Origin of the sequence: Rhodococcus sp. TAF43 (assembly GCF_052113525.1) — a bacterium.
GTDB lineage: Bacteria > Actinomycetota > Actinomycetes > Mycobacteriales > Mycobacteriaceae > Prescottella.
In genome coordinates this window covers 115344-167062 of sequence record NZ_JBFRDL010000005.1, presented here as the reverse complement: position 1 = coordinate 167062, position 51719 = coordinate 115344, and the positions used below count along the sequence as shown (strand labels likewise).

At 69.0% G+C, this 51719-nt stretch carries 44 protein-coding genes (1 of these 44 only partly in view); 16 read left to right on the top strand and 28 right to left on the bottom strand.

Features of this window, described 5'->3' with window-relative positions:
• On the bottom strand, positions 1-777 hold a 777-nt coding region (locus tag AB4Z09_RS05840; protein ID WP_442239336.1), incomplete at its 3' end, for an alpha/beta fold hydrolase.
• Between the two features lie 106 nt (positions 778-883).
• Between AB4Z09_RS05840 and AB4Z09_RS05835 the strand changes: the two genes are divergently transcribed.
• Complete coding sequence (locus AB4Z09_RS05835) at positions 884-1360, top strand: MarR family winged helix-turn-helix transcriptional regulator (protein ID WP_442239335.1); 477 nt, start codon at positions 884-886, stop codon at positions 1358-1360.
• A gap of 47 nt (positions 1361-1407) precedes the next feature.
• On the opposite strand, the gene ppc is transcribed toward AB4Z09_RS05835, so the two are convergent.
• Genes ppc through secG form a run of 3 tightly spaced genes read right to left on the bottom strand, consistent with a single transcriptional unit; the run spans position 1408 to position 4917 of the window.
• Positions 1408-4215 (bottom strand): phosphoenolpyruvate carboxylase, encoded by a 2808-nt coding sequence (gene ppc / locus AB4Z09_RS05830; RefSeq protein ID WP_442239334.1) that lies wholly within the window; start codon positions 4213-4215, stop codon positions 1408-1410.
• A gap of 55 nt (positions 4216-4270) precedes the next feature.
• Complete coding sequence (locus AB4Z09_RS05825) at positions 4271-4681, bottom strand: PPOX class F420-dependent oxidoreductase (protein WP_442239333.1); 411 nt, start codon at positions 4679-4681, stop codon at positions 4271-4273.
• Positions 4682-4683: 2 nt separating this feature from the next.
• Entirely contained in the window at positions 4684-4917 is a 234-nt protein-coding gene (gene secG / locus AB4Z09_RS05820) for a preprotein translocase subunit SecG (RefSeq protein ID WP_114722713.1), read from the bottom strand.
• Between the two features lie 422 nt (positions 4918-5339).
• Here secG and AB4Z09_RS05815 point away from each other — a divergent pair, with 422 nt between their 5' ends.
• Positions 5340-5942: a tyrosine-protein phosphatase gene (locus AB4Z09_RS05815; RefSeq protein ID WP_254622915.1), complete on the top strand. Its 603-nt coding sequence runs from the start codon at positions 5340-5342 to the stop codon at positions 5940-5942.
• Positions 5833-6258 (top strand): tyrosine-protein phosphatase, encoded by a 426-nt coding sequence (locus AB4Z09_RS05810; RefSeq protein ID WP_254622914.1) that lies wholly within the window; start codon positions 5833-5835, stop codon positions 6256-6258. Before AB4Z09_RS05815 ends, AB4Z09_RS05810 begins: the two co-directional genes overlap by 110 nt.
• Before the next feature lie 757 nt (positions 6259-7015).
• Here AB4Z09_RS05810 and tpiA read toward each other — a convergent pair.
• From tpiA to AB4Z09_RS05735, 15 genes are all read right to left on the bottom strand, one after another.
• Complete coding sequence (tpiA, locus tag AB4Z09_RS05805) at positions 7016-7801, bottom strand: triose-phosphate isomerase (RefSeq protein WP_114722711.1); 786 nt, start codon at positions 7799-7801, stop codon at positions 7016-7018.
• 3 nt (positions 7802-7804) lie between these two features.
• Positions 7805-9016 carry a phosphoglycerate kinase gene (locus AB4Z09_RS05800; protein ID WP_114722710.1) on the bottom strand — a complete coding sequence of 404 codons (1212 nt, stop codon included), beginning with the start codon at positions 9014-9016 and terminating at the stop codon, positions 7805-7807.
• Between the two features lie 16 nt (positions 9017-9032).
• Complete coding sequence (gene gap, locus AB4Z09_RS05795; protein WP_114722709.1) at positions 9033-10052, bottom strand: type I glyceraldehyde-3-phosphate dehydrogenase; 1020 nt, start codon at positions 10050-10052, stop codon at positions 9033-9035.
• A gap of 194 nt (positions 10053-10246) precedes the next feature.
• Positions 10247-11224, bottom strand: a complete 978-nt coding sequence (gene whiA / locus AB4Z09_RS05790; protein ID WP_174914673.1) for a DNA-binding protein WhiA — start codon at positions 11222-11224, stop codon at positions 10247-10249.
• Positions 11221-12282: a gluconeogenesis factor YvcK family protein gene (locus tag AB4Z09_RS05785; protein WP_114722707.1), complete on the bottom strand. Its 1062-nt coding sequence runs from the start codon at positions 12280-12282 to the stop codon at positions 11221-11223. Before AB4Z09_RS05785 ends, whiA begins: the two co-directional genes overlap by 4 nt.
• Positions 12279-13145 (bottom strand): RNase adapter RapZ, encoded by an 867-nt coding sequence (gene rapZ / locus AB4Z09_RS05780; protein ID WP_114722756.1) that lies wholly within the window; start codon positions 13143-13145, stop codon positions 12279-12281. Before rapZ ends, AB4Z09_RS05785 begins: the two co-directional genes overlap by 4 nt.
• A gap of 29 nt (positions 13146-13174) precedes the next feature.
• Complete coding sequence (gene uvrC, locus AB4Z09_RS05775; RefSeq protein ID WP_442239332.1) at positions 13175-15349, bottom strand: excinuclease ABC subunit UvrC; 2175 nt, start codon at positions 15347-15349, stop codon at positions 13175-13177.
• 32 nt (positions 15350-15381) lie between these two features.
• Entirely contained in the window at positions 15382-15840 is a 459-nt protein-coding gene (locus AB4Z09_RS05770) for a PH domain-containing protein (protein ID WP_114722705.1), read from the bottom strand.
• Entirely contained in the window at positions 15837-16334 is a 498-nt protein-coding gene (gene ribH, locus AB4Z09_RS05765) for a 6,7-dimethyl-8-ribityllumazine synthase (RefSeq protein WP_174909974.1), read from the bottom strand. Before ribH ends, AB4Z09_RS05770 begins: the two co-directional genes overlap by 4 nt.
• Complete coding sequence (locus AB4Z09_RS05760) at positions 16331-17578, bottom strand: bifunctional 3,4-dihydroxy-2-butanone-4-phosphate synthase/GTP cyclohydrolase II (protein ID WP_114722703.1); 1248 nt, start codon at positions 17576-17578, stop codon at positions 16331-16333. The genes ribH and AB4Z09_RS05760 overlap by 4 nt, the downstream gene beginning before the upstream one ends.
• A gap of 107 nt (positions 17579-17685) precedes the next feature.
• Positions 17686-18297 (bottom strand): riboflavin synthase, encoded by a 612-nt coding sequence (locus tag AB4Z09_RS05755; RefSeq protein WP_174909972.1) that lies wholly within the window; start codon positions 18295-18297, stop codon positions 17686-17688.
• Between the two features lie 63 nt (positions 18298-18360).
• On the bottom strand, positions 18361-19356 hold the full coding sequence (gene ribD, locus AB4Z09_RS05750; RefSeq protein ID WP_442239341.1) for a bifunctional diaminohydroxyphosphoribosylaminopyrimidine deaminase/5-amino-6-(5-phosphoribosylamino)uracil reductase RibD: 996 nt from the start codon (positions 19354-19356) through the stop codon (positions 18361-18363).
• 44 nt (positions 19357-19400) lie between these two features.
• Positions 19401-20084, bottom strand: a complete 684-nt coding sequence (gene rpe, locus AB4Z09_RS05745) for a ribulose-phosphate 3-epimerase (protein ID WP_174909970.1) — start codon at positions 20082-20084, stop codon at positions 19401-19403.
• A 204-nt stretch (positions 20085-20288) separates the two neighbouring features.
• Positions 20289-22640 (bottom strand): glycoside hydrolase family 65 protein, encoded by a 2352-nt coding sequence (locus AB4Z09_RS05740; protein ID WP_442239331.1) that lies wholly within the window; start codon positions 22638-22640, stop codon positions 20289-20291.
• A gap of 88 nt (positions 22641-22728) precedes the next feature.
• Positions 22729-23739 carry a zinc-binding alcohol dehydrogenase family protein gene (locus AB4Z09_RS05735; RefSeq protein WP_114722754.1) on the bottom strand — a complete coding sequence of 337 codons (1011 nt, stop codon included), beginning with the start codon at positions 23737-23739 and terminating at the stop codon, positions 22729-22731.
• A gap of 274 nt (positions 23740-24013) precedes the next feature.
• Between AB4Z09_RS05735 and AB4Z09_RS05730 the strand changes: the two genes are divergently transcribed.
• Complete coding sequence (locus AB4Z09_RS05730) at positions 24014-26380, top strand: phosphoketolase family protein (RefSeq protein WP_174909966.1); 2367 nt, start codon at positions 24014-24016, stop codon at positions 26378-26380.
• An 18-nt stretch (positions 26381-26398) separates the two neighbouring features.
• On the opposite strand, the gene AB4Z09_RS05725 is transcribed toward AB4Z09_RS05730, so the two are convergent.
• The 4 genes from AB4Z09_RS05725 to AB4Z09_RS05710 all read right to left on the bottom strand — a co-directional run bounded on the left by AB4Z09_RS05725 (position 26399) and on the right by AB4Z09_RS05710 (position 31659).
• Positions 26399-27256: a mycofactocin-coupled SDR family oxidoreductase gene (locus AB4Z09_RS05725; RefSeq protein ID WP_442239330.1), complete on the bottom strand. Its 858-nt coding sequence runs from the start codon at positions 27254-27256 to the stop codon at positions 26399-26401.
• A gap of 112 nt (positions 27257-27368) precedes the next feature.
• The gene (locus tag AB4Z09_RS05720) at positions 27369-28904 is read right to left on the bottom strand and encodes an RsmB/NOP family class I SAM-dependent RNA methyltransferase (RefSeq protein WP_302675484.1); all 1536 of its coding nucleotides are present in this window, start codon (positions 28902-28904) and stop codon (positions 27369-27371) included.
• Positions 28901-29824: a methionyl-tRNA formyltransferase gene (fmt, locus tag AB4Z09_RS05715; RefSeq protein ID WP_114722696.1), complete on the bottom strand. Its 924-nt coding sequence runs from the start codon at positions 29822-29824 to the stop codon at positions 28901-28903. The genes AB4Z09_RS05720 and fmt overlap by 4 nt, the downstream gene beginning before the upstream one ends.
• Before the next feature lie 128 nt (positions 29825-29952).
• Positions 29953-31659: an alpha/beta hydrolase gene (locus tag AB4Z09_RS05710; RefSeq protein ID WP_174909962.1), complete on the bottom strand. Its 1707-nt coding sequence runs from the start codon at positions 31657-31659 to the stop codon at positions 29953-29955.
• A gap of 104 nt (positions 31660-31763) precedes the next feature.
• On the opposite strand from AB4Z09_RS05710, the gene AB4Z09_RS05705 reads away from it, so the two are divergent.
• The 9 genes from AB4Z09_RS05705 (at position 31764) to AB4Z09_RS05665 (ending at position 42418) form a co-directional block, all read left to right on the top strand.
• Positions 31764-31970, top strand: a complete 207-nt coding sequence (locus AB4Z09_RS05705) for a hypothetical protein (protein ID WP_114722695.1) — start codon at positions 31764-31766, stop codon at positions 31968-31970.
• 498 nt (positions 31971-32468) lie between these two features.
• Positions 32469-33767 carry a nucleotide sugar dehydrogenase gene (locus AB4Z09_RS05700; protein WP_174909960.1) on the top strand — a complete coding sequence of 433 codons (1299 nt, stop codon included), beginning with the start codon at positions 32469-32471 and terminating at the stop codon, positions 33765-33767.
• Positions 33768-33810: 43 nt separating this feature from the next.
• Positions 33811-34806 (top strand): dTDP-glucose 4,6-dehydratase, encoded by a 996-nt coding sequence (locus tag AB4Z09_RS05695; protein ID WP_174909958.1) that lies wholly within the window; start codon positions 33811-33813, stop codon positions 34804-34806.
• A gap of 38 nt (positions 34807-34844) precedes the next feature.
• Entirely contained in the window at positions 34845-35867 is a 1023-nt protein-coding gene (locus tag AB4Z09_RS05690) for a glycosyl hydrolase family 18 protein (RefSeq protein WP_174909956.1), read from the top strand.
• 127 nt (positions 35868-35994) lie between these two features.
• On the top strand, positions 35995-37782 hold the full coding sequence (glmS, locus tag AB4Z09_RS05685) for a glutamine--fructose-6-phosphate transaminase (isomerizing) (protein ID WP_174909954.1): 1788 nt from the start codon (positions 35995-35997) through the stop codon (positions 37780-37782).
• A 107-nt stretch (positions 37783-37889) separates the two neighbouring features.
• On the top strand, positions 37890-39416 hold the full coding sequence (locus AB4Z09_RS05680; RefSeq protein WP_217487199.1) for a polysaccharide deacetylase family protein: 1527 nt from the start codon (positions 37890-37892) through the stop codon (positions 39414-39416).
• Positions 39417-39533: 117 nt separating this feature from the next.
• Complete coding sequence (locus tag AB4Z09_RS05675) at positions 39534-40289, top strand: hypothetical protein (RefSeq protein WP_217487198.1); 756 nt, start codon at positions 39534-39536, stop codon at positions 40287-40289.
• Positions 40290-40338: 49 nt separating this feature from the next.
• On the top strand, positions 40339-41709 hold the full coding sequence (locus AB4Z09_RS05670; protein WP_174909950.1) for a glycosyltransferase family 2 protein: 1371 nt from the start codon (positions 40339-40341) through the stop codon (positions 41707-41709).
• A gap of 67 nt (positions 41710-41776) precedes the next feature.
• Positions 41777-42418 carry an MspA family porin gene (locus AB4Z09_RS05665; RefSeq protein ID WP_174909948.1) on the top strand — a complete coding sequence of 214 codons (642 nt, stop codon included), beginning with the start codon at positions 41777-41779 and terminating at the stop codon, positions 42416-42418.
• Between the two features lie 131 nt (positions 42419-42549).
• On the opposite strand, the gene AB4Z09_RS05660 is transcribed toward AB4Z09_RS05665, so the two are convergent.
• Together AB4Z09_RS05660 and AB4Z09_RS05655 are read right to left on the bottom strand one after the other, a co-directional pair.
• Complete coding sequence (locus AB4Z09_RS05660; protein ID WP_174909946.1) at positions 42550-43212, bottom strand: ANTAR domain-containing protein; 663 nt, start codon at positions 43210-43212, stop codon at positions 42550-42552.
• Between the two features lie 519 nt (positions 43213-43731).
• Positions 43732-44706, bottom strand: a complete 975-nt coding sequence (locus AB4Z09_RS05655) for an esterase/lipase family protein (protein ID WP_174914663.1) — start codon at positions 44704-44706, stop codon at positions 43732-43734.
• 241 nt (positions 44707-44947) lie between these two features.
• Between AB4Z09_RS05655 and AB4Z09_RS05650 the strand changes: the two genes are divergently transcribed.
• Positions 44948-45964, top strand: a complete 1017-nt coding sequence (locus AB4Z09_RS05650) for a magnesium and cobalt transport protein CorA (RefSeq protein ID WP_174909944.1) — start codon at positions 44948-44950, stop codon at positions 45962-45964.
• 64 nt (positions 45965-46028) lie between these two features.
• Positions 46029-46382 carry an EthD domain-containing protein gene (locus tag AB4Z09_RS05645; RefSeq protein ID WP_442239329.1) on the top strand — a complete coding sequence of 118 codons (354 nt, stop codon included), beginning with the start codon at positions 46029-46031 and terminating at the stop codon, positions 46380-46382.
• On the opposite strand, the gene AB4Z09_RS05640 is transcribed toward AB4Z09_RS05645, so the two are convergent.
• A complete protein-coding gene (locus tag AB4Z09_RS05640) occupies positions 46379-47929 on the bottom strand; it encodes an MFS transporter (RefSeq protein ID WP_174909942.1) in 1551 nt (516 codons plus the stop codon). The two genes, AB4Z09_RS05645 and AB4Z09_RS05640, sit on opposite strands and share 4 nt — an antisense overlap.
• A gap of 83 nt (positions 47930-48012) precedes the next feature.
• Between AB4Z09_RS05640 and AB4Z09_RS05635 the strand changes: the two genes are divergently transcribed.
• Positions 48013-48576 carry a TetR/AcrR family transcriptional regulator gene (locus tag AB4Z09_RS05635; RefSeq protein ID WP_174909940.1) on the top strand — a complete coding sequence of 188 codons (564 nt, stop codon included), beginning with the start codon at positions 48013-48015 and terminating at the stop codon, positions 48574-48576.
• Here the strand turns inward: AB4Z09_RS05635 and AB4Z09_RS05630 are convergent.
• Together AB4Z09_RS05630 and metK are read right to left on the bottom strand one after the other, a co-directional pair.
• Positions 48573-50594, bottom strand: a complete 2022-nt coding sequence (locus AB4Z09_RS05630) for a primosomal protein N' (RefSeq protein WP_442239340.1) — start codon at positions 50592-50594, stop codon at positions 48573-48575. The two genes, AB4Z09_RS05635 and AB4Z09_RS05630, sit on opposite strands and share 4 nt — an antisense overlap.
• Positions 50595-50616: 22 nt before the next feature.
• On the bottom strand, positions 50617-51719 hold the 3' portion of the coding sequence (gene metK, locus AB4Z09_RS05625) for a methionine adenosyltransferase (RefSeq protein WP_114722680.1). Its footprint extends 109 nt past the window's final position; 1103 of the gene's 1212 nt are visible here — the last part of the coding sequence; its start codon lies off the right edge, out of view; its stop codon occupies positions 50617-50619.

Here is a 51719-nt window from a genome sequence, read left to right as displayed (position 1 = left end):
CCGCGGCATCGAGCTCCGTGCCCGCTCACCGATCCGCGCCGCGTCGTGTACCCGGCTGCGCTCCGCCAGCACGACGGTCACCTCGGCTCGGAGTTCCTGGAGATCCTGTGGCCTGGGTCGTCGCGGCACCACCGGGCGGTGTGCCGGAAACCGTTCGGCGCCGAACGCGACCAGGTCGAGCCAGTCGGCGTCCACCGTGGCGCCGGCCGATTCCCAACCGATGAGGCGTCGTTGGCGTTCACCGGTCGGGCGAACGAGCAGCGGGACTGCACGGGCGAGGTACTGCGGACTCATCCCCGCGAAGCACGAGTTGGGATCCAGCAGTACGAGCCTGTCCAACCCGTCGGGTCGCCGCACGGCATGTGCGAGGGCGACCATCGCACCATACGAATGACCCACGACGCCATACGTTTCCAGCTCGAGACCGTGAACGACCGCCGATATCCAGTCCATCAGATCGTCCCGGCTCCGCAGCGGTTCGGTGACCACCCCGAGCCCGACGTCGCCGGGGAGATCGACCGCGAACACCCGGTGGTCCCCGCAGAGCTCCGCGGCCACGGCGAACCACACGGTGGAGGTGGCTCGGCCACTGGGCAAGAGGATCACGGGCGGCGCGCCCTCGGGCCCACAGACGTTGACGCGCGTGGTGCCGAACCTGGTGCCGACATCGACACGCTCCACCGGTCCCGGCCACCGTCCGAGCACCCGGTCGTACCGCCGCTCGAACTCGCGCCCGCTCTCCGTCGACGCGAAATGGACTGCATCACTTCGGTTCATCTGCCCACCCCTGGTTGAATCCTCGACACTCGACATTTATCTCGATCATCGAGATACTAGGCAGACGAGGCAACTGCCGTCCAGACCCAGCCGGAAAGAGGCAGCAATGCACGACGACGAACTCGACCCCCGAATCCGGGGCCACGCAACGGTGCATCAACTGCGGGCACTGACCGTGGAACTCAACCTCTTCGGCGCCGAGTTCGCCAGGAGCCACCACCTCCACACCACCGACCTGCGCGCGCTGATCGCCCTCCTCGACGCGGCCCGCGCGGGCCATCCCACGACACCGGGATGGCTGGGGCAGCAGCTGGGCATCAGTTCCGCCTCCACCACCGCCCTGATCGACCGGCTCGAGAAGCAGGGACTCCTGTGCCGTTCGCGCGACACCGCCGATCGCCGTCGGGTCGTCATCGAGGTCACATCCCACGCCGCGGACCTGGGCACGTCGTTCTTCGGGCCCCTCATCGACCGCGCGGTGGTGGCAATCGAATCCTTCTCGCCACGCGAGCGGGAGACGATCGGAGCATTCCTCGAGAAGATGCACGCCGTGGCGGCGGGCGTACGCGCCGAACAACTCTGACGCGCTGGCGCGCCACCCCGTCGCATCCGGTGCCGATCGCGGTCGGATCAGCCGCTGTTCCGCAGCGCGGTCGCAAGACCGTTCATCGTCAACTGGATGCCGCGCCGGACGCCGTCGGAGTCGTCGCCGGCGCGGTAGCGGCGCAGCAACTCCACCTGCAGATGGTTGAGCGGCTCGAGGTACGGGAACCGATTGTGCACGGAGCGGTCGAGAGCCGGGTTGTCCCACAGCAGATTGTCGTGCCCGGTGATCGATGTGTACATCGCGATCGTGCGGGCATGCTCGGCGGCGATCTTGCCGAACACCTCGTCCCGCAATGCGACGTCCGGCACCAGTTCCGCGTAGCGTGCCGCGAGGCCCATGTCGGACTTCGCCATGACCTGCGCCATGTTCGACAGCACGGTACGGAAGAACGGCCACCTCTCGTACAGGTCGGTCAGTGTCTTCAGTCGCTGCTCATCGCCGCCCACCCACTGCTCGAAGGCCGTTCCGGTGCCGTACCACCCGGGCAGCATCACCCGCGATTGGCTCCAGGACAGCACCCACGGGATGGCGCGCAGGTCGGAGATCGACGCGGTCGGCTTGCGGGATGCGGGCCGGCTGCCGATGTTGAGGGCACCGATCTCCGCGACCGGCGTCGACGCCTTGAAGTACTCCACGAAGCCGGGGGTGTCGTGCACGAGGTCCGCGTACGCGACGCGCGCCAGCTCGGCCAGTTCGTCGAGGATCTCGTACGCGGGTGCCGCGTCGTCGCCGAGTCCCTCGACGTCGAGCAGGGTCGATTCTAGGGTGGCCGCGACGAGCGCCTCGAGATTGCGGCGGGCGAGCCGCGGCTCGGCGTACTTGGCCGCGATCACCTCACCCTGCTCGGTGATCCGCAGCGACCCCTGCACCGCGCCCGGCGGCTGCGCGAGGATCGCATCGTAGCTCGGTCCGCCGCCGCGGCCCACGGTGCCGCCGCGACCGTGGAAGAGCCGCAACCGAATTCCTGTCTTCCGCGCCGCCTGCACCAACTCGAGCTCAGCCCGGTACAGCGCCCAGTTCGCGGCGAGATATCCGCCGTCCTTGTTCGAGTCGGAGTATCCGAGCATCACTTCCTGGCTGTCGCCGCGGTTCGCGACCAGAGCCCGGTAGATCGGCACCTCGAGCGTTCGAGTGAGGGTCGCGGCGCCGTGCCGCAGGTCCACGATGGTCTCGAACAGCGGCACGATCCCCACCGGGCACCACGGTCCGTCGTCGCCGTCCGGGTCGAACAACCCCACCTCGGTGAGCAGGACCGCGGCCTCGAGCATGTCGCTCACCGAGTCACACATGCTGATGATGTAATTCGGGATCGCTTCCGGCCCGATCCGCTCGACGGCCTCGGCGGCGGCCCGCAGGATGCCCAGCTCCTTCGTGGTCAGCTCGCTGAACTCGGCGTGCGGACCCGACAGCGGCCGACGGGTCGCGAGTTCCCGGGACAGCAGCGCTATCCGCTCGTCCTCGGACAGCGACCGGTAGTCCGGGTGCACCCCCGACCACGCCAGCAACTCGGCGACCACCGACTCGTGGACCTCCGAGTTCTGCCGCATGTCCAGACCGCACAGGTGGAAGCCGAAGACCTCCACCGAGTTCCGCAGCTGCGCCAGACGGTCGTCGGCGACGGTGTCGTCGCCGTGCGACCGCAGCGACGTGTCGATGACATCGAGGTCCGCGAGCAGCTCGGCCGGGCTGTCGTATCCCGGCAGGTCCGTCGAGGCCGCTCGGACGCGGTGAACGGCGGGATGGCCGAGGATCCGGTCCGCGGTGACCGTCAGGCGTGCACGCAGACCACGGACGGCGCGCCGGTAGGGCTCGTCCGCGCGGAACGCCGACTCGTCACCGGACTCGTCCGCGAGCCGGTCCAACTCGGCGGTCACCGTGACCAGCCGCGCCGACATCGACAGCTCCCGTTCCAGTACCTCGAGCTCCTCGAGGTGATGTTCGAGCGCGGTCTCGGCCGCACGGTGAGTGGCCCGGCCGACGACTTCGGCTGTGACGAACGGATTCCCGTCCCGATCGCCGCCGATCCACGACCCCGGCCGCAGCATCGGTTCCGCGAGTAGGGTCGAGCCCGGCCACCGGGCCCGCAGACCGTCCCGGAGGTCGGCGTTGATCTGTGGGACCACCTCGAACAGTGAGGCATCGTAGTAGCGCAGGCCCACCTCGATCTCGTCCTGGATCCGCAATCGGGACAGGCGGATCAGCGCCGTCTGCCACAGGGTGAGAATCTGGCGGCGCAGCTGGAGACCGATCGCGGCCGCCTCGTCGACGTCCCCGGCAACCCACTCCCGCATCCGCATCAATTCCATGATGCGGTTCTGGGTCTCGAAGATCGTCCGCCGGCGCGTCTCGGTGGGGTGCGCGGTGATCACCGGCGCCACGAGCGCACCGACCAACGCGGCGCTCGCGGTGGCCGGGTCGAGGGTCGCCGCATCGAGTTTCGCGTAGGTGGCCGCCAGGCTGCTGTCCTGTGGAGGTTCGCCGGCCCGGACGTGGATCGCGCGCCGCCGCTCGCGGTGAATGTCCTCGGCGACGTTGGCGAGCAGCGCGAAATGGCTGAAGGCTCGGATCACCGGGATGGCGTCCGCGGTGTCGATCTGCTCGAACATCTCCGCGAGTTCCGCCCGGTCGATCTCCGAACGCCGGACCCGGAACGACTCGACCCGCGCCCGCTCGACCAGCGCGAAGATCTCGTCACCGGACTGTTCCCGGACGATCTCCCCCAGGATGCCCCCGAGCAGGCGGATGTCCTCTCGGAGCGGTTCGGTGGCAGCACGCGGAGCCGACGAAGGCGGAGCGGAGGACGCTGGCGATGAATCGGGGATCCCGGTCATCACCTGATTATCGACCGATGACCGGACACCCGCACGGCAACCGTCCGACCGGGCGTCAGCCCTTCCAGATCACCTTCGACGGCTTCAACCGCACGATCACCCGCGGGGTGTCCGGTGTGTCGTGCTCCCAACGCGCGGCCCCGGTGTACTTGCGGGCCAGCTTGTGGATCAGCGACCCACCCGGGTCGTCCGCGATCGTGGCGGTGCCGCGGATCTCGACGTAGCGGTACGGCCCGCCAGCCGGATAGATCAGCACCGTCGCACGCGGGTCACGCTGGAGATTGTCGGTCTTGCGGCGGCCACGGACGGTCGAGATGAGCACCTCGTCGCCGTCCCGCTCCAACCACACGACGGACAGCTGCGGCTGGCCTCCGGGCTCGACGGTCGCGAGTGTCGCGAATTCGGGCGCGTCGATCAGGGCCGCGGCAGCATCGGGGATGGAGGTGGAGCTGCGGTACCCCGCCATCGTCAGCTGAACTTGATCTCGAGCCCGATGCCGAGGATCGCGATCAGCCAGATCGCCGCGGTGAAGACGGTCAGTCGGTCGAGGTTCTTCTCGACGACGCTCGAGCCGGCGAGGCTGGACTGGACACCGCCACCGAAGAGACTGGACAGACCGCCGCCCTTGCCGCGATGCAGAAGGATCAGCAGGATCAGCAGCAAGCTGGTGATGACCAGCAGGATGTCCAGGAACAGTGCCATTTCGGTATTCGCTGCCCTTCACGCACGACGGATTTCGGCCACTAGCGCGCTCAGCTTACCTGTTACCTGGGCGATCGAGCGCAAACCCGCCACAGTGGCCGGGAGACGGAACCTGACGATCGGGACGCGCCGATCGTTCGTTTGTCGTTACCGTCCGTATCTGTTATGCAGATCACACCGCACCGCCCATGCACCCCACCGCGGGATCGCCTCACCGGCCTACCGGAAGGCTCACTCGCGACGTTCGGGTCGCTCGGTAACCTGCCGACGCGCTTCCCGTGCGCAATTCGCTCGCGCGGGAAGCGGTTCCGAGCGACCGTCACCACAATCCTCCCGTATAGTGAGACAGCTCACTTTCGTGGCACAACGTGCCGCATTACCTTCCGAGCAGTCAGTCACCCCCATGCGAGGAAGGCCTCACCATGACGCACCGCTCCACAGCTCTGCGCCACACCACCCGGACCGCAGTGGCACTCGCGGTATCAGGCTCGTTCCTGTTCGCCGGCACTGCCGCGGCAGGGGCCACCGGTTCCCTCGACCTGTCGTCCTTCGGATCCTCCGCACTCGGCTCGAGCGCACCGACCATCGTCGAGGCGCCCCGGTTGGCGACTGTCGACAACTTCCGGGACGTCGCCGGCCCCGGCTACAAGACTCCACTCGGCCACATGCGCACCGGCGTCTTCTACCGTGCCAACGCGCTCACCCCGAACGACGCCGACCTCGCGACGCTCGAATCGCTGAAGCTGACCGCGGTGTACGACGTCCGCACCGAGGAAGAGGTGGCCCACAAGCCCGACCGCACCGTCGCCGGCACCACCTACGTGCACATCCCGATCCTGTCCGGCGATCTCGAGGCCGGCGTCGCCAAGCTGAAGACCCCTGAGGACTCGCGGAACTTCATGCGGGACGCGGGACATGAATCGTGCATTTGTCAACGATCCCGCGGCGCGCGCGGGGTTCACGAAACTGCTCACCGATCTGGCCGAGACCCCCGGCTCGCAGGTGTTCCACTGCACCGCCGGTAAGGACCGGACGGGCTGGGCGTCCATGTTGCTGCAGAGCATCGCCGGGGTGCCGCACGAGACGATCATGAGCGACTACCTGCTCACGAACGAGTACACCGTCGCATCCATGGCCAGGTCCCGGGCCGGCATCGTCGCCAGCCAGGGTGAAGCAGTCGCCCAGGTCTACGACCCGCTGCTCGGCGTCGACGCCAGCTACCTGCAGGCCGGCCTGGACGAGCTGACCGCGAAGTACGGCACCGTGCAGAACTACCTGCGCACCGGTCTCGGCCTCTCGTCGGTGACCATCGGCAAGCTCGCCGTCAAACTGCTCGGCTGACGCACACCTGTGAACGCGGCTGGGCGCGCGACGGATTCACCGTCCGCGCCCGGCAGCGCCCGGTAGCGCCTGGCGCACCACTGAGTGAGACCACTCGCAGTGCAGGCGTTCGTCGATACCTTCCAGTCGGACGACACCGACGCGGAAGGAATCATCTCAGTGACGAACCCTGTGCACCGCAAGCGTTTCCGACGTGGCCGAACGACGGCCGCACTGACCGTGACGGGCTACTGCTCCTCGCCGGACCGGCCGTCGCCGACGCCTCGTCACCGAGCTCGCTCGGTTCATCGGATCCGGGATCCGGCGTTGCCGGGCAGGCCGAGACGCCACGCCTTACGTCGGTGCACAACTTCCGTGACATCGCGGGAAACGGAGTCGGGTACACCGGCCTCGGCGGGCTGTCCAACGAGTACTCGGCCGCGACGATCCAGGCCACTCTCGACCAGATCACCGCAGTCAAAGGGGTCCGAGGCGGCCGAGATCTACCGCCAACTCATCGGGGTCGATGCGAGCTACCTCGAAGCCTCGTTCGCGGGAGGTCGACCGGAACTACGGCACCTTCGACCGGTACCTGACGGAGGGACTCGGCGTCGACCGGGCAACGATTGTCACGCGGCAGGCAAAGCTGCTCCTCTGCGCGCATGAACGAAAAACGCTGGGCGCGTGACCTTCACGGTCACGCGCCCAGCGTTCGTCTTCGGGTTGCTACCGGATCACGGCAGCGACATCAGCCGATCACGGCAGCGACATCAGCCGTTCACGGCAGCGGGCCACCGGCCGCAATGGCCGACAGCGTCGCGAACTCGTCCGCCTTCAACGAGGCGCCGCCCACGAGCGCACCGTCCACGTCCGCCTGGCCGACGATCTCGCCGACGTTCTTGGCGTTGACGGAGCCGCCGTAGAGCACGCGGACACCGGCAGCGACCTCCGGGGAAGCCAGCTCGACCAGGGTCTCGCGCACTGCCTTGCAGACCTCCTGGGCGTCGGCGGCCGAGGCCACCTTGCCCGTGCCGATGGCCCACACCGGCTCGTACGCGACGACGACCTTGGCGATCTCGTCCGCCGACAGGCCCGCGAGCGAGCCCTTCAGCTGCGCGACGTTGTACGCCACGTGCTCGCCGGCCTCGCGGATGTTCAGGCCCTCACCGATGCACACGATCGGGGTGAGCCCGTTCTTCAGCGCCGCCTTGGTCTTGGCGAGCACCAGCTCGTCGGACTCACCGTGCAGCGTGCGCCGCTCGGAGTGTCCGACCACGACGAACGTGCAACCCAGCTTGGCCAGCATGGAACCGCTGATCTCGCCGGTGAACGCGCCCGAATCCTGCGCCGAGACGTCCTGCGCACCGTAGGTGAGCAGGAGCTTGTCGCCCTCGACCAGCGTCTGCACGCTGCGGATGTCGGTGAACGGCGGGATCACCGTCACGTCGACCTTCTCGAAGTACTTCGCGGGCAACGAGAAAGCGATCTTCTGCACCAGGGCGATGGCCTCGAGGTGGTTGAGATTCATCTTCCAGTTGCCGGCGATCAGGGGCTTTCGAGTCAAACCTCAGCCCTCCAGTGCTTCGATGCCGGGCAGGGTCTTGCCCTCGAGGTATTCGAGGGACGCGCCGCCGCCGGTCGAGATGTGCGAGAAGCCGTCCTCGGGCAGACCGAGCTGACGCACGGCCGCCGCGGAGTCACCGCCGCCGACGACGCTGAACGCGCCCTTGCCGGTGGCCTCGACGATCGCCTCGGCGACACCCTTGGTGCCGGCCGCGAACTTCGAGAACTCGAACACACCCATCGGGCCGTTCCAGAACACCGTCTTGGCACCCGACAGGATCGCCGCGAAGCGCTCCACCGACTCCGGTCCGATGTCCAGACCCATCCAGCCGTCCGGGATCTCGAGGACGGAGACCGTCTTCGACTCCGCGTCCGCCGAGAACGAGTCCGCGATCACCACGTCCTGCGGGATGTGGATGACGTCCGCATACCGCTCGAGCAGGTCCTTGCAGGTGCCGATCATCTCTTCCTGGCACAGCGAGTTGCCCACCGAGATGCCCTGCGCGGCAAGGAAGGTGTAGTACATGCCGCCACCGATGACGAGGGTGTCGACCTTGGGGGCCAACGCCTCGATCACGGCGAGCTTGTCCGACACCTTCGAGCCGCCGAGCACGACCGCGTACGGACGCTCGGAGTCCTGCGTCAGCTTCTGCAGCACCTCGACCTCGGCCGCGACCAGGTTGCCCGCGTAGTGCGGGAGCAGCTCGGCCACGTCGTAGACCGACGCCTGCTTGCGGTGCACGACGCCGAAACCGTCGGAGACGAACGCGCCGTCGCCGTCGACGAGGTCGACGAGCGCCTTCGCCAGCGCCTCGCGCTCGGCGTCGTCCTTGCTGGTCTCGCGCGGATCGAAACGGATGTTCTCCAGCAGGAGGACATCGCCGTCCGTCAGGCCCTCGGAACGCGCGAGCGCGTCCTGGCCCACCACGTCACCGGCCAGCTGGACGTTGCGGCCCAGCACCTCACCGAGCTTCGTGGCGACAGGCGCCAGCGACAGCGCCGGATCCGGCTCGCCCTTGGGGCGGCCGAGGTGCGCCATCACGATGACCTTGGCGCCCGCCTCGGCCAACGCCGAGATGGTCGGCGCGGACGCGACGATCCGGCCCGGATCGGTGATCGTTCCGTTGTCCAGCGGAACGTTGAGGTCGGAGCGCACCAGCACGGTACGGCCCTCGACCCCCTCGTCCAGCAGATCCTTCAGAGTCTTGACAGCCACGTGGACCAGACCCGGATCAGAGGGACTTGGCGACGAGGCCGATGAGGTCCGCGAGGCGGTTCGAGTAGCCCCACTCGTTGTCGTACCAGGAGACGACCTTGACCTGGTCGTCGATGACCTTGGTCAGGCCGGCGTCGAAGATCGAGGAGTGCGGATCCGTCACGATGTCCGAGGACACGATGGGAGCCTCGGTGTACTTGAGGATGCCCTTCAGCGGGCCCTCGGCGGCAGCCTTCATCGCGGCGTTGATCTCGGCGATGGTGGCCGGCTTCGCGAGGTTCACCGTCAGGTCGGTGACCGAGCCCGTGGGGATCGGCACGCGCAGCGCGTAGCCGTCCAGCTTGCCCAGCAGCTGCGGGAGGACCAGGCCGATGGCCTTGGCGGCACCCGTGCCGGTCGGAACGACGTTCAGCGCGGCGGCGCGGGCGCGACGGAGGTCGCTGTGCGGGCCGTCCTGCAGGTTCTGGTCCTGCGTGTACGCGTGGACCGTCGTCATCAGACCCTTGACGATGCCGAACTCGTCGTCGAGGACCTTGGCGATCGGGCCGAGGCAGTTGGTGGTGCAGGACGCGTTGGAGATGATGTCCTGGCTGCCGTCGTACTTGTCGTCGTTGACGCCCATCACGATCGTGATGTCCTCGCCCTTGGCGGGCGCGGAGATGATGACCTTCTTGGCACCGGCCTCGAGGTGGCCCTTGGCCTTCTCGGCGTCGGTGAAGATGCCCGTGGACTCGACGACGACGTCGACGCCCAGCTCGCCCCAGGGGAGCTCGCTCAGCGGGCCGCGGTGCGCCAGCGCCTTGATCTTGGTGTCGCCGACGACGATGGTGTCGTCACCCTCGAGCGAGACCTCGTGCGGCAGACGACCCAGGATCGAGTCGTACTTGAGCAGGTGAGCCAGCGTCGCGTTGTCCGTGAGGTCGTTGACCGCCACGATCTCGATGTCGGTGGTGCCGAGCGCCTTCTGCGCATCGACCGCCCTGAAGAAGTTACGTCCGATACGACCGAAGCCGTTGATGCCTACCCGGACCGTCACAGTTAGCTCCTTTGCCCATCTACTCTGGTGTGCCAGTTTTCGCCCGCGAGAACCCCGCGAGCACGTGATACCCACGACTATCGAACCGAAACGCGAGACTCATCGGTCGATGCGTGTCCCACCCTAGTGCGCGCACCCGCATACGCGCGCATCTGCCCCGGTCACCGGAACCGGGGTGGGTCGTCGACCGATCGTCACGCCTCTTCGAGCAACTCCGGGGTCACCGCCGACTCCGTGTCGGGGACCCCGACCTCCTTGGCCTTGCGGTCCGCCATCGACAGCAGTCGCCGGATGCGACCGGCGACGGCGTCCTTGGTCATCGGCGGATCCGCGAGCTGCCCCAACTCCTCGAGCGAGGCCTGCCGATGCTTGACGCGCAACGTGCCCGCCGCCGCGAGGTGGTCGGGGACGTCCTCGCCGAGGATCTCGAGGGCCCGTTCGACCCGCGCCGCAGCCGCGACGGCCGCGCGCGCGGACCGGCGCAGGTTCGCGTCGTCGAAGTTCGCGAGACGGTTCGCCGTGGCGCGCACCTCGCGGCGCATGCGGCGTTCCTCCCACGTGAGCCGGGTGTCCTGCGCACCCATCCGGGTGAGCAGCGCGCCGATCGCCTCGCCGTCGCGCACGACCACCCGGTCGGTGCCACGGACCTCGCGCGCCTTCGCAGTGATGCCGAGCCTCCGGGCCGCGCCGACCAGCGCGAGGGCCGCCTCCGGGCCCGGGCAGCTGATCTCGAGGGCCGAGGAGCGCCCCGGCTCGGTGAGTGAGCCGTGCGCCAGGAACGCGCCGCGCCACGCGGCCTCCGCGTCCCCCACGCTGCCGCCCACGACCTGCGCCGGCAGGCCCCGCACCGGACGCCCCCGCATGTCGAGCAGTCCGGTCCGGCGGGCCAGCGCCTCGCCTTCCTTCGCGACCCGCACGACGTATCGGGAGCTCTTGCGCAGGCCACTGGCGCTCAGCACGTGCACGTCCGAGTGGTACCCGTAGAGGTCGAGGATCTCGCCGCGCAGGCGCCGTGCGATCGATCCGAGGTCCACCTCGGCTTCCACGACGACCCGGCCGCCCACGATGTGCAGCCCGCCGGCGAACCGGAGCAGCGCCGACACCTCCGCCTTCCGACAACTCACCTGAGTCACCGTGAGCCTGCTGAGCTCGTCCTTGACCTCGGCTGTCATCGCCACGTGGCGCTCTCCCTTCCCCCTGCTGTCCGTTCGGCAGGCTGCTCGCTCCCGCGCACCTCGACCGGGCGGTGCTCGCCCGTCTGTTGCGCGGTGAGGCGTTCGAGCACCGCCGCGAGCTTGCCCGCATGATGCTTGTGGGTTCCGTCCTCGGCGACATCCGCGTAGACGACGTCCGCGCCGAGTTGCGTCGCGGCGCGGCACAGATGGTCGCGTTCACGCCCGGCCGGAACCGATGCCGAGTCGACGACCACATGGTCGACACGGAATTCGGGCGCGTGCTGGCACAGTACGTGCAGATGACGTTCCGCGGAGAATCCTGCGGTCTCGCCGGGTTCGGGCGCGAGGTTGAGGATCAGCACCTTCCGCGCAGACGAACGCATCAGACCGTCGAGCAGGTCCGGCACGAGAACGTGAGGAATCACACTCGAAAACCACGAGCCGGGTCCGAGCACGGCGACATCGGCATTCTCGATCGCGGCCAGGGCGTCGGGGCACGCGGGCGGGCTCGCCGGCAGCAGCCGCACGCGGCGCACCTTTCCCGGTGTAGTCGCGACCGCGACTTGTCCGCGGATGCACCGGCTCACCCGTGGATCGGACTCCAGTCCGACGACGTCCGCCTCGATCTCCAACGCCACCGGCGACATCGGCAGCACCCGGCCCTCGACGTCGAGCAGTCGCGCCACGGTGTCGAGCGCCGCGACCGTGTCGCCGAGGACCTCGGTGAGACCGGCGAGAATCAGGTTTCCGACCGAGTGGCCCGCGAGGGCGCCCGTGCCGCCGAAGCGGTGCTGGACGGCGTCCGTCCACGTCTGGACCTGTGGTTCCCGCGACGCGAGCGCGGCCAGTGCCATCCGCAGATCGCCCGGCGGGATCACGCCGAGTTCACCGCGCAGCCGTCCCGAGGAACCTCCGTCGTCGGCGACCGTGACCACCGCGGTCACGTCCGAACTCAGCCGCCGCGCGGCGCTGAGCGTCGCGTACAGACCGTGGCCTCCACCCAGCGCGACGATTCGGGGTGTGCGGCCGTTGCCGTGCAGTCGATCGTCGCTCATTCGCGCCCCACATCACGGTGCACGACGCGGACGGCGAGGCCGTCTTCCTTCTGCAGACGCGCCGCGAGCGCCTCCGACATGGCAACACTGCGATGCTTGCCGCCGGTGCATCCGACCGCGATGGTCATGTAGCGCTTTCCCTCCCGGCGGTATCCCGCCGTCGTCAGTTCCAGCAGGCGCAGGTACGTATCCAGGTACTCCTGGGCCTCGTCGCGGGACAGGACGTAGTCCCGAACCGCCTCCTCCAGTCCGGTGTGCTCGCGCAGTTCGGGAATCCAGTGCGGATTCGGCAGGAACCGCACGTCGCACACCAGGTCCGCGTCCATCGGCAGACCGTGCTTGAACCCGAACGACTGCACGGTCACCTGGATCTCGGAGCTGCCCTCGCCGCCGAAGGCCGTCTCGATCTTCTCGCGCAGCTCGCGGACCGCGAGCGAGGACGTGTCGACCACCAGGTCGGCCGCGGCCCGCACCTGAGCCAGCTTCGCCCGCTCGGCGGCGATCCCCTCCGAGAGGGTGCCTTCCTTGCTGTCGCTCTGCAGCGGGTGGCTGCGTCGCACGTGCTCGAACCGGCGGATCAGGACCGAGTCGTTGGCCTCGAGGAACAACACCCGGATCTGCACGGGCATCGCCTCGAGCGCGGTCACGACCCGGCCCAGGTCGCCGGAGAACGGGCGGCTGCGCACGTCCATCACCACTGCGAGCCGCCGGATCGGCGGATCGGACTCGACCCCGAGGTCGACCATCCGGGCGATGAGCTCGGGCGGCAGGTTGTCGACGACATACCAGCCGAGGTCCTCGAGGACCTTCGCCGCCGTGCTCAGCCCCGCACCGGACAGTCCGGTGACGAGCGCAACCTCCATGCCTTGCCCACCAGAATCCTGCAGGTCGTTCACTCGCGAGTGTGTCCTGTTCGTTTCGAAGCGCCGATGTCCGTCACATCATCCCCCACGACGGCGCTGCCCGCAGCGACATCCGATCCGGCATCGCCCGGTGCAGGCGCAGGATCGGCCGCCGGATCGGACCCCGCGAGCGCCTCGAGGACCGCCTGTGCGGTGGCGGTGCCGATCCCCGGAACGGCGGTGATCTCCTCGACGGTCGCGCTGCGCAACCTGGCCACGGACCCGAAATGGGTGACGAGTGCGGTCCGCCGAGTCTCCCCCAGCCCGCGCACCGAGTCCAGGGCCGACGCGGTCATCCGCCGTGATCGCTTGCTGCGGTGGAACGTGATCGCGAAACGGTGCGCCTCGTCGCGGACCCGCTGCAGCAGGTACAGCGATTCGCTGGTCCGGGGCAGGATCACCGGATCCTCCTCCCCCGGCACCCACACCTCCTCGAGGCGCTTCGCGAGTCCGATGACCGCGACATCGGTGATGCCGAGTTCGTCGAGCACCTCCGCGGCGGCCGCGACCTGCGGGGCGCCGCCGTCCACGACGTACAGGTTGGGCGGGTACGCGAACCTACGGGGCCGCCCGGTCCGGGGGTCGAGCGCGGCCTCCGGCGCGAGATCGCCGCCGTCGGCCCCGTCACCGTCGATGTCGGCGCCGGGGTTCGCCCCCGCAGCGACGTCCCGGTTGTGCCGCAGGAACCGGCGACGGGTCACCTCGGCGATGCTCGCGACGTCGTCGGAGCGGCCGTCACCGGCGGCCTCCTTGATCGCGTAGTGGCGGTAGTCGGACTTGCGCGGAAGACCGTCCTCGAACACGACCAGCGACGCGACGACGTCGGTGCCCTGGACGTGGCTGATGTCGACGCACTCGATCCGCAACGGGGCCGAATCCAGGTCGAGCGCCTCCTGGATACCCTGCAGCGCAGCCGATCTCGACGTGAAGTCGCCGGCACGCTTGAGCTTGTGCTGCGTGAGCGCCTCCTTGGCGTTGCGCTCGACGGTCTCGGCGAGCGCCTTCTTGTCGCCGCGCTGCGGGACCCGCAACTGCACGGATGACCCGCGCAGCGTCGAGAGCCACCGCTGGATCTCTTCGGCGCCCCGCGGCAGCACCGGGACGAGTACCTCCCGGGGGACGGCGTTGGCCGGCTGGTCGGCCTGTGCGCCGCCGTCGCCCAGGGCGGCCTGCTCGCCGTAGAACTGGGTGAGGAACTGCTCCACCAGGATCGCCTCCTCCGAGGCGCCGGGGGCGCCGGCGGCATCGGCGGCATCGAGGGCGACCGCGTCCCGCTCGATCACGTCGCCCGCCTTCTCGACCACCCAGCCGCGTTGACCCCGGACCCGGCCGCCGCGGACGTGGAACACCTGCACCGCCGCTTCGAGGTCGTCGGACGCGAACGCCACCAGGTCGGCGTCGGTGCCGTCACCGAGGACGACGGCCTGCTTCTCGAGCGCCTTCTTCAGTGCACCGATGTCGTCGCGCAGCCGAGCGGCGGTCTCGAAGTCGAGTTCCTCCGCGGCGTCCTGCATCCGGACCTCGAGCTGGCGGACCAGCCGATCGGTGCGCCCGGACAGGAAGTCGCAGAAGTCCTCGACGATCTCCCGGTGCTCCGCGGCACTGACCCGGCCGACGCACGGCGCCGAGCACTTGTCGATGTAGCCGAGTAGGCACGGCCGGCCGATCTGGCTGTGCCGCTTGAATACTCCGGCCGAGCACGTCCGGGCAGGAAAAACCCGCAGCAGCAGATCCAGCGTCTCGCGAATGGCCCAGGCGTGCGAGTACGGACCGAAGTAGCGCACTCCCTTGCGGCGCGGACCGCGGTAGACGAACAGTCGCGGGAACTCCTCGTTCAACGTCACCGCGAGGACGGGGTACGTCTTGTCGTCGCGATAGCGGACGTTGAACCGTGGATCGAACTCCTTGATCCAGTTGTATTCGAGCTGGAGTGCCTCGACCTCGGTGCTGACGACCGTCCACTCGACACTGCCCGCGGTGGTGACCATCTGCCGGGTCCGCGGATGCAGCGACGAGACGTCCGCGAAGTACGAGTTCAGTCGCGACCGCAGACTCTTCGCCTTGCCGACGTAGATGACCCGGCCGTGCGGGTCGCGGAACTTGTAGACACCCGGCGCCGCCGGGATGGTTCCCGGGGCGGGGCGATACGTCGAAGGATCAGGCACGATTCAAGGTTAGTCGGCGGTACCGACGGCACTCAGGCGGCGCGCGAGCCCGTGTACTTCGCTTCGAGCTCGCGGAACCGGCGGACCGCCCGCACCGCGTGCTCGCCGTCGTTGGCCTGGATCGCCATCACCGGCACGTACTCGTCGTCGGGCAGCTCGATCCGGGCCCACGGCGCCCCGTCCGGGAACGACATGCCCTCGTCCAGATCCCAGTCGACGATGCGCTCACCGAGGATGTTGCGGACCGCGATGCCCCGCGGACCGACCCGCAGGCGCGGACGGGTCAGCAGCAGCACGCCGCCCGCCAGCAGGATCCCGATGCCCGCCATCGCGAACTGGTCCACCACCCGGAAGTACACACCGGTCGCCGACGTCCGGAGCAGGACGCCGAGCGTCACGTGCACCACCACCAGCACGGCCGCGGCGATCATCGCGTAGCGCGGCGACTTCTTGGAGCGGACCTCGAACTCCCAGTCCTCGTTCGCGCTCATCGGGTCGACTGCCCCGTCCGCATGCGTCGGAGCTGCGCGAGCGTGACCGCGGTGTCGATCGCCGCCGCGCACGCCTCGCCGCCCTTGTCCTCGACCGAGCCGGGCAGGCCCGACCGGTCCAGTGCCTGCTGCTCGGTGTCGGTGGTGAGCACGCCGTTGCCGACCGGGGTGCCCTCGTCGAGGGACACCCGGGTCAGGCCGGCCGTCACGGCGTCGCACACGTACTCGAAGTGCGGTGTGCCGCCGCGGATCACGACGCCGAGCGCGACGACGGCGTCGTGCGAGCGCGCCAATTCCTGCGCCACGACGGGCAACTCGATCGCGCCCGCCACGCGGATCAGCGTCGGCTCCTCGATCTGAGCCTGCTTGGCGACGCGCCTGGCGCCGGCGACGAGCGCCTCACTGATCTCGGGGTGCCACTGGCCGGCGACGATCGCGAGCTTGAGATTCTTGGCCATGCCGAGCTGGAGGTCGGGGCGTCCCTCGCCGCTCACAGTGCGTCCCCGGCCTCGAACTCGTCCAGACCGATCATGTCGTGGCCCATGCGATCCCGCTTGGTGCGCAGGTACGTGAGGTTCTCGGCGTTCGCGCGCAGCGGCATCGGAACCCGGTCGGTGATCTGCAGGCCGTAGCCGTCGAGGCCGACTCGCTTGGCCGGATTGTTCGTCAGCAGCCGCATCGACTTGATGCCGAGGTCGACGAGGATCTGCGCGCCGATGCCGTAGTCGCGGGCGTCCGCCGGCAGGCCGAGCTGCAGGTTCGCGTCGACGGTGTCCGAGCCCGCGTCCTGCAACTGGTACGCCTGCAGCTTGTGCATCAGGCCGATGCCGCGGCCTTCGTGTCCGCGCATGTACAGCACGACACCGCGGCCCTCCTGCGCCACCATGTCGAGTGCGGCATCCAGCTGGGGGCCACAGTCGCAGCGCAGCGAACCGAAGACATCGCCGGTGAGGCACTCCGAGTGCACGCGGACCAGCACGTCGCTGCCGTCGCTGTCGGAGAGGTCGCCGCGGACGAGCGCGACGTGCTCGACGTCGTCGTAGATGCTGCGGTAGCCGACGGCGGTGAAGTCACCGTGACGGGTGGGGATCCGGGCCTCGGCGACACGCACGACGTGCTTCTCGTGCTTGCGGCGCCACGCGATGAGGTCGGCGATCGAGATCAGGGCCAGATCGTGGTCGTCCGCAAACACCCGGAGTTCCTCGGTCTGGGCCATGTGGCCCTCGTCCTTCTGGCTGACGATCTCGCAGATCACGCCGGCCGGACGCAGGTCCGCCATGCGGGCGAGATCGACCGCGGCCTCGGTGTGACCGGGGCGACGCAGGACGCCGCCCTCCTTCGCGCGCAGCGGCACGACGTGGCCGGGACGGGTGAAGTCGTTCGCACCGCTGTCCGGGTCGGCCAGCAGACGCATCGTCGCGGCACGGTCGGAGGCGGAGATGCCGGTGCCGATGCCCTCGCGCGCATCGACGGTGACCGTGTACGCGGTGCCGTGCTTGTCCTGGTTGGTCGCGTACATCGGCGGCAGGCCGAGACGGTCGCAGTCCTCGCCGTCGAGCGGGACGCAGAGGTAACCCGAGGTGTAACGAACCATGAACGCCACGAGTTCGGGGGTGGCCTTCTCCGCCGCGAAGATGAGGTCGCCCTCGTTCTCGCGATCCTCGTCGTCGACTACGACAACCGCTTTACCTGCGGCGATGTCAGCGACTGCGCGCTCGATGCTGTCGAACCTGGTCACGTGCTTGGGCTCCAAATTCTTGAACTGGTGTGCTCGAGTATGTCCCGGCGCATCGCTTCAGATGCACCTCAACAGTACGACCTCGCGATACGAGGTCGTTATTCCGGCTATCGGCCGCCGGCGGTGTGCAGGCGTTCGACGTACTTGGCGATGACGTCCACCTCCAGGTTGACCGGGGTGCCGGGCTCGGCCGAGCCGAGCGTGGTCAGGCCGAGGGTGGTCGGGATCAGGGAGATCTCGAAGTACTCGTCGCCGCGCTGTCCGCCCAGCGCGGACACGGTCAGCGACACACCGTCGACGGTGATCGAGCCCTTCTCGACGACGTACCGGGCGATGCTCGACGGCAGCGAGATCCGCACCACGGTCCAGTTCTCGGACGGGCTCCGGCTGATGACCTCGCCGGTGCCGTCGACGTGGCCCTGAACGATGTGCCCGCCGAGCCGGCTGTTCACCGCGGCGGCACGTTCCAGGTTGACCCGGCTGCCCACATCGAGGGCGCCGAGGCTCGACCGCACGAGGGTCTCGCGCATCACGTCGGCCGTGAACGATTCCCCGTCGAGGACGTCGACGACGGTCAGGCAGACGCCGTTGACGGCGATCGAGTCGCCGTGCCCCGCATCGGAGGTGACCAGCGGTCCGCGCACGGTGAACCGAGCGGCGTCCGCCAGGTCCTCCTTGGCGACGATCTCGCCGAGTTCCTCGACGATTCCGGTGAACATGTCTTCGCTCACTCCTTCGGATCCCGGAGGGATCGGTTCAACGGTGATCCCGGAGGGATCGGTTCAACTTCGGATCCCCCGCGGGATCAGGTTCAACAACAGGTCGTCGCCGATCGTCTCGACGCTCTCCCGCCGAAACCGTAGCGCCTCGGCGATGGTGTGGACCCCCGCGTCTTCCACTGCGTGGGACCCTGCGCCCAACACGACGGGCGCGAGGTACGCCTGGACCCGATCGACCCGTCCGGCGGCGAGGAACGCCCCGGCCAGCCGGGGGCCGCCCTCGATCAGGACATCGTCCTGATCAGCGAGGGCGACCAGCACGTCGTCGACGTCGTGGGTGCGCAGTACCAGCGTGGGGGCTGCATCGTCCAGGACCTTCGCGGTGGGCGGGATCTCGCGCGTCCCGACCACTACGCGCAGCGGCTGGTGCGGGGCGAGCGAGCCGTCGGGCAGGCGCGCGGTGAGCCACGGATCGTCGGCCAGGACCGTGCCGGTTCCGACGACGATGGCGTCGAGCCGCGCCCGGTCGGCGTGCACCCGTGCCCGCGCCTCCGGCCCGGTGATCCACTGGCTGGTGCCGTCCGCGGCGGCGCTGCGACCGTCGAGGGTGGCGGCGAACTTCCACGTGACGTGCGGACGTCCGTGACGCTGCCGGTGCAGCCACGCGCGCAGTGGGCCGTGTTCGACGTCGTCGGCCGACAGGCCCGCCGACACCGTCACGCCCGCTTCCCGGAGCCGCTGGGCGCCGCCCGCCGCGGCAGGGTTCGGGTCGGACACGGCGTAGTGCACGGCCGCGACCCCGGCGTCGATCAGCGCCTGCGAGCAGGGACCGGTGCGGCCCCGGTGGTTACACGGTTCGAGCGTGACGACCGCAGTCCCTCCGCGGGCCCGCTCCCCGGCCTCGGCGAGCGCGACGACCTCGGCGTGCGCACCGCCCGGGGGCCGGGTGGCGCCGACACCGACGACCGCGCCCGACGCGTCGAGGATCACGGCGCCGACGGGCGGGTTGGGGCTGGTGGTGCCCCGCACGCCGTGCGAGGCGTCGATCGCCAGCCGCATCGCGGCCTCGAGGGCACGCGCAGAGGTCGTCACGGACGGGTCCGTCAGATCGACAGCGTCAGGTGCGGGGACGCCTTGGCCGCCTGCTCACGCAGTCCGCGGACTGCGGCCGCGGGGTCGGCGGCGCCGTAGACGGCGGAACCGGCGACGAAGCAGTCGATGCCGGCCTCGGCCGCCTGCTCGATGGTGTCGACGTTGATGCCGCCGTCGATCTCGACGAGCAGACGCAGTTCGCCCGCGTCGACCAGTTTGCGCACGGCCCGGGCCTTGTCGAGCACGGCCGGGATGAACGACTGGCCGCCGAAGCCGGGCTCGACGCTCATCACGAGCAGGGTGTCGAAACTCTTGAGGATATCGAAGTACGGCTCGATCGGCGTGTTCGGCTTCACGCTCAGGCCCGCCTTGGCGCCGGCCGCGCGGATGTCGCGGGCGACCGCGACCGGATCGTCGGTGGCCTCGGCGTGGAAGGTGACGTTGTGGGCACCGGCCTCGGCGTACGGCGGCGCCCAGCGGCCCGGATCGTCGATCATCAGGTGGCAGTCCAGCGGAATGTCGGTGGCCTTGAGCAGGCTCTGCACGACGGGCAGGCCGAGCGTCAGGTTCGGCACGAAGTGGGCGTCCATGACGTCCACGTGCAGCCAGTCGGCGCCGGCAACAGCGTCGGCCTCCTCGGCGAGGCGTGCGAAGTCTGCGGAGAGAATGGACGGAGCGATCATCGGGGTTGCCACGGCAGCGAGTTTAGTTGTTGCCGCGTGGGGTGGGTGTGCGCGGTTCGGGTGAGGGCCGCAGGGGTTCCGGCGGTGCCGCAGGGGTTCTGCATACGGAGAACCCGTGCGACGGCGGGAGAACCCCTGCGACAAACACTCCCGTCTCGCGATCGGGCCACCGACACACCGGGAGCATCCACCCACGTCCGCGGGATCACCGCACGATCATCCGCCGCTCCCCCGCCGCGCGGGCGCCCGCCCCGGCGGCTGGGTCACGACCGGCCCCGCCGGCGGATGCACGGTCGGCATCACCCGAACCTCGTTGCGGCGCAGCGTGACCGGGGTTCCGTCGTGGTACAGGGTCAACTCGTCGCCCTCCGCCAGCCGGTACCGCGTCTCGACCCGGTCGATCTCGACGCGCAGCCGGCACCCGGCGGCCGCCACACCGAACGCGAGCCGATCGATCCCCCGTGGCAGCGCCGGCCGGAACGTCAGCCCGGCTCGCCGACGGCGGGCACCGCCGAAGCCCTGCACCAACGCGATCCAGATGCCGGCCAGCGACGCCAGGTGCAGCCCGTCGCTCGTGTTGTGTTCGAGATTGAGCAGATCGATCAGCGCGGTCTCGCCCAGGTAGGCGTACGCCAGGTCCAGGGCGCCGACGTCGGCGGCGACCACGGCCTGGCTGCACGCGGACAGCGACGAGTCCCGGACCGTGAGCCGTTCGTAGTAGGCGAAGTTGCGTGCCCGCTCCTCCGCGGTGAAGGCGTCGGGCACCCACTGCATCGCAAGCACCACGTCGGCCTGTTTGACCACCTGCTTGCGATACAGGTCGAAGTACGGATAGTGCAGCAGCAGCGGATAATGCTCCGGGGGCGTGCCGGCGAAATCCCACACCTGCCGATCGGTGAAGCCCGCCGACTGCGGGTGCACGCCGCGCCGAGCGTCGTAGGGCACGAACATGCGATCGGCCGCGGTCCGCCACCCGCCGATCTCCTCGTCCGTGACGCCGAGGTCGGGCATCCGGTCCCGGTGTCGCTCGACGATCTCGACTGCGGCGGTCAGGTTCTCGCGGGCCATGAGGTTGGTGTAGAGGTTGTTGCGGACCAGCGCGCTGTACTCGTCGGGGCCCGTCACCCCGTCGATCCGGAAGCGGCCGTCCTCGTCGAAGTAGCCCAGCGAATGCCACAGGCGCGCGCTCTCGACCAGCAGGTCCAGGCCCACCGTCAGCTCGAAGTCGGGGTTGCCGTCGGCCCGCAGATACCCGCTCACCGCGTGCGCGACGGCCGCGTTGACGTGGAAGGCGGCGGCCCCGGCCGGCCAGTACCCGCTGCATTCCTTGCCGGTGATGGTCCGCCACGGGAAGGCCGCGCCGTCGAAGCCTAGTTGCCGCGCCCGCGCCCGCGCCATCCCGAGCGTGGAGTGTCGCCAGGTCAGCGCGTCGCCCACCGCATCCGGCAGCACCGACGTGAGGACCGGCAGCACGAACATCTCGGTGTCCCAGAAGGCGTGGCCGTCGTATCCGCGTCCGGTCAGGCCCTTGGACGCGACGGCCGTCCCCTCGGCCCGCGCCGACGCCTGCAGGATGTGGAACAACGCGAACCGCACCGCCTGCTGCACCTCGGGGTCGCCGTCGACGGTGACGTCGGCGCGCGCCCAGAACGTGTCGAGGTAGGCGCGTTGCTCGGCGGCCAGTCCGTCCCAGCCGCTCTCGCGGGCCAGCGTCAACTCCCCCGCGACCTGGTCGCGCATCGCGGGAGCGGTCCGCCGGGCCGACCAGGCGTGCGCGACGTACTTGACCATGCGCAGGGCCCGGCCCGGCCTCGTGTGACCGGTCACGGTGACCCGCCCCTGGTCCGGGTAGCTCTCGGTCTCGACATGCACGTCGGGCCCCGACACCTCGTGGTCCATCGCGACCGCGATGCGCAGGCCGCTCTCGCCGGTCGTGTGCACCAACTGGACCAGCGCGTCGTGATCGAAGTGTTCCTCCGCGATCAACGGCTCCGCGAGCACCGCGGCCGCCCGGGGATCTGCCTCCGCGTGCGGCATCGGTTCGTTCGCGACCAGTTCCGATTGCAGCACCACCCGCGCCGGCCCGTCCAGCGGCTCCACCTCGTACCGGATCGCACCGAGCGTCCGCTGGGCGAACGACACCAACCGCACGGTCGACACCCGCACCGTCCGGCCGGCCGGGGACTGCCACTCGACGACCCGGCGCAACACACCGGCGCGCATGTCGAGTTCCTGCTCGTGCTTGACGACGTGTCCGCGGCGCACGTCGAACGGCTCGTCGTCGACGAGGAGCCGCACGATCTTGCCGTCGGTGATGTTGATGATCGTCTCGCCCGAGTCGGGGTATCCGTAGCCGGGTTCGGCGTACGGCATGGGTCGGACCTCGTAGACACCGGCCAGGTAGCTGCCCGGCAGCCCGTGTGGATCGCCCTCATCGAGGTTGCCCCGCCACCCGAGGTGACCGTTCGCGAGGGTGAACAGCGACTCGGTCTGCGCGAGCACGTCGAGGTCGAGGCTGGTGGCGCGCAGGCTCCACGGGTCGACGGTGAAGGCGGGATGGGTGATCATGGCGGCCGTCCTCCCACTCGCGGGCGCGGGCCGTCGGAACGCACCCGTCAGTCCACGCTAGGACACCCCCGGCGTTCACGGCGCCGGTTCACGGGACGAGCACCGCGGCTCCCCCGAACACGCCGCCCGCCAGATCCGCGAGCGCCCGGTCGGCGGCGTCGAGCGAATATCGGTGGGCGCTCACCCGGAGCCGGTGCTGCTGCGCGAACGCGAGGAACTCCCGCGCGTCCTTCCGCGTGTTCGCGGTGACACTGCGAAGCTGCCGTTCGCGGAACAGGTGCCGCTGATAGTCGAGGGGCGGAATGTCGCTCAGGTGGATGCCGGCCAGTGCGAGCGTGCCGCCGGCGTCGAGCGCCTCCAGCGCGGGCGGCACGAGGTCACCGGTCGGCGCGAACAGGATGGCCGAATCCAGCGGTTCCGGCGGCGGGTCCGCGGCGCCCTGCACCGATGCCGCACCGAGACTGAACGCCAGCTCGCGGGCCTCCTCCCCACGCGTCATCACGTGCACGCGCGCGCCGCGCGCCAGCGCGACCTGCGCGGTGAGGTGCGCACTGCCGCCGAACCCGTAGATGCCGAGCCGGCCGCCCTCGGGCAGATCGGCGCGCAGCAGCGACCGATAGCCGATGATGCCCGCGCACAGCAGCGGCGCGAGTTCCACCAGCGGATAGCCGGTGGGCAGTTCCAGCGCGAAGTCGGCCGGCACGGTGGTGTACTCGGCGTAACCGCCGTCGGCGTCCCAGCCGGTGTACGTCGAATAGGGACAGAGGTTCTCGTCTCCGCGCACGCAGTAGCGGCAGTGTCCGCACGTGCTGCGCAGCCACGGGACGCCGACGCGCTGTCCCGGTGTGAACCGTCCGGCGTGCTCGCCGAGGTCCTCGCCGACGCCCACGACCTCGCCGATCACCTCGTGCCCCGGTATGACGTTGAGGCGGTGCGGCGGCAACTCGCCTTCGACGACGTGCAGATCGGTGCGGCACACTCCGCACGCGAGCACCCGGACCAGCAGTTCGCCGCTGTTCGGTCGGGGCAGAAGTTCCCGGCCGATCTGGAGCGGGCGATCGGTGAGTGGACCCGGTCTCGTCGTCCGCCAGGCACGCATCATGGTGGTCGACGTCGTGGTTCGTGAGGTCCGCGAGTTTTCAGTCCGCATACGAGATCCGTACTTCGTGTCGTCGGCGCCGGCCGGAACCGGTGCGCGGCACCTGTGGACGATGCCGGTGTCGCTTCTTCCAGGATGCCTGGTTCGGTGGCCCGGCGACAGGGGCAACCGGAGGTACCGGTCAGTGTGGGCCCACCCGCGGGTCGGCCCTGGCAAATGGAGCCGACAACCGTCAGGATGGAGAGACCTTCGCCTCGACCGGAGGAGCCGATCCGTGGACGAGCACCCGACCGACGACGATCTAGAACTGCTCCACCGGTACTGGATGGCGGCCAACTACCTGACGGTGGCCCAGATCTACCTGCGCGACAACGTCCTGCTGCGACGCCCGCTGGTACCGCCCGACATCAAGCCGCGACTGCTCGGACACTGGGGCACGAGCCCGGGCCTGTCCCTCGTCTACGCCCACCTCAACCGGCTGATCCGGCGAACCGGCGCGAACGTGCTGTTCGTGGCCGGTCCTGGTCACGGCGGACCCGCCGTCGTCGCGAATACCTATCTCGAGGGCACGTACTCGCAGTTGTACCCGGAGGTGAGCCCCGACGAGGCCGGACTGCGCCGACTGGCCCGGCAGTTCTCGACGCCGGGCGGGATCCCGAGTCACTCCGGCGTGGAGACCCCGGGTTCGATCAACGAGGGCGGTGAACTGGGCTACTCGCTGGCGCATGCCGCGGGCGCCGCGATGGACAACCCGGACCTGATCGTGGCGTGCGTCGTCGGGGACGGTGAGGCCGAGACCGGCCCGCTGGCCGCGTCGTGGAAGGTCCCGTTCTTCCTCGACCCGACCCACGACGGCGCGGTACTGCCCGTTCTGCACCTCAACGGCTACAAGATCTCCGGCCCGACGGTCCTCGGACGACGCACCGACGACGAGGTTCTGGCTGTGCTGCGCGCGATCGGCTGGGACGCGGTGGCGGTCTCCGGTGACGACCCGATGCAGGTACACCGCGACCTCGCGGAGACGCTCGATCGCGCGCACACCGCCATCGCGCGGATCCGGGACGATGCGCGCCGGTCGGGGTTCACCGAGCGGCCGCGGTGGCCGGCGATCGTGCTGCGCACGCCGAAGGGCTGGACGGGACCGGACATCGTCGACGGCGTGCAGGTCGAGGGCACGTTCCGAGCGCACCAGGTACCGATCGCCCACGTACGCGACGACCCCACGCACCTGCAGACGCTCGAGCAGTGGATGCGCTCGTATCGGCCCGAGGAACAGTTCGACCCGCAGGGCCGCCTGGTCCCCGAACTGGCGGCGCTGGCACCGTCCGGTGACAAGCGGATGGGCGCGAACCCGCACGCGAACGGCGGGCGACTCCTGCGCCCGCTGGATCTGCCCGCACCCGACCGGTACGCCGTCGAGGTGCGCGTGCCCGGCGCCGTCCACCACGAGACGACCCGTCCGCTCGGCGAGATGCTGCGCGACATCTACTCGGCCAACCCCGACGACTTCCGGTTGTTCTGCCCGGACGAGACCAACAGCAATCGGCTCGGCGCCGTCTTCGAGGTCACCGACCGCTGCTTCGTCGGCACCCTGATTCCCGGCGACGACCATGTCGGGCACCACGGCCGGGTGATGGAGGTGCTGTCGGAACACCTGTGCCAGGGCTGGCTCGAGGGCTATCTGTTGACCGGCCGGCACGGGCTGTTCGCGACGTACGAGGCGTTCGCGATGGTGAGCGCGTCGATGACGATCCAGCACACCAAGTGGCTCGAACGCGCCCGCTCCCTCGACTGGCGGGCCCCGGTCGCGAGCCTGAACATCCTGCTCACCTCGACGTGCTGGCGCAACGACCACAACGGGTTCTCGCATCAGGGGCCGGGGCTGATCGACACGATGCTGTCGCTGTCCGGTGGTGTCACCCGCGTGTATCTGCCACCGGATGCGAACTCGCTCCTGATCGTCGCCGAGCACGTCTTCGCCACCCGCGACTGCGCGAACCTGCTGGTGGTCGACAAGCAGTCGCACCCGCAGTACCTGACGCTCGAGCAGGCCCGGGAGCACGTCGGGGCCGGGGCGTCGGTGTGGGACTGGGCCGGAACCGAGACCGGCGACGGCGCGGCACCCGACATCGTGCTGGCGTGCGTGGGTGACGTCCCCACCGAGGAGACGCTGGCCGCGGCGGCACTGCTGCGTGGGCACGTGCCGGGGCTGCGGGTCCGGGTGGTCAACGTGGTGGACCTGATGTCGATGGCGCCGCCCGACGTCCATCCGCACGGCCGTTCGCACGAGGACTTCGCACGCCTGTTCACCGAGGATGTGGACGTCGTCGTCGCGTGGCACGGCTACGCGCGGTCCTTCCACCAACTGCTGCACGGCCGGATGAACCCGGACCGGTTCCACGTGCGCGGCTACACCGAGCAGGGGTCGACCACCACGCCGTTCGACATGGTGGTGCTCAACCACATGAGCCGCTACCACCTGGCGATCGAGGCGCTGCGCCGGTGCCGACGGGAACCCGACGGCGCCGCGGATCTCACGGGCTACTGCGAGCGGATGCTCGAACGGCACCACGGATACGTCCGCGAACACCTCGAGGACATGCCGGAGGTGTGCAACTGGGTCTGGCCGGAACCGGTGTGAGGCGGGCCGGCCGGGCGGTCAGATCCCCAGCTTCATCCCCGCACCGGCGTCCACCCGCAACTGTTGGCCGGTGACGAAGCGTGACTCGTCGGACGCGAGGTACACCACCGCGTGCGAGATGTCCTCCGGTTCGACCCACGGCGTCGGCATCGCCTGCATGAACGGGAACGTCACCTTCGCGTCCTCGGCCGTCGGGTTCTCGAGATCGGGCCGGAACGTCTTGTACATCGGCGGGCTCTGCAGCATGTCGGTGTTGACGTTGGTGGGGTGGATCGCGTTGACGCGGATCGAACTGGGACCCAACGTCAGCGCCAGGGACTGCGTGTACGTCCAGATCATCTTCTTCGCCAGCCCGTAGCCGTCCCCGCCGGGACCCTGCATCGCCTGCTGGCCGTTGATCCCGATCTGCGGCACCAAACCCGCGACCGAACCGGTGGCGATGACCGACGCCCCGGCGCCCAGGTACGGCATCGCGGCGTGGACGGTATTGACGACGCCGACGAAGTCGACGTCGAACGCATCGACGAAGCCCTGCACCGGCACGTCATTGCCCAACGGGCAGATTCCCGCATTCGCGACCACGACGTCGAGCCGCCCGAGCTTCGAAACCGCTTCGGCGAGTTCACGTTCCAGAGCGATACGATCCCGGACATCAACCTTCACGGCAACGACACGGCTGCCCGCCTTCTCGACGAGCCGCGCCGTTTCCTCGAGATCGGCCTCCGTGGCCAGCGGGTACTCGTTGCTCTCGATGTCGGCACACACGTCGAACGCGATGATGTCCGCGCCCTCGTCGGCGAGGTGGACGGCGTGGCTGCGGCCCTGCCCGCGCGCGGCGCCCGTGATCAGAACGACTTTCCCGGCAACCCGATTCATCAGTCCTCCTCCGTGCCTGCCCACAGTGGGTGACGGGCCGCCACCCACTGTGGATTACAACACGTTGCAGTGTGAATCGGAACACATTCCGAGCCGCGGGCCCGGGCCGTAATCAGGACCCGGAGGCCCCGGCGTCGTCTGCAGGCCGCTGCAGCGCCGCCATGAACATCGCATCCGTTCCGTGCCGGTGCGGCCACAGCTGGACCCCGGGCCCGTCGCCCAGGCCGGGCACCCCGGGCAGCAACTCCCGCGTGTCGAGCGGGATCGCCCCGTGCCTGCGCACGGCGTCGGCGACCACGGCCACCGTCTCCGACACGTGCGGCGAGCACGTCGAGTACAGCACCACCCCGCCGGGCCGGACGAGCTCGAGCGCCGACGCCAGCAGCTCGCGCTGCAGCTTCACCAGACCCGCCACGTCCGCCGGCTGCCGCCGCCACCGCGCCTCCGGACGTCGACGCAGGGCGCCCAGCCCGGTGCACGGGGCGTCGACGAGAATCCGGTCGTAGCCGCCGTCCAGACCGGGGTCGCGACCGTCCGCGACGTGCACGTCGACGGGCAGCTCGCGGGTGGTCTTGCGGATCAGGTCGGCACGATGCTCGACGGGCTCCACCGCGTCGAGGCGTCCGCCCTCGATCCCCGCCAACGCACCGAGCAGCGCGGCCTTGCCGCCCGGGCCGGCGCACAGGTCGAGCCAGCGTCCACTGTCGGGCCCGTCGATCGGCGCGAGCGTGAGCGCGCGGGCCACCAGCTGGCTGCCCTCGTCCTGCACGCCCGCCAGACCCTCGCGGACCGCGTCGAGCAGACCGGGATCACCACCGTCCAGGTGGACCGCGTACGGCGAGTACGCTCCCACCTCGCCGCCGGTGATCAGAGCCAGCTCCTCCGCCGAGATCTCACCGGGCCGGGCGACCAGGTGGACCGCCGGACGGGCGTCGTCGGCAGCGAGGACGGCCTCGAGCTCGCCCGCATCGGCGCCGAGGGCGTCGGCGAACGCCTGCGCGATCCACGTCGGGTGGGCGTACCGGAAGGCGAGGTGTCCCACCGGGTCCACGGCGGCGTCCGGGGCCAGTTCGGCCACCCACTGGTCCTCGGTCTTCTCCGACACCCGGCGCAGGACGGCGTTCACGAAACCCGCCTTGCCCGAACCGGCCTCGGCACGAACGAGATCCACCGACGTCGCGACCGCGGCGTGCGATGCGATGCGGGTGCGCAGCAACTGGTAGGCGCCGAGTTGCAGGACGTCGAGCAACGGGCCGTCGATCTCCTCGATCGGGCGGCCCGCGCACTTCGCGATCACGGCGTCCAGCAGACCGCGGGCGCGGGCGGCGCCGTACGCCAACTCGGTCGCCAGGGCCGCGTCGCGGCCGTCGAGCCGTCGTTCCCGGAGCAGCCCCGGCAGAACGAGATTCGCATAGGCGTCGCGTTCGCGCACCGCGCGCAACACGTCCCGGGCCGCGCGCCGCGACTGGTCGACCGACGCCTGCGCCGGATCCGGGCGCTTCGCCTGCCGCGGCCGGTTGTTGTCACCGCTCCGGCCGCCCTGACCACCGCTGCCGCCGCGGCCCCCGGTTCGGCGGCCGCCCTGGCCGCCGCCCTGGCCGCCGCCCTGTCCGCCGCCGGACCTGTTGGGTCGCCTCGACTCGCTCACTGTGCCCGAACCTCTCCGTCGAGACGCGCACCGCGCGCCCAGTCGACCGCTGCCATCTGCTTCTTGCCCTGCGGCTGGACCTGATCGAGCCGGACCGCCGTCGTGGAGGTGCCCACGTAGAAGCCGTCCTTGCGGACCTCGATCTGCCCGGGCCGCAACGTCTCCTGCGCCAGCGTCACGGGTCCGACCTTCACCCGCAGATCCCCGATCATCGTCCACGCCCCGGGAGCGGGAGTCACCGAACGCACGTGCCGGTGGACGGCGAGAGCCGGCTGGTCCCAGCGGATCCGGGCGGACTCGACCGACACCTTCGGCGCATGGGACACACCGTCCGGCGGCTGCGGGACCGCGTGCACGGTGCCGTCCTCGACACCGTCGAGCACCGATTCGAGAAGCAGCGCGCCGCTCTCGGCGAGGCGCCCGAGCAGGGCCCCCGCCGTGTCGGTCGTGCGGATCGCCTCGGTCACCACTCCGTACACGGGTCCGGTGTCCATACCCTCGTCGAGATCGAAGACCGTCGCGCCCGTCATCTCGTCGCCGGCGTTGATCGCGGCCTGCACGGGAGCGGCACCCCGCCACGCGGGCAGCAGCGAGAAGTGCAGGTTCATCCAGCCGTGCCGCGGAACGTCGAGCACCGGGCGCGGCAGCAGGTTGCCGTACGCGACCACCGGGCACGCGTCGGGCTCGAGTTCCCGCAATCGCGCCAGGAACTCCGGGTCCGACGCCGACGCGGGCGTGAGCACCTCGATGCCGTGCTGGTCGGCGAGCTGCCCGATGGGCGAACGGACCAGCTTCCGCCCGCGACCGGCGACGGCGTCGGGCCGGGTCACGACGGCGACCACCTCGTGACGTTCGGAGTCGATCAGCCGCTGCAGCGACGGCACGGCCGGTTCGGGCGTCCCCGCGAAGACGATGCGCATCAGCTCCGGGCCTCCAGGTGGTCGGAGCGGGTGGGCGAGGTGTTCACGAGGGCGGCTCCCGGAGCATCGAATCCCGGCGGTGCCGGAAGAAGGTTCACTCCGGGATTCTACGGACCCGAAGGAGCAGCTCAGCCACCGGTCAGCGCCGCCTCCACCCGTTCGGTGTCGGCGTCGGACCAGCCGTCGGGCTGCAGGATCCGGGCCCACATGCCGGCGGCCTCCGGACCGTACGAGTGCCCGTGGCCTGCCGGGACGTCCGCGGAGAAGATCATGTCGAGCGTCACCTGCCAGAAGGTGACCAGCGGCAGCCAGGACATGTTGGGATCGACGTCGCGTCCACGCGGTTCACGCAACCAGTCCGGCTCGTTGAACAGCAGCGACGGCGACCACCACACGATCGGGTCGCTCGCGTGCTGCCAGTACACGACCCGCCGCGGACCCCACTCGGCGTCGAGGTCCAGGTCGCCGGGCTCGGACGCGAACCGGACCGACCTCCCGTCCTCGACGATCGGAAGGATCTCCGGGGATCCCGGGTCGCGGTCCGCGGTCACCTCCCGCCACTGCGGCGTGAAGTTCGGCGTCCCCACCCACAGGGCACCGTCCACCCGGGTCGCCATGTCCTGATAGCCCGCGAACGCGTTCTGGCCGCCGTACGAACCGAGACTCTCCCCGAACACGACAAGCTTGGGCCGGGTCTCGACGGGCAGGTCGATCCAGCGCGCGAACACGGCGTTGAACAGGGCCCGACCGGCCACCTGTGGGGTCTCCCGGTCGGCGATGAAGGCCAACGGGCTCGGCAGGAAGGAATACTGCATCGACGCGATCGCCGTGTCGCCGGCTTCGATGTACTCCAGCGACGATGCGACGTTCTGGTTCACCCAGCCCCGGCCGGTCGTGGTGTTGACCGCGAGCACTCTTCGTTCCCACGCCTTGGTGCGATCGAGTTCGGCGACGACGAGATCGGCGACGCCGGCGACGGAGTCGGCCGATTCACGGCCGGCATAGACCCGGATCGGCTCCTTCGCGGGCCGCCCCGTCACCTCGGTGATCCGGTCCGCGCCGGGGCCGCGGCCCACGAAGGTGCGGCCCTCCTGCCCCAGGGTGTCCCACGCCTGGGCGGACGCCGGCGATCCGCTCCGCTCGGGCACTGTCGGTTCCTCGACCCCCTCCGCAGTCGCGGTGTCGGCGCCCGAGAAGCTCCAGTTGGCGAACGCGATCAGGCCCTTGTAGAGCGCACCGTTGACGACCAGGACGGCGATCACGACGGCCACCAGCAGGCCCGCCACGTTCGCCGCGGGCCGGGGCACCAGCCGTCGGGCCAGGTCGGTGAGTTTGCGCGTCCCCTTCCGGATACCGCGCCCTGCCTCGAGGAGCACGAACCACACCGCGACTGCGATGAGGAACACGAGCAGGATGTTCCCCTGGTTGGTGTGTTCCAGGCCGACGAGATCGCGAACGTAGTTCTGCCACACCGCCCCGAGCACGAGGAACACCGGAACGAGGATCACCGCGGCGACTCCGAGAATCCACCACCCGATCCGGCGCGTCCGCGCCGACCACGCCGGCTCGACGCCGCACGAGCGCACGATCCACGCCGCGAAGCAGCCGACGCCGTACCCGAGCGCGACCGAGATGCCGGTGGCCAGCCCTTGGAGATACCAGGCGCGCGGGAGCAGCGACGGGCTCATCGACCAGGTGAAGAACACGAGAGCGACGGCCAGGCCCACCGGATTCGAGCGACGCACACAGCCGCGCAGTTGGGTCCAGAACCGTCGGGTCGCCGGCTGTACAGGATCGGCGACGCCTTCGGGGGCTCGCTCGGGGGCGGTTGTCATGCGCGGAACGATATGCGCGACGATGCAACGAGCGCTGGACCGGCCATCCCGCGGCGTGTACACCGGAACTACGGGTCATCCCTGTTGCGCCCCTGGAGGCAGACATGTCCGGCATCGCAAGCAAGTTCGACAAGGCATTCGAGTCCCGGCCCGTCGACGACCTGGCCGATGCGCCGGTCACCGCCCTACGCGGCTTGAGCGAGTCCGATGCCGAGCACCTACGGGCGGCCTTCGGGATCAGCACTGTCCGGGATCTCGGCACCAACAAGTTCTTCCGCTGGGCCCAGGCGATCGCCGAACTCGCCGAATAGCACGAGCACCCCGGTTTCGACGCAGGTAGACGTCACCGCACATACCGGAACATCGACCCAGGCGTCCCATACCACGGGTTCGCCCCAAATTTCGTGCGCCACGCCGATTCTCGCGAATCATATTTTTGCGATTACAGCGCGAAAGCGAACTTGCTCGAGGTAACTTTCGACTCGACCCCACTGCCCCAGCACCCCGGCAGGACAGGGCATCTCACGGGCCACCCCAGCAAACCGGCGGCTTTGCATTCTCGGACCAGCGCCTCGATCAGTCCAGCGTCGGACCGATCGGCGAGACTGGAACCAGATCTCTAATAGGCACGAAAAACATTGTGCGACAAGATGATCTGATCCTTCACCAGCACCTGATCGGGTCGGCGGCGGTCTTGGATCACCACGCGCCGGCCGATTCGCCGCAGCCCGAGCACCCACGACTTCTCCGTAAGGGGTACCGCCATGCTATTGAGGGATACGAAGCCCGACCACACTGACACGATCGGAATGGAACTACTCGAAGGCGCTGCGTCCGCGACCCGAAAGGGGTTCGCGTTCGATGTGGCGATCATCGGACTGGGGTATGTCGGGCTTCCGACTTCACTGGCGTTCCACGCCGCCGGTTGCAGGGTACTCGGCATCGACATCAGCGAGAATCGGCTCGACATCGTCCGCCGACAACGCGCCGATCTCGTCGACGCGGACCGTCGTCGACTCGCGGACGCGCTGGAGGACCCGGGATACGCGACGACCGGCGAGATCGCGCGCCTTTCCGACGCCGCCACGGTGATCGTGTGTGTCCCGACCCCGGTCGACGAGCACCTCACCCCCGAGCTCGGCATCCTTCGCAGGGCATGCAAGTCCGTCGTCGAGCATGCCGTACCCGGCCAGGTCCTCATCCTCACCTCCACGACGTACGTGGGCAGCACACGCGATCTGCTCGCCACCGAGTTGAGCGCGAAGGGGTTGAGGGTCGGAACCGACGTGTTCGTCGCCTTCAGCCCGGAGCGGATCGACCCCGGAAACGAACGGTTCCCCCACGAGGAGGTTCCGCGCGTCGTCGGGGGCACAACGGCATCGTGCACCGAGGCCGCGACCGCGGTACTGCACCGCTGTACGAAGAATGTCCACGGCGTCGAATCGACCGACGCCGCCGAGATGACAAAGCTCGTGGAGAACACTTTCCGAGCCGTCAACATTGCGCTCGCGAACGAGTTCGCAGAGATCTGCCGATCGCTGCGTCTCGACGTGATGGACGTGATCAATGCCGCCGCGACCAAGCCCTACGGATTCATGCCCTTCTTCCCCGGGCCGGGAGTCGGTGGGCACTGCATCCCCTGCGACCCGCACTACCTGCTGTGGCAGTTGCGCAAGAAGCGGCTGAGCACGCCACTGATCGAACAGGCCATGACCGGCATCGCGGCCCGGCCTCACCAGGTCGCCGAACGCGCCCGGCAGACGCTCTCCGAGCAGGGCTGCGGGATCGTCGGTGCCCGAGTCCTCGTCGTCGGAGTCGCCTACAAGCCCAATGTCGAGGATCTGAGGGAATCGCCTGCACTGGAGATCATCGCCGCCCTCCTCGAGATGGGCGCCGCGGTGGCGTACCACGATCCGAACTTCCCCATCCTGACTCTGTCCGACGGCACGGTGCTCACCGATGTAGCGGACCCGGGACGGTTCGAGGCCGATCTCGTGATCGTGCACACCGCACACGACGTCGTCGATCTCGACTGGCTGGCCACGGCGCCGGCGGTCCTCGACACCACCTATCGACTGGATCGCCTCCCGCGCCGCGTCGCCCTGTAGCGAACGAGCCCGAAACCCCGGCGAACGAAAGGGATTGCGCACGATGAGAACCACAGTGACCGGAGGGGCAGGCTTCATCGGCAGTCACCTGGTCGAATACCTACTGCGGCAGGGCGACGAGGTCGTGGTGCTCGACGACCTCTCGACCGGCAGACTTGCCAACCTCGAATCCGTATCGGGCGCCGACGGATTCCGCTTCATCGAAGGCTCGATCCTCGACCGCGACGCCGTCGACAGCGCGATCGGCGGCGCGGACCGGGTGTTCCATCTCGCGGCGGCCGTCGGCGTCCGGTTGATCGTCGACCGTCCGCTGGAGAGTTTGCGCACGAACATCCACGGCACCGAGACCGTCCTCGACGCGTGCCTCGACGCAGGATCGGTCCTGCTGCTCGCGTCGACCAGTGAGATCTACGGGAAGAACACCGCCGATGCACTGTCCGAGGATGCCGATCGCATCCTGGGCTCACCGCTCACCGCCCGATGGACGTACGCAGCGGCGAAGGGAATCGACGAGGCGTTCGCACACGCGTACTGGCGCGAGTTCGGACTACGAGTGGCGACAGTTCGATTGTTCAACACGGTCGGCCCGCGCCAAACCGGCCGATACGGGATGGTGGTCCCGACACTGGTCGGACAAGCCCTGCGAGGCGACCCACTCACGGTCTTCGGGGATGGCCGTCAGACGCGATGCTTCTCGTTCGTCGAGGACGTCGTACCGGCGATCGTCGCGATTGCCGGCGAGCCCGCAGCATACGGCCGAGCCTTCAACCTCGGTGGAGCGCAGGAGATCTCGATCATCGAGCTGGCCGAGCGGGTGGTCGAGGTACTCGGCTCCGACAGCTCGATTTCCCTGGTGCCGTACGAGCAGGCGTACGCAGCGGGATACGAGGACATGCGGCGCAGGGTTCCGGACAACCGGGCCGCCCGCGAGCTGGTGGGCTTCGAGCCTGTCACCGCCGTGGACGAGATCATCGCCCGCGTCGCCGCTGCACTGCCGGACACGGGCACGGCCGGACGAGCGGTGGGCGCGCGCCGATGACCCCCCGAATCACTCTGCGGGATCGTCCACGGACGTGCATGACCGTCGCACTGGCCGCGACGGCCGCGCTCTCGCAACTCCATGCGGACGCGCGGGTGGTCGATCTACCCCAGTTACCGCTGGTGATCGGGGCGATTCCGTACTGGGACCGAAGCGCCGCGCTGACCTCGATGCGCACGTACGCCCGCTACATCGACGTCGCCTCTCCCTGGTCGTACTCGGTGTCCGCGGACGGCACGCCGACGGTGGCCGAGGGTACGAGGCCGGACGCCGATTCCGAGCTTGGCACGCATTCGGGCGACAGCAGTATTCGGACGATTCCCACGATCACGAACACGACCGACGGTCGATGGGACCGCGAGACCATAGCGAAGGTCCTGCTCGATCCGGCATTGCGCCGCGCCCATGTCGAGGCACTCACCGGCCTCGTCGAAGAGTACGGCTTCGACGGCGTCCAGATCGACTACGAGAACCTGTCGGCCGCCGATCGTGACAGCTTCTCCACCTTCGTCCGCGAATTGGGCGACGCGCTGCACCGGATCGACCGGGTGCTCTACGTCGCAGTTCACGCCAAGCCGAACGATACGGGCTACGGACCGCACAACGAGGCCCAGGACTACGCCGCGATCGCCGCGGGCGCCGACAGAGTGATCGTGATGGCGTACGACCGGCACTGGGCGACGAGCACAGCGGGGCCCATCGCCCCGTACGACTGGGTCGAGGAGGTGATCCGCTATGCCGTCACCAGGATTCCGCGGGAGAAGCTCGTTCTCGGAGTCGGGCTCTACGGCTACGACTGGGTCGGCTCGGCGGCAACACCGCTCACGTGGGCCGAGGTGATGTCGGTCGCGGAGGTGCACCGGTCGCCGATGCATTGGGACGAGACCAGCCTGTCCACCCACTTCACCTATGTCGTGGACGGGATCACCCACGAGGTGTGGTTCGAGAACGCTCGCAGTGTCGAGGCCAAATCCGCACTCGCGCAGCGTCACGATCTCGCCGGCATCGCGTTGTGGCGTCTCGGCGGGGAGGACCCGTCGATCTGGCGGCTCGGCCCGTGACCACATGCCGGGCACCGTCCGGGAGCCCGGATGCTTCGGACCGCGGTTCGATGCCGGAGCACCCGGCGACATCTCGTCATACGACCGGCCCCGCCGGCGCGTTCCCTCTGGCTTCGAAGGATCAGCAATGTGCGGAATTATCGCTTGCCGGACCAATGGTCCCGCCCTCGACTACCTACTACCGGCACTGAAGCGGCTCGAATACCGCGGCTACGACTCGGTGGGTGTCGCCGTCCGCACCGACGACGGCGATATCGCCCGCCTACGGACGATCGGGCGTATCGGCGCTCTCGAGCAGCAAGTGACGCGATGGAACGGACCCGAGCTCGACGGACTCGGGATCGGGCACACGCGCTGGGCCACCCACGGCGGCGTCGACGAGGCCAACGCGCACCCACACCTGGACTGCACCGGTCGAATCGCAGTGGTGCACAACGGGATCATCACCAATGCCGAGGAGCTGGAGCGGGAACTCCGCGCGACCGGACATCAGTTCGCATCCCAAGTGGACAGCGAGGTGGTGACCCACCTCATCGAGGACTGTCTCACGGTCTCGGGCGACCTGTTGACAGCCGTCCAGCAGACGGTGGACCGGCTCTCCGGTTCGTGGGCGCTCGCGGTCCTCGAGCAGGGCACCGGCCGCCTCGTCGCCGCCGCGAACCGATCGCCCCTGCTGGTCGCTCGCGCCAGAGGTTGTGCCTTCGCCACGAGCGACTCGGCCGCGATCGCGGACTGGGTCGACGAGTTCCGCACTCTCGACGACGGGGACGTCGTCGAACTCGGTGACGTCTTCACCTGGAGCCACCACGGACTGCGGTGCTCACCGCCGCCGCTCAGGCGGCAGGCGTGGGACCGCACGGACATCAGTCTCGGCCGGCACACCGACTTCATGAGCAAGGAGATCGCCGAGCAGCCGGAGGTCGCCGCGCGCCTGCTCGCACAGATCGGCGGCGGCGTCGCCGACGGATCGCTGTGGTCCGGGCTCGGCCTCCCCCACTTCGACCGACTGCGCGTCGTCGCGTGCGGCACCTCGCTGCACGCCGGCCAGGTGATCGGCAACTGCGTGCGCGGGGCCGGCGCGATACCGTTCACCGCAACGGTCGCCAGCGAAATGCTGCGAGAGCACTCGGACCCGAACACGCTCACGCTCGCGATCAGCCAGTCCGGCGAAACCGCTGACGTCCTGCGCGCGCTGGACCTCCACGCCCCCGGCGACGGACCGCTGCTCGCGTTGACCAATTCCACACATTCGACGCTCGCCCGTCGCGCAGACGCGGTCCTGTCCTGTTCCGCCGGTCCCGAGATCGGCGTGGCGGCCACGAAGACTTTCGTATGCCAGGTCATATCGGGAGTCGCGCTCATGATGTCCGCAATGGTGGCGACCGAACGACTCGCTCCGGACATCGCCTCTCGATTGATGCGGTCTCTCAACGGCATCCCCGCGCGACTTGCGGCCGCGACCGAGGCGGCGCAGCAGCTGATCCCGCCGATCGTGGACGAACTGACCACATCGACCGGATTCGTTTTCCTCGGGCGCGGAGCCGGTGTGCCCTACGCCGCCGAGGGCGCGCTGAAGCTCAAGGAACTCACCTACCGCTGGGCGGAACACCATCCGGCCGGCGAACTCAAGCACGGGCCGCTGGCCGTGATCGAGTCGGGGACCCCGGTCGTCGTCGTCGACCACGGTGACCCGCGCATCGCCGCGAACATCGCCGAGGTCCGGGCGCGCGGCGGGCGAATCATCACCATCGGCATCGAGGGAAGCACGGTTCCGGTGCTGCACCCTGGACCGGCACCGTGCGGTCCGCTCGAATCAGTCGTTCCGATGCAGGTGCTGGCGCGCGAGCTCGCCCTCGCGCTCGGCCGGGACGTCGACAAGCCCCGCAATCTCGCCAAGTCAGTGACCGTCGAATGATCCGCCGAACCGAAAGGCACAGTATGAACAGTCACAACTGGATATGCCCGGCCCGTCCCGGATCCCGGCATCCACGACCTCAACGACCTCCCGCCCGGCGCCGCCGCATGCTGGGGCTGGTCAGCGCCCTGGCCCTCCTCCTCGCCCCGACCCTGATCTCGGTCGGCGCCGGCGCGCCCGCCGGCGCCGCCGGAGCACCCACAGTGGTGAGCCTGACGTTCGACGACGGCAATGCGAATGCGACCGTGGCCGCCCAGACACTGCAGGCCAACGGACTGCGCGGGACGTTCTTCGTCCCGTCGGGCTACATCGATCAGCCGGGCTACATGACGCAGGCCGATCTCCACGGGATCGAAGCCGGAGGCCACGAGATCGGCGGTCATTCCGTCACGCACCCGGACCTCGCCTCGATGTCACGGGACGAGGCAACAAGACAGATCTGCAACGACCGCGTGAACCTCACCGGCTGGGGTTTCGACGTCACCTCGTTCGCGTACCCGTTTGCGTCGGCGTCCGCCGAGACCGAGGCAATCGCGCGGCAGTGCGGATACAACAGTGCACGCGGGCTCGGGGATATCGAGACTCGATTCGGATGCCAGGGATGCGACCGCGCCGAAGCTATTCCGCCCCAGAACCCGTTCTACACGCAGGCGCCGGACCAGGTGGACAGCACCTGGACCCTCGCGGACCTGCAGAATGTCGTCACCAACGCGGAGAACAACGGCGGCGGGTGGATCCAGTTGACCTTCCACCATGTATGCGCCGGCAACTGCGATCCGGGCGGCCTGTCGGTCTCACCGGAACTACTCGATCAGTTCGCTGGTTGGCTCGCTGCACGGTCGACCGCCAACACGACGGTCAAGACCGTGCGTGAGGTGATCGGCGGCGCGGTCGCACCGACTGCACCCGGTCCCGTCGTGCCTGCCGCCGCCCCGGGCGTCAACGGAGCACCGAACCCCGGCCTCGAGACGGTCGGCGCCAACGGACTGCCCACCTGCTGGATGGCGGGCGGCTACGGCGTCAATTCACCGACGTTCGCCACGGTCCCCGAAGCACACGGCGGCAGCATTGCCGAGCGCTTGTCGATGACCGGCTACGTGGACGGCGATGCCAAACTGTTGCCCGCACTCGATCTCGGTGAATGCTCACCGGGAGCCGTTCCCGGCCACACCTATGCGCTGTCGGCCTGGTACAAGTCCACCGCCCCGACGCAGTTCGCGGTGTACTACCGGACCGCGGTCGGCACGTGGGCGTACTGGACGTCGAGCCCCTGGTTCGAGACCGCGGCCGAGTATACCGAGGCCACGTGGACCACGCCGGCGGTTCCTGCCGGCGCGACCGGAATCAGCTTCGGGCTCAACCTGTTCGGTGACGGCCAGCTGCAGACCGACGACTACTCGCTCACCGACACCGCGGTGCAGCCGTCCACGGGATCCTGGACGCTCGGCGGTGGCTCGGGCGCCGCAGCACCGGGCGATGTCGCGGCACCGGAACGCGGGATCAGGACGAGCCCCGACACCGACCGGATCGATCGGCGCGGGCCGATCGAGCCCCGGCTCCACTACGTACCGGGGCCGGATGAACTGAAGCCCGGTCAGACCTTCCTGCCGGACACAGGTCCGCTCGGGGACTAGTCCCGGCGTCCACCAACCACCGCCGACCGGCCCGAGGGTCGAATCTCGGACCGGTCGGCCCCTGGCGGGGACCGGCTGTCAGCACGACGAGGGAAATCCGAGCAGAAGGAGAACCACATGGCCCCCCACACCGTCACCAGGTTGCTGGGAGTGGTAGCGGTCGCAGGTGCGGCCGCCGTGACGGGTTGCGCGGCTGACGCGGCCCATGCCGACGATGCCGCCGAATACCCGTGGCACACCGACATCGTCGCGACGACGTTCTGGGTCGGCGAGATCTTCGACCCCACGGCCGAGGACGGCAGCCAGGTGATGTCGGCGTACGACGCGAACTGGCTCGAGAGCTACGGCGGGTGCGACGGCGTCTCGGCGGACGGGGACTGCCGGACGGAGCCCCGCACCGCCGACAACGGGTACTTCCCCAGCAACATGACGCCGCGGGAGAACCCCTTCTATCTCGATCTGCCATTCGACGACGTCAACGACGAGACCGCCTTCGCGCAGCGCGGTGAGGTGATTCCCTGGGCCGACACCTCGCCCTACAGCGAGCACGTCTCGGATCCGTCGTTCAGCCTGATGAAGAACCGCTGGGTCCGCCTGAGCAGTGGCGACAAGACGTGTTACGGCCAGATTCAGGATGCCGGTCCGGCGAACTACCACGATGCCGACTATGTGTTCGGCTCGGACGATCGCAGACCCGCCGACAACGAGTTCGACGGTGCGGGACTCGACGTCTCCCCGGCGCTGAACGGCTGCCTGGGATTCCGCGAACTCGACGGTCAGGACGACCGCGTCGACTGGCAGTTCGTCGACGAGGACGACGTCCCTCCGGGCCCCTGGCGCACGATCATCACCACCAGCGGGGTCCAGCAGTGACCGGTTCCATCCTCCACGATCCGCTCGTCCTTCAGCGCAAGGGGTTTCGATGTCGACACTCGTCTTGATCATGCTGCTCGCGTTCGGGATCAACACTCTCTTCTGGACGTCTGTCGGGGTGGGACGGGCGCTGACGTTCCGGTGGACCCGCCGGCGCGGAAGACGGGCCGTCGACCGGCCCGGGCCGCCGCCGCTGACTCCCGACGACGTCGCGGTTCTGGTCGCGGCCCACAACGAAGAGCTGGTGATAGCCGAGACGATCGACTCCGCAGGCTCGCTGGTCCCCGTAGCCAACGTCTTCGTCATCTCCGACGGATCGTCCGATCGCACTGCCGACATCGGCCGTGCGGCGGGAGCCCAGGTCCTCGAGCTGAACCCGAACCGGGGCAAGGCCGGAGCGCTCGCCGCTGGAATCGAACACTTCGGCCTGTGCGAACGATTCGAGGTGGTGATGCTCCTCGACGCGGACACCCACCTGGCGCCGGACTACCTCACCACCGGACTCGCCCAGCTCGCAGAGCCTGGAGTGGTCGCCGTCGCGGGCCGGGCCACCACGATCGCCACGCCGCACCCGCCGAACTGGCTGGGTCGATTCCTGGTGGCATACCGCGAGCGGGTGTACATCGCGGTGCAGTACCTGCTCAAGTACGGTCAGGCCGCACGCTGGGCCGATGCCGTGACAATCGTGCCCGGCTTCGCCAGCATGTACCGCACGTCGGCACTGGAACACATCGATGTGAGCGCTCCCGGACTAGTCATCGAGGACTTCAACATGACCTTCGAGGTCCACGCAAAGCGTCTGGGCCGCATCGCCTTCCATCCCCGCGCCGCAATTGCCTACACGCAGGATCCCGACAGTTTCCGCGACTACGTCAAGCAGATCCGGCGCTGGACCCTCGGGTTCTGGCAGGCGCTGCGTCGCCATCGGCTCCACGCCGGCCGATTCTGGGTGGCACTGGCGGCATACGTCGCCGAATTGGTCACCAGCAGCATCCTGTTCGTGCTCCTCGTACCACTACTGGCTCTCTCGGTCACCGCACAAGTCGTCGGGAACCTCGGGATCGGAACCTGGCAACTGGCGCAGGTGCTGCAACCCCAGACGCTACTCCTCGGCGTACTGGTTCCCGACTTCGTGCTGACTGTGTTTGCCGCCGTAATCAGCCGCCGTCCCCACTACCTGCTGTACGCCCTCGCCTTCCCTCTCATGCGTGTCGTCGATGCCGCGGTCTGCTTGAGGACACTGCCGCTTGCGTGGGGCAGTCGAGACTCCGGGGTGTGGCGTAGTCCCGCAAGGCGTTCACGATCTGAGCCACCCGCCGACGACGTAGCGGCGACCACGACGACACAGACCACACCACCGCGACTGCACGTGGTCGGAGACCACCAACACGAGCAGCAGTTCCGAGGCGAGATCGCCTGACGACCTCCGGCACTGCGAGCACAGCGCACGACCGCCCATATCCGCACTACAGGTTAGGAATGTCGCAATGAACTCGGTGTCAATCCACGCTCGTCCTCGTCGGTCCGCCGCCTGGTCGGCAGCCGCACTCCTCCCCCTGGCGGCCGCGTTGGCCCTCGTCACGTCGGGTGCCGCGGAGGCAAGCGAACGAACGGCGCCCACCCCGGCCGGCACGTTGACCGTGACGCTGGCGAACGATGTCGTCGAACCGGTTCCGGGTCTCACACAGATGCCGACCTCGAGGGAGGGCCTCGTCTCGATCTCGGCCGTCGCCACCGCAACGGGTGCCGGTTCCCAGGACATCACAAGCGGCAACCTCGACGTCGGCTACCAGGTCGGCTGCGCGGTCGATGTGTCCGGTGGCGTGCAGCTCGCGATCGAGATGCTGGCCGGCCCGGCGATCACGTTCCTTCCCACGCCCGGATTGGGCATGAACTTCGGTGTCGGACCATCGATCCTGATCAACCCCAAGCTCGGTACCTCTCAGGACGTTCCACTCGGCAAGCAGGTGTCGTACGGGCCGGAGTCCGGCGTGTCGCTCGATGCGGCACGCGTGAAGATCGACGGATGCCTCGGTGACGTCACGATTCGGCCGTACGCCGTCTACACCGTGACCACTGATCGGGGAAGCCACTCGGTCGCGACGTACGGGACCTCGCGCATCCTGTGACCAACACTGACCAGCACTGATCAGCTCCGGCCGGCTCCAGCCGGCGCTGCTCGCCCGCATCGGACAGTGCGGGCGAGCAGCGTTGGCTGCAACCATTGGCACCGAGGAGCTGCGACCGCGGATCGAAGCTGTTACACGCGCAGCTCGAGAGTCACGATCGCTTCCGCGACGGTGCGCACGGTGGCATTGTGCGAGCGGGCGTGACTCCGGATGAGCTGGTAGGCGGCATCGACGCCGATACCGTTGGCGTTCGAGATGATCCCCTTGGCCTGCTCCACGACGACGCGGCTCGTCAGCGCCCGTTCGAGTTGTCCGGACAGCTGCTCGAAGTGACGTACCGCCGACCTCTGGGCCAGGTAGACGGACGCCATGTCGGCCAGCACGCCGACCATGGAGATCTCGTCCTCGAGCCAACACCGCGGCCGATCCGAAATCAGGACGAGCACACCGAGTGCGCGCCCGTCGTGTACGAGCGGGAACAGCGCCAACGCCGCCACACCCGATCGTCGAGCCTCCGCGACGAACAGCGGCCAAGACTCCCGGTGATCATCGACTGCCGCGATGTGCAGAACTCTCCCGCGGGCGATGGCATCTACACCCGGACCGTCCGACACCAACTGAGTCAGACGGTCGAGGGGAACGCCCCTGCTGGTCGCCGAAGTCGGCAGCCCGTCGAGATCGGCCACGACTCCGCCGCCGGCGAGGGCGAGCAGATCCGAAACCAGATCGACCAGACCCGCCAGCACACGGTCGGTTTCGGATGACGCCGCCTGCAGCTTCGTGAATCTCTCCACGACGGCCACAAAACAACCTTGATCAAACAATCGACAGCCCCCCTGTTCGAGAATAAGACACCCCGACATTGGAAGATCCGACAGCCCCCCACACGCAGGAGTGGCGCTCACACACATTCCAGCCGATTCGTAATAGCCTCGAGATACAGATCCGAACGAGCTGTTTCCTGCCCCCGCCTCAACAGCCTCTCCCCCGTCCCGATGACGCGCCGTCCACCGAGAACGAGGAAGCCCTGCAGGGTAAAGCCTATCGGGTTCAGCATGGATCCCGGAACCGATTCGGAGCGCATATTTGAAGCATCAAGGACCGGACACTCACACCGAGAAGTCCGCGAATACTGTAACAGTTGTTCACATTCACCTGGAGCGACGAAGGCTTGGCTGACCAAATTTGATCTTGTTTATCCAACCTTGATCCGGAAGACATAATTGACGGCTCGGCAACTTTCGTCGCCGCAGGCTTCGAAAATTCTGGCAACTAATGATCGACTGGCAAAACAGATCGACACCCGCGTTCGATCACGAATTGCTTTCGACGATCATATCGACAATTCCGGCACCGAGGGGCACCGGCGCACACGCGGCCGCAGGAAGCGTCGGGTCGAGGCTCTGCAGAACGAGACCGAGCGCGAATGGGTCGTAGACCATATTGAAGTGCCCGCCCCGGTTCTCCGGACACAGGTCCTGGACCGACAGATTCACCGCCCCCGGGTCGCGAAGGGCGATATTCGTGTGGGGCTGGATCATCTCGTCGTAGCGCGACCCGATGGTCGTGTACTCCACGCCCGGCACGGTGTCGCCGCCGGCGTTGAGCGCGGCCAGGAACGACGATCCCTGCATCTGTTGGCTGATCGCCTCGGAGGTGAGAAACTCGGCGATCCGGTCGGGGTACGGCAGCATTCGCAACAGCGGCACGAGTCCGAACATGATGCCGCCGTAGGTGGGGGAAGCCACCCCTACCCAACGATTGACCGCGGCGGCGCCGTCGAGGCGATTGACGAAGTACCGTGCCACAGTGGCGCCCTGCGAGTAGCCGACCAGATCGACCTCCACCGCTCCGGTGGCCTCGCGGACCTGCTCCACGAACTCCCCCACCTCACGCGCGCTGCGGGCGATGTCGGCACGGGCGTACTTCCCCGGTTTGCCGTCCGAACCGTAGTTGAGGCTGAACACGCAGAATCCTCGTTCGACGAGCATCGGCGACAAGGCCGCCCAGTCGGAGTACGAGTCCGAGTCGCTGCCGTGGACGAGGACCACCGGATTGGGGTGATCGCTTCCCGGACGGCAGCGAAAATCGTTCGCGCCCAGTGGAGCCGAGCCCGGATGTTCCTCCGCGTACCGCAGCGCCTCCGCGTGCCGGGTCTGGATCGGCCCCGGATCCACCGGCACCACGAAGGTGGGCGCCGAACCGTCGACGTCCGGCGCCGGGGCCGCCTGGGCCCCCGAGACCGTGACGACCGCGGCCGTCACCGCCGCCGCGCCGGTGGCGAGCACTCTCCCGAAAAGTTTCACCGCACACCTCACTTCGCCCGAACGACCGGTCGTGCCACTGCAGCGTGTCTAGCAAGATCACGCCCACTCCGCACGGCGGGCAGGCGCACCGACGGATAACGGTCTCGCCACGAATCTCCGCGCGAACGGCCCCGGGCACCGGACGATCACGGTCGCGCAATGGCGCACGAATCCACTTCCACATGGTGGAATTGGGGTCCATCGCCGACCGAACGGGGCCCGGATGACCATCGTGGACAACGCCGTCTACGTCGACGGCGCGCGGGTGGACAGCCCGACGTCACTGGACAACACCTACCGCACGATGCGCCGATTGGACGGGATGGCGTGGATCGGACTGTATCGCCCCGACGCCGCCGAAGTGGAGTCGCTGGCACGCGAGTTCGACCTGCACCATCTGGCCGTGGAGGACACGATCGCGGCGCACCAGCGCCCCAAACTCGAGCGCTACGACAAGACCTTGTTCGTCGTGCTCCGCCCCGCCCGGTACCTCGACGACGTCGAGAAGGTCGAGTTCGGCGAGGTGCACGTCTTCGTCGGACCCGACTTCGTCGTGACCATCCGACACGCCGAGGCCCCCGATCTCGCCCAGGTGCGCCGACGGCTCGAGGCGACGCCCGAACTGCTGTGCCTGGGCCCCGAGGCGATCCTGTACGCGATCCTCGACCAGGTCGTCGACGAGTACCTGCCGGTCGCGGCGGGACTCGAGAACGACATCGACGAGATCGAGAACCAGGTGTTCACCGGCGATCCGGCCGTCGCACGGCGCATCTACGACCTGTCCGGCGAGGTGATCGACTTCCAGCGCGCGACGCACCCACTGGTGTCGATGCTCGAGGCTCTCGAACGCGGTTCCGACAAGTACCACGTCGATGTCGAACTCCGGCGACACCTGCGTGACGTCCTCGACCACACGATCCGGGTGATCGAGCGCGCCGACTCGTCGCGCTCGCACCTGCAGACCGCGCTCACCGTCCACGCGACACTCGTCGCCCAGAAACAGAACGAGGAGATGCAACGGCTGACCATGACCAGCCTCGCCCAGAACGAGGAGGTCAAGAAGATCTCAGCTTGGGCCGCAATCCTCTTCGCACCGACGCTGGTGGGCACCGTGTACGGCATGAACTTCGAGGACATCCCGGAGCTGAGTTGGCAGTTCGGGTATCCGATGGCGGTCCTGCTGATGGTCGCGACATCGGTGACGCTGTTCTTCGTGTTCAAGCGTCAACACTGGCTCTGACCCGCCTTCCGGTGAGCGAGATCACAGCTCGCCCCGGTGATGCTGAGCGACATAGGGTCCCGTCATGATCAAGGCCGTCGCACTGCTCGCCCGCAAACCCGGACTGTCGCACGCCGATTTCGTCGCGTACTACGAGGACAACCACTCGAAACTGATCCGACGCCTGCTGCCGCAGATCCGTGAGTACCGCCGCAACTACCTCGACCGCGACTCCGGGATCGGTGCGGACGGCGCCGCCGACCCGGACTTCGACGTGATCAGCGAGTTCGTATTCGACGACCGGGTCGCCTACGACGCCATGCTCGCCACACACGCCCGACCCGACGTCGCGGCGGCGATCGAGGCGGACGAGGCGAACTTCCTCGACCGCTCGCGCACCCGGATGTACGTCGTGGACGTGCGCGAGAGCTACAGCTAGGGCAGGTCGACGCCCACGGGACCGGGCCGGGGCCGCAGCGTCAGCAGCGCCAGGCCCGCCGCCATGATCATCAGCACCGTGCCGATGCCCGAGGTGAAGCCGACGCCGGTGTCGAACGCGTGGCCGGCGGACTCGAGCAGCGCGGCGCCCTGTTCCGCCGGAAGGCCGGCCGCGACCTGATGGGCGCCGCCGAGGGTCTCGCGCGCGGTCTCCGCAGCGTCTGCGTCGACGCCCTCCGGAACGACGAGATTCGAACGGTAGGAGGCGCTCAGGATGGTGCCCAGGATGGCCGTGCCGAGGACCGCGCCGAGCTCGTAGGCGGTCTCCGATACCGCGGACGCGGCGCCGGCCTTCGTCGCGGGCACGCTCGAGACGATCAGGTCGTTGGAGATCGTCTCCGCCGCGCCGATACCGGCGCCGAGGAGCGCGAACGCGACGAGGATCGGCGCGACCGAACTCGGTGACGCGAAGGCGAACACGGCGGCGTAACCGAGGGCCGACACCAGCAGCGCGACCACCACGACGGTCACCGGCTTCACTCGGCGGACGAGCGGGACCGCTGCCAGTCCCGAGACCACCATGACCGCCAAGCCCGGAAGCAGGCTGATGCCGGCCTGCATCGGGCTCTGGCCGATCACGAGCTGCAGGTGCTGCGAGACGAAGAACAGGAAGCCGACGAGCGAGAACACACTGAGCAGGTTCACCACCACCGCACCCGAGAAGGTGGGGACCGTGAACAATCGCACGTCCAGCATCGGATCGGGCCGCCGCAGCTGACGCCGGATGAACAGCGTCGTGGCGGCGACGCCGACGATCGCGGGCACCAGGGTGTACGCGAGCGAGCCGTCCTTGGCGATGTTCTTGATCGCGTACACGATCGGCGCCAGCGCGAGCAGCGACAGCGCGATGCTGACCGGATCGATCCGGCCCGGGTTCGGGTCCTTGGATTCGGGCACGAAGATCGGCGCCAGGATCAGTAGCGGGACAAGCACCGCGATCGCGAGCAGGAACACCGAGCCCCACCAGTAGTGCTCGAGCAGGAACCCGCCCACGATCGGACCGAGAGCAGCACCGGCGGCGAAGCACGCCGCCCACACGGCGATGGCGAGTCGGCGCTGCGTGGCGTCGATGAAGATGTTGCGCAGCAGCGACAGCGTCGAGGGCATCAGCATCGCGCCGAAGAACCCGAGCGCGGCCCGCGCCGCGATCAGTGTCTGCGGGTCGGGGGCATAGGCGGCAAACGTGGACACCGCGGCGAAGCCGGTGGCACCGATGAGTAGCAGCCGGCGACGGCCGAACCGGTCGCCCAGGCTGCCCATCGACACGAGTAGGCCGGCGAGGACCAGCGGGTAGATGTCGATGATCCACAGCTGCTGCGCGCCGGAGGGGCCCAGCGTCTCCGTGATCGACGGCAATGCGAAGGCCAGCACCGTGTTGTCGACGGAGACCAGCAGCACCGGGAGCATGAGAACCGCGAGCGCGATCCATTCCCGCGGGCCGGCCAGGGCGGCGGGCTGGGCTCGTTCGATGCGAGTGTCGGTCGACATGAAAGCTTCCTGATCGTAGGGTGAGCAACGCCCGTTACTGTACCAGCCGGACGGTGCAGTAACGAGCGGCTATCGTTCGTCTCATGCCACCGCCACCCGCCGCCCGCGCCAAGCTGTTGGACGCGTTCATCCAGATCCTGATCGAGCAGGGGGAACGCGCAGCGACGCTCGAAGCCGTCGCCGCGGCCGCGGGCGTGTCCAAGGGCGGTCTGCTCTACCATTTCGCGTCGAAGGACGCCCTGGTGGCAGGGTTGGCCGAGCACCTCGAGGGATTGGGTGCGGCCGACGTGGAGGCCATGCGCACCGCGCCGGAGGGCCCGGCCGCCTACTACGTACGGACCTCGAACTATGAGGACACGGTTCTCGACCGGGCCATCGTCGCGACGATCTGTCTGAGTCAGGGTGCCAATACCCGCGCCCAGGACGCCCTGCTTCGAATCCGCGACTGCTGGATGGACGCGATGGCGGAGGAGATCCCTGACCGCGCGATCGCGCAGGCGGTGATGTTGATAGGCGACGGCCTGTACTACAACGCCGCGATGTCCGGCACACCGAGCATCGTCACCGACGACGAGATGAACGAACTACTCACCATCGTGCGACGCATCATCGGTGACGCCCGTGCCGGCGCGGAGGGCCGCACCTAGCCGATCCGAAGCGGATCCACCTGGACGCGCACCGGCCCGGCGGACCTGCGGGCGCTGCGGACGGCCTGCGCCTCGGCCAGGCCTCTCGCGAGCTCCCGCCCCGCACTGCGGGGCACGCGAACGAGCATGCGCTCCACGTCCTCCGGCTCGGGCTCGTCACTCGAGAACGGCAGCCGCTGGCCCGGCGGTAGCGGCACCGGGCCGAGCACCTCGGCCGAGTCGGGCAGCGAAGCGAGTTCCAGAAGCTCGGCGACCGACGCCGCCGTACCGTCGACCGCCGCCATGTGCGCCGCCGGCGGAAAACCCACCTCGGCACGCTCCGCGAGCTGAGCCTGCGCGTGCCACAACGGGTCCCACCGAACCAGCGCCTGGACGGTCGGAATCCCGGAGTCGGCGACCACCACCACCTCGCCGCCGTCCTGATGCGAACGCACCAGCGCCGACGCGGTCATCCACCGCCGCAACGTCTCCTCCGCGGCCCGCAGGTCGGCGCGGCCGAGCAGAGCCCAGCCGTCGAGCAGCAGCGCCGCGCCGTAACCACCGGGCATCACCGGTTCGGCGCCCACGGTCGAGACAACCAGTTTGGGGCCCGGCGCGATCTCGGCCTTGACGTCGGCACCCCCCGAAGTGTGCACGGCGACACCCGGAAACGCGCGTCCGAGCTCCTCGGCGGTCCGTCCCGCTCCCACCACCACGGCCCGCATCGCCCGCGCCCCACACGCGTGGCACCGGTGGTTGGCGTCAGCGACACCGCACCAGCGACAGGTCGGGGTACCGGCACCGTCCGGTCCGGTGGCCGCCGGTAGCGACAGCGGGCCGTTGCAGCGGCGACAGCGCGCGGGTGCACGACACTTCGCACACGCCAGCGACGGAACGTACCCGCGGCGTGGAACCTGAACCAGCACACCGGCACCCGCGGCGATCGCCTGTCGCGCCGCCGCGAACGCGATCGCCGGCAGGCGGGCCGCCCGCGCGCCCGGATCGCGGGCCAGGGCGTGGTCGCTGTCGGCGAGGGCCGTCACCTTGGGTGACCGCGCGCGCACCACGTCACGCGGGGCGACCAGGTCGTGCGCCCAACCCGAATCCACGAGGGCCTGGCCCTCCGCGGTGCGCGAATGTCCCGCGAGCACCAGCGCGCAACCGGTGCCGTGCGCCCGCAGCAGCGCAACCTCTCGCGCGTGCGGGTACGGCGAGCGCGGCTCGGACAGGTTGTCGTCGCCGTCGTCCCACACGATCATCAGGCCGAGGTCCGGCGTCGGAGCGAACACCGACGCGCGGGTACCGACGACCACCCGGGCGGTTCCCCGCAATGCGGCCAGCCACCGCCGATACCGGGCGGACGGACCGAGACCGGCCGCGAGACCGACCACGTCGTCCTTCCCGATCACCGACTCGCACGCGGCGAGCACCCGGTCCAGGTCGCGCTGATCGGGCACCACCAGCACCACACCCCGCCCCGACGCCGCGACGACACCGGCGAGTTCGGCGATCCGGGTGGCCCAGTCCTCCCCCGGCAGGGCCTGCCACACCGCGCGTGGGCCGCGCCCCGATTCGAGGGCCTCGACGAAATTGAGACCGTGCACGTACGCGGACCACGCGTCACGGTCGACCTTCGGCGCCTCGGGGACGGGCCGCTCGGCGGCCTCCTCGGACTCGACCTTCGCGTGCCGCGGCGGCACGGCCAGGCGCAGGACGTCCGCACGGGTCCCCGCGTACCGCTGCGCCACCGCGTCGACCAGGCCCCGCACCTCGGGGGTGAGGACGCGCTCGGCGGACACCACCTTGTCGAGCCAGCCGAGCTTGCCGGTGTGGTCACTGGAATCGGCCCGTTCGAGCAGGAAACCGTCGACGAGCCGCCCGGCGAACCGCACCCGCACGCGCACCCCGGGTCGGGCCTGCTCGTCGAGGTCGGCGGGAACGAGGTAGTCGAACTCCCGATCGAGATGGGCGAGAGGAAGCAGCGGCAGCACTCGCGCCACGGGCGCGTGTGCTGCCGCTGTCTTGTCGGTGCCGCTCAGCGAGCTGACTTGTCGTCGACGGTCAGAGACCGGCCGCCGCGCGCAGCTTCTCGGCGCGGTCGGTGCGCTCCCACGGCAGATCGATGTCGGTACGGCCGAAGTGGCCGTACGCCGCGGTGCCCGCATAGATCGGGCGCAGCAGGTCCAGGTCGCGGATGATCGCGCCGGGGCGCAGGTCGAAGACCTCGCTGATCGCGGTCTGGATCTTCTCCGGGTCGGTCTTCTCGGTGCCGAACGTCTCGACGAACAGACCCACCGGGGCCGCCTTGCCGATCGCGTACGCGACCTGGACCTCGATGCGGTCCGCGAGGCCCGCCGCGACGGCGTTCTTGGCGACCCAACGCATCGCGTACGCCGCGGAACGGTCCACCTTCGACGGATCCTTGCCGGAGAACGCGCCACCACCGTGCCGGGCCATGCCGCCGTACGTGTCGACGATGATCTTGCGACCGGTCAGGCCGGCGTCGCCCATCGGGCCGCCGAGCACGAACTTGCCGGTCGGGTTGACGAGCAGGCGCACGTCCGAAGTGTCCAGCTCGATGTCCAGCTCGGACAGCACGTGGCCGAGGACCTTCTCGCGCAGATCCGGCGTGAGCAGATTGTCGAGGTCGATGTCGGCCGCGTGCTGCGTCGAGATGACGACGGTGTCGAGGCGGACCGGGCGGTCACCGTCGTACTCGATGGTGACCTGGGTCTTGCCGTCCGGACGCAGGTACGGCAGCACGCCGGTCTTGCGGACCTCGGTGAGGCGACGCGACAGACGGTGCGCGAGCGCGATCGGCAGCGGCATCAGCTCGGGGGTGTCGGTGCAGGCGTACCCGAACATCAGGCCCTGGTCACCGGCGCCCTGACGGTCGATCTCGTCGTCGGTGGCACCACCGACACGCGCCTCGTGCGAGTGATCGACGCCCTGCGCGATCTCGGGCGACTGCGCGCCGATCGCGATGTTGACGCCGCACGAGTTGCCGTCGAAGCCCTTGGCGGACGAGTCGTAGCCGATCTCGAGCACCTTGTCGCGAACGATCTTCGGGATGTCGACGTAGGCGGAGGTGGTCACCTCGCCGGCGACGTGCACCTGCCCGGTCGTCACCAGGGTCTCGACCGCGACGCGGCTGCGCGGATCCT

Bases quoted from the DNA above. Each gene is read 5' to 3' on its own strand.
- AB4Z09_RS05835 (WP_442239335.1), top strand. From the start codon at position 884: ATGCACGACGACGAACTCGACCCCCGAATCCGGGGCCACGCAACGGTG.
- ppc (WP_442239334.1), bottom strand. From the start codon at position 4,215: ATGACCGGGATCCCCGATTCATCGCCAGCGTCCTCCGCTCCGCCTTCG.
- AB4Z09_RS05825 (WP_442239333.1), bottom strand. From the start codon at position 4,681: ATGGCGGGGTACCGCAGCTCCACCTCCATCCCCGATGCTGCCGCGGCC.
- secG (WP_114722713.1), bottom strand. From the start codon at position 4,917: ATGGCACTGTTCCTGGACATCCTGCTGGTCATCACCAGCTTGCTGCTG.
- AB4Z09_RS05815 (WP_254622915.1), top strand. From the start codon at position 5,340: ATGACGCACCGCTCCACAGCTCTGCGCCACACCACCCGGACCGCAGTG.
- AB4Z09_RS05810 (WP_254622914.1), top strand. From the start codon at position 5,833: ATGAATCGTGCATTTGTCAACGATCCCGCGGCGCGCGCGGGGTTCACG.
- whiA (WP_174914673.1), bottom strand. From the start codon at position 11,224: ATGACAGCCGAGGTCAAGGACGAGCTCAGCAGGCTCACGGTGACTCAG.
- AB4Z09_RS05785 (WP_114722707.1), bottom strand. From the start codon at position 12,282: ATGAGCGACGATCGACTGCACGGCAACGGCCGCACACCCCGAATCGTC.
- rapZ (WP_114722756.1), bottom strand. From the start codon at position 13,145: ATGGAGGTTGCGCTCGTCACCGGACTGTCCGGTGCGGGGCTGAGCACG.
- AB4Z09_RS05770 (WP_114722705.1), bottom strand. From the start codon at position 15,840: ATGAGCGCGAACGAGGACTGGGAGTTCGAGGTCCGCTCCAAGAAGTCG.
- AB4Z09_RS05755 (WP_174909972.1), bottom strand. From the start codon at position 18,297: ATGTTCACCGGAATCGTCGAGGAACTCGGCGAGATCGTCGCCAAGGAG.
- ribD (WP_442239341.1), bottom strand. From the start codon at position 19,356: ATGCGGCTGGCGATCGACGCCTCGCACGGCGTGCGGGGCACCACCAGC.
- AB4Z09_RS05740 (WP_442239331.1), bottom strand. From the start codon at position 22,640: ATGATCACCCATCCCGCCTTCACCGTCGACCCGTGGAGCCTGCGCGCC.
- AB4Z09_RS05735 (WP_114722754.1), bottom strand. From the start codon at position 23,739: ATGCGTGCCTGGCGGACGACGAGACCGGGTCCACTCACCGATCGCCCG.
- AB4Z09_RS05725 (WP_442239330.1), bottom strand. From the start codon at position 27,256: ATGAATCGGGTTGCCGGGAAAGTCGTTCTGATCACGGGCGCCGCGCGC.
- fmt (WP_114722696.1), bottom strand. From the start codon at position 29,824: ATGCGCATCGTCTTCGCGGGGACGCCCGAACCGGCCGTGCCGTCGCTG.
- AB4Z09_RS05710 (WP_174909962.1), bottom strand. From the start codon at position 31,659: ATGACAACCGCCCCCGAGCGAGCCCCCGAAGGCGTCGCCGATCCTGTA.
- AB4Z09_RS05705 (WP_114722695.1), top strand. From the start codon at position 31,764: ATGTCCGGCATCGCAAGCAAGTTCGACAAGGCATTCGAGTCCCGGCCC.
- AB4Z09_RS05700 (WP_174909960.1), top strand. From the start codon at position 32,469: ATGGAACTACTCGAAGGCGCTGCGTCCGCGACCCGAAAGGGGTTCGCG.
- AB4Z09_RS05695 (WP_174909958.1), top strand. From the start codon at position 33,811: ATGAGAACCACAGTGACCGGAGGGGCAGGCTTCATCGGCAGTCACCTG.
- AB4Z09_RS05690 (WP_174909956.1), top strand. From the start codon at position 34,845: ATGACCGTCGCACTGGCCGCGACGGCCGCGCTCTCGCAACTCCATGCG.
- glmS (WP_174909954.1), top strand. From the start codon at position 35,995: ATGTGCGGAATTATCGCTTGCCGGACCAATGGTCCCGCCCTCGACTAC.
- AB4Z09_RS05680 (WP_217487199.1), top strand. From the start codon at position 37,890: ATGCTGGGGCTGGTCAGCGCCCTGGCCCTCCTCCTCGCCCCGACCCTG.
- AB4Z09_RS05675 (WP_217487198.1), top strand. From the start codon at position 39,534: ATGGCCCCCCACACCGTCACCAGGTTGCTGGGAGTGGTAGCGGTCGCA.
- AB4Z09_RS05670 (WP_174909950.1), top strand. From the start codon at position 40,339: ATGTCGACACTCGTCTTGATCATGCTGCTCGCGTTCGGGATCAACACT.
- AB4Z09_RS05665 (WP_174909948.1), top strand. From the start codon at position 41,777: ATGAACTCGGTGTCAATCCACGCTCGTCCTCGTCGGTCCGCCGCCTGG.
- AB4Z09_RS05650 (WP_174909944.1), top strand. From the start codon at position 44,948: ATGACCATCGTGGACAACGCCGTCTACGTCGACGGCGCGCGGGTGGAC.
- AB4Z09_RS05645 (WP_442239329.1), top strand. From the start codon at position 46,029: ATGATCAAGGCCGTCGCACTGCTCGCCCGCAAACCCGGACTGTCGCAC.
- AB4Z09_RS05640 (WP_174909942.1), bottom strand. From the start codon at position 47,929: ATGTCGACCGACACTCGCATCGAACGAGCCCAGCCCGCCGCCCTGGCC.
- AB4Z09_RS05635 (WP_174909940.1), top strand. From the start codon at position 48,013: ATGCCACCGCCACCCGCCGCCCGCGCCAAGCTGTTGGACGCGTTCATC.